A 57,671-nucleotide genomic window follows, 5' to 3' on the forward strand; every position below is an offset into this window, starting at 1 on the left:
AGCCCAGTTCAACAAGCGATTATGCGTACTGCGTACGCATGAATACTAAAGCGTTATGTGTCTTGTAGGGAAAAGTCTCACAAATGAGAAAGCCTAAGGGAAAACTGGATTTCATACTTATTGCCTTCTCTGTTGGCTTTTTGGTATGCGAAATTTAGCTTTGAGCGAGAAAAGATTGGTTTGCGTGGTTCTAGATTCGATAGAGTTGAAGACCCTTTACTCTTCTGGTTCGGAATTATCTTTGTGATTGGTGTGGGTGTTTATTCACTTTATTTAGTCTTCTTTAACAAAGAGGGTTAGAACGACACATAACAAGCAATTAAACAGGGATTAAAAACAGCGGGCTCTTCGCTTCGCTCAATTTTAGCCCACTATTTTTAACCCGTTAATCGGGCGTTAGGTTCCTGGAGCATGGCAATCAAAAATGAACGTTGAATGTGTAAAAGAAGCAATAGCTGAATTCGATACTAAATTTAAACGTCCAGGGATAGATTCCCTAGTTGAATGCTTTCAATCAACTCCTGTGTCTCAAAGTAACTGGTCCTCGCTTTGGGCTGATAAAGGATTACTACGAACTTATACTGATGAGCCTTGTGTGTATTTCTTTTTTAATAATAAAGAAGAACTTCAGTATATTGGTAAAGCTGAGATCCTCGGTTACCGCATGGGTAAGCACTTTGCTAAAAACTCTAAGTGGTATGGTGAGGTTAAAACAATCGGTATCCTGCCAGTCCCAAGGGATTCGTGGTTTGAAATTGTGGCTATCGAGGCGTATCTAATTGATTTATTGCAACCCCCAGAAAATAGTATGGGGAAAAATAGCAGAAGAACCTAACAAAAAGCTTAATCGGATTCCGCAAAGTCAGCACAATTTTTGCGGAGCAAAAATATGCGCCATCTTTGCTACACCCTTTAGCTGAGCGTTATGACAACCAAGTAGAGTTTGTATGATAGATAAGGTTTTACACGATTTTTTAATAATATGGGCGACTATCGATCCTATAGGAACAATGGCCCTATTTGCTGCGCTAACTGCGAATCTTACAGATAAAGAACGTAGAAGAACTGCATTTAAAACTATAATTTATGCGGCTTTAATTTTAATCGGAGCAATTGCCGTAGGCCAACTGTTACTTGGCGCTATGGGCATTAACCTTCTGTCATTTCAAGTTGCTGGAGGAGTAATTCTTTTCTTATTCGGCTTACAAATGATTTTTTCTGATAATTCGCCAGACAAAACAGGTGAGCCTTTGCATGACATATCCGTGTTTCCATTGGCAATTCCTGCTACAGCTTCGCCAGGCGCAATTTTGGCAGTAATCCTAATAACTGATAACAATATATATTCAATTCAAGAGCAATTGATTACAACGGGTACCATGCTTGCCGTATTAGTTGTGACATTGGTTTTACTCCTTCTCTCGGGGCGAATAATCAGAATCATTGGAAATGGCGGGGCGTCTCTTTTAACGCGAATAATGGGAATGATACTGGCTGCGTTATCAGTCGAATTTATTATGGAAGCCATTGGTGTGGATAAATGGGTGTCATAACAATCGCGTCAATCAGGACGCTCGCAAGCTCGCGCCTATTACGCGGGCGTTATAAGCCAAAGGAAGATATGAATTTACCGAGGGAACAATTAGCTAAAGTTAGAACTCCTTTTAGGGTGCTTGCGGGTTTCATCTTTGTACTTTCATTGTTTGCGATTTTAGCTACGGTTACTTTTGCGTTTACAGAACCATATGATCATATTATTTGGCTTTTAGGTATCGTGACGTTTGGCATGTCATATATATCAGGGCATTTTGTATTTACGGGTTATGCCCCCAAGTTTTTACTGTTTACGCATGGTGCTAAAGATGGCTTATAACAAGTTGCTGAAACTCGTTCGTAAACTCACTGGTAATTGCCCCTTAGCAAAACGTTAGCTAGCAAATGAGACCAATATACAAATTCTTGATCATTGTTGAAGCAATAATTGGGTTTGGTCCTTTAGTCATACTTCTAGGACTAGGCTTAATCAATATACCCATCTCAATTATGGGTATAGTTGACGGTTATTATGGTGCGCTGGTTATGCTACTTATTGAGGTTGGAGGCTTTCTAGGCATGTTCGCGTTTATCTCCGTTTTAATGCATATTCTAGAGCCAAACAGATATTTTTTGTCGTTTACTAAATTACGTTTATTTATAATCTGTGGCTTTTGCTCAATCCTTGGGTTTGCATTTATGTTAGGTATAAATATCGAATTAATTTGGCTTCTTATACCAATAGCTGTTGCAGTACACTTCATTTATATAGGCCGCAAATATGTGTTTGCTGCTAGCTAACAAACGCTTTAACCAAGGGACGTAAAACAGCAGGCTTGCCTCCTTCGTCGCTAATTTTAGCCTGCTATTTTGCGCCGGTTAAGCGAGGCGCTCTAAGGAAACTCATGAGTATCACACTGGAAGAAGTGACCAGTTCAAATTATGAAGCTGTATGTGACTTAGATGTCACGGATGAGCAACAGGAATATGTTGCGAGTAATATGTGGTCTTTGGTTGAGTCACATTACTGCCAAGGGCATACCTGCAGAGCGATCTATCAAAATGACACACCTGTCGGTTTTTTCATGTGGGTATCGGAAACGCCAGAAAAAGTCTCTATCTGGCGCTTTATGGTGGATCAACATTATCAAAAAGCGGGTATTGGTAGAGCTGCGCTACATTTGGCACTCAATGAAATCAAAGCCAGTGACAAAGTAAAAGAAATCGAAATTTGCTATGACCCTGAAAACCCAGTGGCCAAAGGTTTTTATTCAAGTTTTGGCTTTCAGGAAGTGGGGTTGGATGAAGATGGTGAAGATATGCTGGCCGTTATCAAGCTGTGAGCTATAACAATCGCCAGCACAACGCGTCTGCGACGTATGACTCGCAACAAGTTGCTCCCGTTTATGGCGGGTGGCTAGTGTTTTCGGACGTTTTATGAAGATAATTGTCGTTTTATTTATTTTTGCTGTTTCTTTTAACGTTAAAAGCTATCAGCCGCTATCGTTTGAAGACTTTGTGAATGAGTGCACATCAGATTTAGCAAAGTTTGCAAGCTATAAGCGGCATTGCACTTCTTACCTATTTGGTTATCTAGATGCATCAAAAAGTCACAGTAAATATTCAAAGTGTCTCAGTAGTGAAACACCGGAGACTTTGCTTAAAAAGCTAACACAACTACTGGTAAATAATAAAAAACTAGGCAAATATAAGTTTAATGATGGGTTAAAAGAGTCAGTAGTGAATATTTGCAAAAGCACTAGCAACGACCTAAACGCTGACAAATAACCGTTGGCTTTCACTTCTAACGGATGGCGAGTTTTATCTAATAGGCGTCTAATGGAGATACTATCGTTTAGTCCGGGTATTAATAGACAGCCAGAAGAGCCAACAAAGGCATATAAAGCTGGGGTTGTTAAGCAGGATAAGGCGTGAAGCCTTATCCTGTTAGGGGTAACTTAATTAGTCGTCCAGTGAGCGCAGTAGGGCGTTAATGCCGACTTTTTCACGGGTTTGTTGGTCGACCTTTTTCACAATGATAGCAGCGTAGAGGCTGTGTGTGCCGTCTTTGCTTGGTAGTGAGCCAGGTACCACTACGGCACCGGCTGGTACGCGGCCGTAATGGATTTCGCCAGTTTCACGGTCATAAATGCGAGTACTTTGCGAGATGTAGACGCCCATTGAAATAACCGCGCCTTCTTCAACGATAACGCCTTCCACAATCTCAGAGCGCGCGCCAATAAAGCAGTTGTCTTCAATGATGGTTGGGTTCGCCTGTAGTGGCTCAAGAACGCCGCCAATGCCGACGCCACCAGAGAGGTGTACGTTTTTACCAATTTGCGCACACGAGCCGACTGTGGCCCAGGTATCCACCATGGTGCCTTCGTCAACGTAGGCGCCAATGTTGACGTAAGAAGGCATCAGTACCACGTTCTTACCGACAAAGCTGCCTTGGCGCGCTACGGCGTTTGGTACCACACGCATGCCGCCTTGTTGGAACTGCTCAGGGGTGTAGTCCGAAAACTTCAGTGGTACTTTGTCGTAAAATTGATTTACGCCGTCGTGCAGTGGTTGGTTGTCGCGAATACGAAAAGACAACAGCACGGCTTTTTTAAGCCACTGATGCACAACCCATTCATCACTGATTTTTTCAGCGACGCGTGCAGCGCCAGAATCAAGCATTTCCAGTGCTTGGACAATGGCTTGTTTTACTTCGTCTGATACTGCCGTTGGGCTGATGCTATCGCGGTTTTCCCATGCAGTTTCAATGGTGGTTTTTAAATCAGACATATTTTCCTCATTATTCTGTTTCAGCGTTTAATTTTTTCAATAGTGCTCGATGTAGCTCGGCTTTTTGCAGCTCATCCAGCGCTTTGTATTCTTTATTTGAGACCACAAAGAAGTCTTCGGCGCGCTCGCCCACAGTGGTAATACGCGCGGCGTGAATATGCAGTGAATAGGCTTGAAAGACCTCCGCTATTTTAGTCAATAACCCAGGAATATCGATAGCCTGTATTTCAATTAAGCTGCGATTAGGGCGAGCATGAGGGCGCAAAATAATCTTAGGCTTGATATTAAAGTCTTTGAATTTTTGTGAACGGCTCTTTTTACTGCGAATTTTCTTTTTCGGATCTTTTAAGATCGCCTCTAAGCCTTTGCGTATGGTGCCGGCGCGGCCCACGCTCAGTGGATTACCACTGACTTCTAATACCACAAAGCTAAACACCACGTAGCCGTCTTTGGTGGCCATGACTTGGGCATGTTGAATTTGCGCTTTTTTCGAGCCAATGACGCTCACTAATTTGGCAAATAACTCGGCTTCATAAGGGCTGTACACAAACACTTGCGTGCCGCCATGCATGGGCTTACTCGACACCAATACACTGGCTTGGCTCAGGTCTTTTGATTTTAACAAATGACTCGTATGCCAAGAGATCTGCTGCTCACTAAAGGCGGTAAAATAATTGGCTTTAAAACGTGACCAAATTAAATCCACCGACTCTTCAAAGTAACCTTTGTTGATCAAGCGCTGTTTGGCTTGACGTTTTTTATCACGAATTTGGTCGCGCATGTCCATGGGGTTTTCAAGGCCCAAGCGTAGTGCTCGCTGAGTATGCAGGTAAAGCTCCCGCAACAGAGTGTTTTTCCAATCGTTCCACAGGCTATCATTAGTGGCGCGAATGTCGGCAACCGTTAAGCAGTATAAGTAATCCAGCTGGCGCTCATTTTTTACTTTTTGGGCAAATTCGGCAATCACATCGGGGTCGTTAATGTCTTTGCGCTGCGCCGTCACCGACATCAGCAGGTGATGCTGCACCAACCACGAGACGAGTTTGGCATCTGAGGCGGTAAAACCGTGCATTTTGGCAAACGCCATGGCGTCTACGGCCCCGAGCTCAGAGTGATCGCCACCGCGCCCTTTTGCGATGTCGTGGAAAATGGCGGCCAGATAAAGTAATTCCGGCTTGTCCATGCGCGAGACGATTTCAGAGCAAAGGGGAAACTCGCTAATATGATCTTTATTGAAGTAGCGGTAAATATTGTTTATAAGCTTATGGGTATGCTCATCCACCGTGTAAGCGTGGAATAAATCGAATTGCATCTGGCCAAAAATATTGCGCCACTGTGGCAAGTAAGCAGCAATGATCCCATGCTTGTGCATCAGGGTGAACGCACGACCCATGCCATTAGGGTGCTTTAATAGGCGTAAAAAGGCATCTCGACAGCCGGCGTAGTCCTGCAGGTCGCCCAGCAAACGGCGCCGAACCTGGCGCATAGTGCGAATGGTATTGGGGTCGATGTGGGTGATCTTGGGGTTGTCGGCAATGTGTTCAAACAACACCAAGAGGTTTTCGCGCAAGAAAAACACCGACGGGTTTTTTACTCGAATTTTATTACCAATGCGCTCAAAGTTTCTGTCCAGTGGTACCACTTCTTGCTCTGACTTTTCTGGCAAAATACTTTGCTCGAAATAAGACAGCAGCATTTGGTTCATTTCGCGCACTCGGCTCATGATCCTAAACAGCCGTTTCATCATGCGCTCTACCGAGGCTTTACCTTCAGAGCCAAAGCCCAGTAATTCAGCAGCATGAGGCTGGTGGTCGAACAGTAGGCGGTTTTCACTGCGCCCGGCGGCAATGTGCAAGGCAAAGCGAATATTCCATAGGTTTTCAATGCACTCGAGGAGCTCTTGGTATTCCTCGTGGGTCAAATAGCCGTGGTTAATTAATTCTTCTAGGGTTTCGGCGTGAAAGTGTTTTTTGGCCACCCAAAAAATGGTCTGTAAATCGCGCAAGCCACCGGGGTTTTCTTTAATATTGGGCTCAAGGTTATACGCCGTACCATGGCACTTTTTATGGCGCACATTTTGTTCATTCACCTTGGCAATAAAAAAGTCGCTCGACTGCCAAATGGGGGTTTCAATAATATGGCGCTTGAGCTTTTCGTATTCAACGTGATTGCCGCAAATAAGCCTGCTTTCGAGCAAGCTGGTGGTAAAGTGGACATCGTCTTGTTTTTGTTCCAGCACTTGCTCGTGGGTGCGCACACTGTGACCTATATCGAGGCCTAAGTCCCATAAAAAAGTGACGAACTCTTCAAGTCGAGCAGTGACTTGCTGACAGGGGGGCGTTTGCGTTAATACCAAAAAGTCGATATCGGAATAGGGGTGGAGCTCGCCGCGTCCGTAGCCACCAATGGCGATAAGCGCCAAGTCTGGGTGTTGCGATAAGCCTGTGTCATTAAACAGCTTGATCAGTAAGCGGTCAATAAACTCGGCTCGAGCATTAATCAGGTTTCGCACCGGTTGTTTAGAAAACTGCATGCTGAGCCATTTATAAAAATACGCCGAGCAGTCTTTGTATTCAGATAGGATTTGTGCTTCATCAAGAAGCGTTTTCACTTTATTTGTTAATGCCACTTAGGCTCCTGTGTAATGCGCGCAAAAACACTGGCTTACATTTTTGCACTAAATTAGCAAAATTGCGAGCCACAACAAACATGACAGAGCAAGGTCTTAATTGACAAGGGCAGGAGAGAAAAGCGGCGCCAGATACTTCTACTGGCGCCGTTAGGGTCAGTACTTATTTAGTCATTCCCTCTAAGAGAGTATATGACTCTGTTTTTTATCAGTGGGTTACTGGCATATATTGCTGAGAACACTGAGGTAGCAACAATAATAAATAAAGACAGTAAAACACTAATGATATCGAGATCGACTTGGTAAGTCGTATTTGTAAGCAAGTAATAGTAAATCGCCATTAAGCTTGCTAACGCGATAACTATCCCCGTGAGTAAAGGCACTACTGCATCTTTAAGTAGCAGTGAAATAATGCGGCTTGGGGCCGCACCAATGGCCATACGCACACCAAGCTCAAACTTACGAAGTGTTACGCTGTAGCTGAACATACCATACAAACCAATGGCTGCAAGTAAAATGGATAGCACACCAAGTGACGCTGAAATCCACGCTAGTATGCGATCTAGTGCCAGTTTTTGGTCATGGATCTCGGTCATGCCATACACGTCATATAGATAAATTTGTGAGTGAACTTGCTCAGCTAGCCGATTGTATTCAAGCGCGCTGACATTAGCATTTGCTTTGTACTTAACCATAAAGCTCGCCGCGGAAATACTGGGGATATAAAATCTCGGGCTGTTCTTTTGATACGGCACCTGCATGTCTTCAACAATACCTACCACCACATAAGGGTCGGCTTGACGAGGCAAGTAAACGGGTCTGTCGAGCACATCGCCACTGGGGTCAATTTGTTTTGCCATGGTTTCGTTGATGATGGCAACTTTATGGCGGTTAGCCACATCTTCTGCGCTGAAGTTTCTACCTTGACTAATGGGTAAGCCAATGAGTGGCACATACTTTTCATCGATTAACGCGACTCCCGGGCTAATGCGATCTCCTCCACCTTGCTCGGTGGTAACAGCAATGGTCCATTCCATATTCTTAGTGCGCGCCATCGGCGCATTGGTACCAATACTCACGGCTTCAACAGCAGGGTGGTTGGCGATTTTGGTTTCAAGCTCTTTAACTAAGCTCATCCACTCTTCACGGGTTTCAAGGGTTACTCCCCCTAATTCCATTGACACATAGGCAACTTGCTCAGCATCGAAGCCTAGAGGCCTTTGAATATTATCAAGTGCTTTACTTAAAACGTAAGCATTACAAGTGACCAATAAGGCACTGAGCGCGACTTGGCTGGCCATCAGCGTTGTCCGTAATGATTTTGATATTTGTAAACCACTGCCTTTACCGCTGGTTTGAATCGCTCCAGCCAGCTCGCGATATTTGATTTGTTGGGTGGTAATGGCTGCAAAAGCGAATGCTAACGTCCAAGCAACGACAAAGGAAAATAGTACGGTGGCAAAGTTCAATGTAAGCTCAGCCACACGTGGAATGTGATTTTGGGCGAAAGTAACGAGGAGGTTATTGGCAATGGCCGCAATGGCGATAGAGAAAATAGCAGCGGCTGTCATGACAATGATTATTTCAGCCAGCACAGCAGAGAAAATATGGCCTTTGTTGGCGCCCAATGCCGCTTTAATACTGAACTTGCGGTGGTTATTGGCAGCTCGTGCCAACACTAGGTTGGTGACATTAACCGCGGCGATAAGTAACAGAATGAGCATGCCCAGCAGCATCAGCACTGTCTGAGAGCGGGTATCGCCCAAAATGACGGTTTCAAATGGCTTTAAAGTGACATCAATATGGCGTGATTCAAAATAAGCGACACCGGCATTTTCAGCTCTAAACTTCTCATTAATTGCATTACTGAGCAATAGATTAGCTTGCTGCGCAGATTGCTCGCTATTGAGCTTGGCCACCATAAAAATGTCGATAAAAAACAGCCCCCAGTCTTGATAATCTTTTTCCGTCACTGGGTTAAAGTCCCATGGTAACCACACCTGGGTTTTGTTATCAATTGACATTAACTGGGGCTCGACAAAGGTATCACTGGTAACACCGATAATCGAAAATTTAGTGCCTTGGATTTCGAGAGTTTGTTCCAAAACATCTGGGTTGCCAGCATAAAAATCTTGCCAGAACTCATAGCTAATAACCGCAACTGGATTATGTGAGTCTTTTTTTTCTGATTCTTGAAAGCCTCTACCTAGTGCATACTCGGTTGCTAGAAGCTGCATGAATTCAGGTCCAGTATAAGCCGCCTTGAGCTTACTTTTACTGGGATCATTTTGCAGTATTTCTTCACCATATTTGATGAACGTATGTTGTTCAAACAGGTCTGAGGATTTCGCCATTTCCCTAAGGCCGGGATAGTTTTGCGCATTGGCGAACTTCAGTTTGCCATCATCACTGTGCCGCCAATTACTGATCACCAGTCGTGATTGATCAGGGTAAGGCAGCGGCTCAAAACTCAGCAGGTAGTTCAGGTTAAAAATGGAAGACAGCGCTCCCAGAGTCAGCCCAAGCGTCAATACGATGGTAATGAAATAACCTGGCGCTCGCAGTAAGTTATTAACAGCGGCGCGTAAGTTCTTGGTAAACAGCATATTAAACAGCCTCCGCGACAAGCTCAGGGTTTGCTTCAATCAACCCTTCGTTAAGGCGGAACTGTTTATCAGCGTGATCTGCATAGCGTGGATCGTGCGTGACCAAACAAATGGTTGTGCCATTGTCATTCAGACGTCTGAGCATCGCCATCACGGCATCGCCGTTTTTAGAGTCAAGGTTCCCGGTGGCCTCATCGACAAGTAACAATGCCGGTTCACACACTAGTGCTCGAGCAATTGCAATTCGTTGCTGTTGCCCACCAGAAAGTTGGTTTGGTTTGTGTCCAGCACGGTTTAACATATCAACGGTGGCTAAGCACTTTTCAACACGAGTGCGTATTTCTGCGTCGCTGAATTGTTTATCCGCATAATCGAGTGGCAGCGCCACGTTGTCGTAGACAGAAAGTTCATCAATCAAGTTAAAAGACTGAAATATAAAACCTATTTTCTGGTTCCTAACGGCCGCTGCTTGTTTGATTGAAAGGTGGCTTACATCCATGCCATCCAGTGTATATGTGCCCTGTGAAGGAATATCTAACAGCCCTAAGATTGAGAGTAGCGTCGATTTACCACAGCCAGAAGGGCCGCAAATAGAAACAAAGTCACCTTGTTTTATTTCTAGGTTTACACCACGAAGAGCGTGAGTTTCCATCTCTTCGGTGGCATAAATTTTTTTAATTCCTTCCAGCTTGATGATTGATTTTGTCATAATTTTTCTCCCGAACTCTAATTTATAATGCCTATTGTTTTTGATTCTTTGAAACTCGCCATGTCTGATAAAATAAAGATATCGCCAGTTTCGGCTCCTGATGTGATTTGCAGATAGCGACCCGCGTCTTCGCCAAATGTGACTTGCGCTTGCATAGCGGCTTCACCATTTTTATCTAATTTGAAAAGTGTTTGAGTCGATTGTGTGCGAACATTCACAGGGCGCTCAATGTAGAGGGTGTTTTCAAGTGCTTTAGTGAAGATTTTTGCGTCCACACTTAACTCTGGACGGGCTGAGCTGGACAGTGGTTCGACAAACGCCACTTCGACTTCTACCATGCCATCTTGCACCTCTGGGGTAATACGCTGAACCTGCGCTGCGACACGATCATTGCGCATTTTTACTTCGGCACGTTGACCAATTTGCACTCGCTCAGCTTGCGACTGTGAGACCTTAATTAATCCGACCAAATCGTCCTCACTGCCTACCAATGCTAGCTCTTGCCCTGCTATGACACTTTGACCCAACTCCACGGGTGAACGTTGTAAAATACCATTCATTCCAGCTCTTACGGTGAGCCGATCAACACGCCTTTGTATCGCTGCATGCATGGCTTTTTGTTGTTCCAGTTGACCCTTTTGGATGGCATAAGCTTGTTCGTGCACGAGCTTAAGTTGTGCCATTCGGTTTTCTTGAATGTCGATCGATTCTTTTAGTTGTTCGTATTCAAGTACCGTGGTGTTGTAAGTGAGGCGAGAAACGATACCTTTTTCCACCAGTTCGCCCTCCGCCACTTTTCTTAATGCTTGCTTCTTATAAGCGGAGCGCAGTTCACTGAGTTTTGAGGATTCGGTGAGTATTTCTCGTTGATGATCCAAAGCTAGGCGTTTTAAATTGGCTTCCTCTTTCGATAAAGTCATTAATGAGCGCTCTAGCTCTTGTTCTATTTCTGGGTTACTCATACGCAGAATAACAGAGTCTGGCGTTACTCTCGCACCGGGTTTGAGCACCACTTCATCAATGGTCGCAGGGTAACGAGCCGTAATAAGCTTTTGGCTGTTGGAGCGCAATACTCCGAACCCTGTGATTTCCGCTTGTAATGTGCCACGCTGCACTTTTGCTGTGACGATGTCATTTCGCGCTACTTTACGCTCACTGTCAGGCATAAGGGCAACCCAGCTGAGGATCGAAACACAGAGTAAGGCCGCGCCTATCATCAGGTATTTACTTTTCGATTGCTTTTTTGCTTTGTGTTTGACTACATCCATTTTCTTTCCTTAATGACGTTTTCAGGCTCTGGCAACAGAGCCTGATAAACCGTTAAGCCGTTTGTGCTTTACCTTGTTCAGAGTCTGTCTCTGAATCGGTATCATCGTCGTCATCATTGACTTCGTCGATGTTACGGATATGTTTGTTCATAAAGCCAAGCACAGCAAACAATACAGGCAGTGCCGCTAGCAGGATTAACATCAATCCAATGCCTCTACCTGGGCCCATACCAATGATTGGTCCAAAGACATTGGAAACGGCGTTTTCACTGCGCATCATCGGTTCAAACACATAATCTGCTAGTGGCCCGGCGAGAAAGTCTCCCAAGGGGATGGTGAATTGCGCAAACATCCTTCTTAATGCAAAGACTCGACCCTGCATTTTAGGCGGAATGCGAGTTTGCCAAATCACTTGGCTACTACCATTGATGGTGGGAACGCAGAATTGAAAGAGGAATAGTCCTATCATGACCACCCAGATGATGTTGCTCATACCCATAATAAATAAGCACAAGCCCATTGCCAGTCCGCCAATTAAAATGCCATTTATTTTACGTTGTGGACCACCACTCCACGCCAGATAGCTTGCGCCTGCAAGGGAGCCTATACCACCTACAGAGAGCACTAACCCTGTTTCCCAGTTTTCAGCGGTAAAGTTCACCATTGGAACGATAGAGATTGTACCCATACTTACTACGAAGTTAACAAGGCAGAAAAACAATAGCAAATAGACCAGATCTTTTTGTTTAAACAGGTAGTTCCAAGCATATTTAATTTCTTGCCACATGCTTGAATCATCTTCTTCACCTTCATGAGGCTCAGGTTTAGGGATCTTAACAACTAATAAGGTACATAGTGCGAATAAGAAGGTGACCAAATCAATGATAAAGATAGTAAATAAGTCAACAAAGCTTAATAGTGCACCGGCGATCAATGGGCCTGCAATGAGTGAAATGGAGCCAATCATTTGCATTAAGCCTGACACGCGACCGTAATCTTTTCGTTCAATGAGTGTCGTGATCGCGGCAATGTTTGCTGGGCCTTGGAACGCGGTAGCGATGGCTGATATAGCGACACCGGCAAAGATGATCCAGACATTAAGCATATCAAAGTAAAAACAGGTGGCGAGACCAAGCGTGACTAAGGCACTGAGTGTGTCAGCAAAAATCAATATTAATTTGCGATCGTAGCGATCAACTAAGGCTCCGATGATAGGGGAGAAGATAATAGCGGGTAAACCGGTGATCACCGCTACCATAGTAAAGCTAGTAACTGAGTCAGTTTCACCTAATAGCCAGATACCGATGGCAAAACTGGTGACCCCTGAACCCAGTACAGATACCATCTGTCCAAGCCACATAAGGTAGTAGGTTTTCATGCCACTACTTGAATTTTTTATCGTTTCTAACATTGAAAAGTCTCTTGATTATAGTTGGTTATAAGTTGCTAGGATTTCTTTTAAACACGCTTCGCAATGCGCTGCGAGACGAGCAATTCGGCTTTGTTCAAATTGGTTACGACTAAACTCCCAGCGCACACTGAGCTGATCCTTTTTGATATACACACCGACAGCTAAGGGTCTAAGTCGCTTAGTGGTCTTGTCCAAGCCGTATCCACCAAAGCCATCTTCGCGCTGTAACACACGGAGGTCGGCGGTGTTGTCATGGCCAAAATAGTTAAAGAATACTTGCGGCTCAGGAATTTGCTCGAAGTGCTCAATCAGAGCTTGATCTTCAGCTAGATAGCGCAGTACCCCATAGCCGATTCCACCATTGGGGATAGCTCTTAACTGTTCGTTAATGAATTTCATGGCCGCAACTGGGGTTTGATTTTCACCGTAACTAAGAAAGGCTGGATAAATGGTATTGAACCAACCAACAGTACGAGAGAGGTCGACATCATCAAACAGTGCTTCACGGCCATGGCCAAGTAAGTCGATCATCAAACAGTTAGAATCGCATTCACGCATAAAGGCATACACAATGCTGGTGAGTAGTACACTATCAATTTGCGCACCGGTTACTTTAGGCACCTTGGTTGTGAGTGTTTCAGTTTCTTCTTGATCGAATTGCACATAGACGCTTTGCGAAGAATCCATGCTATTGACGCCATCGGGGTAGTCTTTTGGCAAGTCTGCTGCGTGCTTTCGATCTTCTAGTAGCCAATAAGCACGCTCTTTTTGGGCCTCTTCTGACTGACTCCACTGAGTAAGCTTTTCTACCCACTGAGCAAAAGAAGTGCCCTTCGTTGGAAGCTCTAAAGGCTCATCGCGGCTTATTTGGCGGTAGCAAGTTTCAAAGTCATCAATGATGGTATGCCAGCTGCCAATATCGGCCAGCATAAAGTGGCCAATTAAGAACAGCATGGGCTTTTCTTCGCCATCGCCAGGGTACAAGACGGCACGGAATAATGGGCCTTGCTCTAAATCTAAGGTGGTGGCGGTATCATAGATGTGATAATTGACCTGTTGCGCGATGCTGCGAGTTGCTGTTGCAGATAATTGAGCAATGGTTAACGGTGCCTCAGTGGGCACAGCATCACCGATCAATTGTTGCTTTCCATTGGCATCACGGGTGAGACGCATTCGTAAGGTATCGTGTTGCGCCATTACCTGTAGCAAGGATTGCTCTATCGCTGGGATGTCAAAATCATTATCCCGAGGCAGTAAAAAGACCCCTAAAGTGTGATATTGCGGATTGCTATGGGCTAATTCTAAAAAGTGCTTTTGCGCTGGGGTCATGGCAACCGGGCCGACTACCGGCTCAGTTTGACGCAATATCTGTGTCGTTAACGATGCCTCAGCAAGTGCTCGAACCGTTTTATGTTGAAACACCTGTTTTGGGGTGATTTCAATGTCAGCTTGTTTGGCTTTGGCAACTAAGCGGATCACCAGTAAAGAGTCGCCGCCTAAATTGAAAAAGTCATCATCAATTCCCACTTTCGGGGTTTTTAAAATCTCACCGTACAAACGACACAGTGTTTGTTGAGTTGGATTTTCAGGAGCGCAATAGGGGGCTTTGTTTGCTAAAGCGCTTATATCTGGTACTGGCAAAGCACGACGGTTAATTTTGCCATTTGGTGTCATAGGGATTTTGCTGAGGTGAACAAATAAGCTAGGAACCATGTATTCAGGCAGTTTTTGCTTTAAATGGCGTACCAGTATTTCTTGCTCTAACTCTCCCTCAGCACTACTGTAGTAAGCAATGAGCTTTTTATCTGTGCCAAATGTGTGCACTTGACAAACTGCTTGTTCAATTTGCTTATGGCCGTTGAGCGTACTCTCAATTTCTCCAAGCTCAATGCGGTACCCGCGGACTTTTACTTGGTCATCTGCACGGCCCAAAAATATAATTTTGCCACTGGGATCGTATTTTGCTAAATCTTTAGTGCGATAAAGGCGTTGTGTTTGATTATGGCTGACATGATTAATAAACGCTTCAGCGGTAAGGTCTGAGCGATTTAAGTATCCATGGGCTAAGCAATCGCCAGTGACAAACAATTCGCCAGGAACGCCTGGAGGCACTGGTTGCATTTCGCTGTCTAGTATCAACATGGAGACATTGTCGACAGGGCGCCCAATGGTTACGGCGCCGGTTTCTCCGTCGCCACTTTCGATCCGGTGACGTGAACACCAAACCGTTGCTTCAGTTGGTCCGTAAAGGTTCCAAAACGACGATGATTTTAACAATAAATCTTCCGCCAACTCTGGTGGCAGTGCTTCTCCGCCGCACAGAATACGCATGTCTCGTTTGCCTTGCCAGCCGAGTTCTAGCATCATACGCCAGGTTGATGGCGTTGCTTGCATCACGCTTATGTCGTGCTTATCGATTAACCCGATTAGCTGAGCGGGGTCCAAAACTTGCTCACGTTGAGCCAACACCACGGTAGCGCCACTAATTAAAGGGAGAAAGATTTCTAATACAGCAATATCGAAGCAAATCGTGGTACAAGCCAGTAACTTTTCTGCACTGCGCATGCCTGGTGCTTGTTGCATGGCTTGCAGAAAATTACTAACACGTTGATGAGGGATCATCACTCCTTTGGGGTTTCCTGTTGAGCCTGACGTGAAAATCACATAGGCCAGAGCTTCTAAGCTAACAGGCTGCTCAAAAGCCAACGGAGTGAGAGCGCTGTTATCTTGCCATGTGGGCAATTTACCTTCGGCGTTGATTAAGGTTAATCCTGAGTAGTGATCAAACTTTGCGGCTAAGTTTTCATTGGTTATCACATAGTCAGTTTGCGCATTTTCTAACATATAGCGCACGCGTGCTTCTGGATACTCAGTATCTAAGGGGATGTAAGCAGCACCCGTTTTTAAAATCGCGAGCATAGCAACAATCATTGAAGCGTTGCGATGTGTTGCCATCGCGACAAAGTCACCAGCGCTTACACCTTGCTGATGAAGGTGGTTGGCAAGGGCATTTGCTCGACTTTCAAGCTCTTGATAGGTAATTGCGTTGTCGCCATCGATTATCGCGCAGCGAGTTAAGTTATGTTGCACTTGTGCGCTCACCAGTTGATGCAGCGGCTGATGTGTGAACTCTGTACTGGGTCCATGTTGCCAATGCTCGATGATTTGTTGACGCTGTTTTTCGCAGAGCAATGAATGTGAGGCAATACTGCTTTCAGGAGTTTTAATTAAGTTCTCTAGTAGCAGTGTGAAATGCTCAGCCAAACGGGCAATCGTCGAGGTATCAAATAGGTCAGTATTGAACTCAATAAAGCCACTTAAATGCTGAGACTGACTAAAGTAAAAAGTCAAATCTAACTTTGATGTCTTATTGTCAGAACTCACTGGTGTAAATAAGGGCGACTCGGTTTGGTCGGTGGGTTTTGCTATCGATGATGAAGTGTTATCCAGGATAAGCATAACCTGAAAAATAGCAGCCCGACTGAGGTCTCGAGTTGGGTTGAGCTCGTCCACGAGCTTTTCGAACGATACGTCTTGATTGGCATAAGCATCTAATAGCGTTTCTTTTTCAAGTGTCAACATTTGATTGAAACTAAGCTCAGGTTCAACCTGCGTTCTAAATGCTAAGGTATTGGTAAAAAAGCCGAGCGCTTGGGCAAGCGCTGATTTCTCGCGGTTCGCGATTAATGTGCCGATGGCAAAGTCTGTTTGTCTGGTGTACTTATGGAGCAGGATCCGCAGAGCGCTTAACAATAAGTTATATGTAGTAATTCCTTGTTGTTCACAGAATGCACGAGCTTGAGCAGCCAGTGATTCTGGTAACGACAAAGGGTAAGAGTCGCCATTAAAGGTTCTTTCTGCTGGGCGAGGGCGGTCGCAGTATAGCTCCAGTGGCGGAACTGCTTCTAACTGCGTTAACCAATATTTCAACTTGTGCTTTAAGGCTTCCTCTTGTTGCGGCATGCGCTGCCAGCACGCGTAATCAATGTAGCTGGCCTGGGGCTTTTCAATGGTATTTGGCTGGCCTTGGAGGGCACGATAATGTTCATTAACATAATGTACAAACAGGTTATGAGACCAAGCGTCAAAACCAATATGATGGACATTGACATACCAAATATAGTGATCCTGCGCCAGTTTAAATAGCCGAGTACGGAAGATCCCTTCTTGGGTTAAATCAAAAGCGCGTTCACAGTCCTCATCGATTTCTCTTAACGCATCTTTTTTACCTTGCTCTAGGGTTCGTTCAGAGAAGTCGACGACCGGGAGCACCCGATACTTTTCTTGCGCTTTAAGCTCTGCCATTGACAAAATTGTTTGATAGGCTTCGCCTTGCTCCTCTGCAAAGCGACAACGTAATATGTCATGATCGCTCAAAGTCTGTTCTAGAGCTTGGCTAAGGCACTCTATATCGAGTGGCACCTTACTTTGGTAGAGCTGGGGAATGCTATACTCCGGGCTCTCTGGCTCATAGCGAGATAAAAACCAGATCCGCTGCTGCTCGTGAGAAAGTGGAAAGCGCTGTTGCGGCGCCTTATCCACAATGGGGAAGCTGGGCTCGGCTGCTTTGGCGTTTTTACTTTTTGCAGCTAATTGTTTTAAAAGTTTAGCTCTTTGTTCTGGGCTAAGCTTATTAAGCTTATCTTGAATATCCATAATGCCTCTTATTGTTCTTGTTCTAGTGCCATAAGTAATTGCGCTAGCTCTTCATCATCCACCTGACTTAACTGAATTTGCTCTATATGCTCACCAAGTTGAGAGATAGACTGGTGGGCAAGCACATCAGCGATAGTTAAATTGCCTAAACCAAATGCATCATTCAGTGCGGACACTAATTTCATGGCTAAAATCGAATTACCACCGAGCTTAAAGAAGTTGTCGTTGATGCCGACTTGTTCATGACCAAGAATGTTTTGCCATAGTTCACATAGCATGATTTCAGTGTCGTTTCGGGGTGCCTCGTAGGTTGTGGCTTGGGTGATTTGATATTGGCTGAGTGCCTTTTTATCCACCTTGCCGCTGGGAGTCAGTGGTAACGAATCAAGAGCTATGAAGCGAGTGGGGATCATAAAGCTCGGCAGTTGATTGGCTAAGGCCTGCAGTAACTCTGTCTCACTATGGGAGCCATCCTGATTGACATAAAACGCAACCAGTACAGGTTCTGTTTGTGAGTGATTAATAACGGCTGCTGCATGGGTTAAACCAACTTCTCGCTCCAGCGTTGCCTCTATTTCTTGCAACTCGATGCGGTAGCCTCTGAGTTTGACTTGGTCATCAAGACGCTGAATATAGCTGTATTCACCGTTACTTAACTGTCGCACTAGGTCACCGGTTAAGTATGCGCGTATGGTTTTCCCCTCAACGGCTAAAGTGATGAACTTGGCTTCGTTAAGGTCGGCACGATCTCTATAGCCAAGAGCTAGCCCCTCGCCAGCAATGGCTAATTGTCCTTTAGCACCAAAGCGTGCCAGTTGGTTATGTTCGTTCAACACAAGAAATTGCGTGTTATGAATAGGCGTACCGATAGTCACTGCGCTATCACTTGAGATCGCTTTAATACTCGACCAAACGGTGGTCTCGGTAGGCCCATACATGTTCCATAAGGCTTGATGATCGTGTGCCAACTGTGCAGCCAGTGCTGTCGGTAATGCTTCACCACCGACTAAGCAGGTCAGATCTGCTTTGCCCTGCCATCCAGCACTATAAAGTAGGCGCCATGATGCTGGTGTGCCTTGCATTAATGTCACATTATGCTGCGTTATCAGTTGGCCTAGGGCGGTACCATCCTTACTTTGTTGTTCATCACTGAGTACTAGAGTGGCACCGCAGTAGAGTGGTAAAAACAACTCCAGAATCGATATATCGAATGAGTAAGGAGTCACTGCCAGCACCGTGTCTGTGGTGTGACAACCTGGCTTTTCCGCCATAGAGTAAAGGAAGTTGTTGAGGTTAGTACGACTAATATCAACACCCTTTGGTTGACCGGTAGAGCCTGAGGTATAAATACAATAGGCTTGTTGCTGTGAGTTCACAGTACTCGAGACACTATCGCCAGATTGAGTAGCAAAGTTGCGGTAATTTAGTAGTGTGCAGCGTTTAGGTAAATCAAACTCGATTTGCTCTTTGTCACTAAGCAGGAATTGCGCATTGGCGTCGTTTGCAATAAAGCTCAGACGTTCCACTGGGTAGTGGGGATCGAGTGGTAAATAGGCTGCACCACAGTACATTATTGCCAGTAAGTTAATGACCAACTGGCCATCTCTAGGCAAAGAGACCGCAACTAAATCACCCGCTTTGACACCACAATGATTTAATTGCGCAGCTCGTGTGATGATGTCGCGATGGAGCTTGTTATAACTCCAGTGCGTGTTTGCAAACGTCAGCGCTGTTTTGTCTGGAGTGGTGTGAGCGTGTTGAGCAATTTGTGCAAGTAGATCCGGCTGTTCACTAATGGCCTTTACAGCACCCATGTTGATTTGCAGCTGCTTATCAGCAGCCGCTTCTTCCAGCTCTGATACCGTGCAATGCGTGCTTTTCGCTAAAAAAGTGAGAAGCTCAATGTAGCGATCGCGTAACAGCTTGATGGTACTGGCATCGAACAGCTCTTCGGCAAACTCTAAGTGTCCTTCAAGACCACTAGGTGAAGCCAGCATCGTTAAGGTGAGATCAAACCTAGCAGTGGTATTTGGGGTTTGTGGTAGAGACAGAGTCAACTCATCTGTGATTGGGTGAGACGATTCGCCACTGTTAGTCATGAAATTAAAAAATACTTGGAACAGTGGGTTGTAGTTCAATGCTCGTTCTACCTCCAGTAATTGCACTAAAGAATGTAAAGGTAAGCTTTGCTGTTCAAACCCTGAAAGAATACGTTCCTGCGTCTGTTGCAGCAGTTCAGTGACAGTGCTTTGTGGCGATAAGGTCATTCTTATTGGCAGTGAGTTTACAAACAAGCCAACAACGTTCTCAAGATCGTGACTGGGTCTCCCGGATACCGGCGTGCCAATAGCGAAGTCTTGTTGTCTAGATTGCTCGTACAAGACAATTGCAAAAGCGGTTAGTGTCAAGCTATACATAGAAATACCCAGTGTATTTGCTGTTGCTTCAAGTTGTTCACTAACGCTGTTGTCTAATCGTAAGCTCACCCGGTTTCCACTAAAGCTTGGGGTTGCAGGGCGAGGTTTATCCAAAGGAAGATCCAGTTTGTGAGGCATCCCTTGAAGTTCTTCAAGCCAGTAGTCTTGACTACGCTGTAAGTAACTTTCACCTTGTTCGGTGTGCTGCCAATGCGCGAAATCAATTACCTGTATTGGCATTGGGCTTGGTTGCCAAGGTTGTTGTAGTAATAGTTGGTGGTAGCAGCGGCTCAGCTCTTTGGTCAAAATGTTTAATGAGGCGCCATCGCATAAAATATGGTGAATTACTAATCCAAGCCAGTGCTGGGTGTCACTGATTCGATAGAGCGTCCAGCGGTATGCTGGTTGGGCCAAATCAAACTGAGATTGTATTTGCGCCTGAAAGTGTGCTTTGGCTTCGTCAGCATTAAGCGTTTGATGCGCCAAATTTAGTTCAGTGTGATCTATAACCAGTTGCTGCGTTTCACCTTGTTGCGCTATGAAAACCGTCCGGAATGCTTCATGACGTGCGCACAGCTGTGACAATGCTTGTTGTAACACGTCTACTTGTAACGGGCCGTCAAACTGCAACAGCAGAGGCATATTATATAGGCTTGAACTGCCTGCATAGGCATCCAAGATATACATTTGTTGCTGCCCATGAGTCAGCGGCATGTGCTTTTCTCTTGACACTTTAACAAGATCACTCATGGACTGCTGCACTATTTGCTCGGTGAGCAGCTGTGCTTGTTGGGCAATGGTCGGGGCGGAAAAAAACTGTTTTAACGTCAGCTCTTTCCCCGTTTTTTTGGCCAGTAGACTCAGTGCTTTTAGGGCGGTTAAGGAGTGTCCACCTTGAGTAAAGAAGCTAGTCTGACAGCACACTTGCGGCTTATTCAATACCTCTTGCCAAATCGCTAAAATCATCGCCTCAAGTTGACTCTTTGCTGCAACTCGCTGTTTCAATGTTGCGTCGACATTTACTTTAGGCAGTGCCTTGTGATTTATTTTACCTCTAGCTGTCAGGGGCAGCTCATCAAGCTGCACAATGTGATCAGGTAACATATAATCTGGCAGGCTTTGCGATAATAGGTAATTCAGCTTGTCTTGTTGCAGCTTTGCTTTACTAACAACATAGGCCACCAGTGCTTCAGGGGTAGAGTCTTGTATTAAACAGGCGCTTGCAACAACGCCTGTGATTTGGTTCAGCCGTCGAGCAATTTCACCCAGTTCAATGCGGTAACCACGAAATTTAACCTGATCGTCTTCACGGCCTTTAAAGTATATTAGCCCTTGCTCATCATAATAAGCGAGGTCGCCTGTGGCATATAACCGTTGGTTAATCTGGGGATTTACACTGAACTTCTCATTAGTCAGTGTGCTGAGGTTTTGATAGCCTTGAGCCAAGTTGTCTCCGGCAATATACAGCTCAGCTAGAACATAGGGTGCTACAGGCTGGCCATTACGATCTAACAAGTAGGTTTGGCTGTATGGCAACGCAGAGCCAATTGGAATAGGGGAGCGGGTAATATCTAGTTGGTTGATTTCATGCGCTGTACAGCTTATGGTCGCTTCACTTGGGCCATAAGCATTAATGAGGCGTTGTTGTTTACTATCTGCCAGGGCAAACCAGTTTTCAACGACACGGTTTTGCAGTTGTTCCGTACCGGTTACAACAAGCTTGATAACTTCTGGAATTGCTTGATCAAGCTCACGTAAATGCTCCAACCAGCTATGCAAATAGCCTGTAGGTAAACTTAGGTGGTTTATCTGGTGTGCTGTGATGAGTGCATTGAGCTGTTGAAACGAAGGGGTTTCAATTCCTGGTCGTAGTATTACATGGCCTCCATGATACAAAACAGGAAATAATTCTTCGAGTGCCAAGTCAAACGACAACACTGAGAACTGCAGTGCTTTTGTTGTGCTATCAAGTTGATAGCACTGTGCGACTGCGACACAGTGGTTATGTAGGGCTTGGCGAGGTATTTTAACGCCTTTTGGCTGACCAGTGGAGCCAGATGTATACACTAGGTAGCCAAGTTGCGTATCAGAGTAAGTTGTTTGGCTTAGACGTTTACAAGTTAAGACATTACTTTCTTCGCTAAGTAATGCTGCGACATGTGCGTCCTTTAAAATAAACTCACGACGTTGCTCTGGTAATGCCTGATCCAGTACCACAAAAGGGCAGTGAGCCATGTGAGCGGCTAGTATGGCGATCACGCAATGATGCCTTTTAGCGCAACTGATCGCAACCGTTTGGCCGGCGTCTACTGTGTCACCAATGGTAGTGGCTAGGTTTTCAACCGCGGTCACTAAGTCCTTATAAGACCAGTTTTGCTGGTGGTCTGTTGCGGTTAGTGCCAACTCATCAGCTTGTACTTGAGATAAGTGTCGCAGACGCTGATTGAAACAAACGGCTGGTGTATTCGACACCTCATTTCTCAAAATGGATTGTTGTTGCAATGGCGTAAAGCTTGCTATATCGCTTAAGGCATGTTCCGATTCAGCCATCATGGTTGTGATGATGGTTGCCAGTTGATCACGCCACTGTTGTACTTGCTGCTTAGGAAATAATGCTGCACGATACTCAAAGTAACCTGAAAATTGCTCGCCTTGCTGTTGGATTTCTAAGGTGACATCTAGCTTACTGTAATGTCGTTGTATCTGATACCGTTGCCAAACTGATTGTTGTTTGGGCTGTGTTTGGGATGATTCCAAGTTATTGTAGGAAAACATGACCTGAAACAAAGGGTTTTCAGTACCGTGACGCTCAGCGCCGAGCAGCTCAACTAACCGTTCAACGGCCACCTGGTTGTTAGCCAAGTCTTGGTAAAAGTGCTGCTGTAACTTGGCAATAAATGCTGCAATTGTGAGCTCAGTATCGATCTGTGCTGGCAGTAGCAAGGTATTAGCAAAATTCCCAACCATTGTTCTTTGTTGTTGAGTGTTACGGCCGAGCTCAGGCACGCCAACAATAAAGTTGTCCTGACCAGAAAGTTTGTGCAGCAGAATTTGATAAGCGGCTAGAAAAAAAACAGAAGGAGTGACTCCTAACCGCTTGCAATGTTCACTGATTTGCTGACTTGTATCATCATCAAAATGAAAGTTTACGTAATCGCCTTGCTGCAGATCCGAGGTTGTCGCGTGTGAATTCAATGCTAAATTAAGCTGGTGCTGAGTGTTTGCCAAGCGCTCGAGCCAATACTGTTCCATGGCTGTGTGGTCAATGTTCTGGCTGGCTAGCAAGTTCTCAAATGTATAGGTCGCTGAAACAGGCTCTAGATGTGCACTGGTATAGTGGCGCAAAATAGCTTGCTCGACCATCACCACAGATAATCCATCTAAGGCAATATGGTGAAAACACAAAGTAAATATGTACTCTTCGGGGTGGGTTTCACTGTTGAGCAACATAAACCGACAAGGGTAGTCTTGTGATAGCGCAAAAGGCGTTTGCGCCTCTTGCTCTACACGTTGTTGCAACTGTAACCTGTCTTCTACGGTTAGCGTTGTAAAAGGCAGTGCTGATAAAGCTTGACTAAACTGCTTCGGCTCATCTTTTACTGTAACAACCTTACTGGTTAATGCTGGATGCTGTTTCATCACTGCAGTAATAGCCTGTTGCAGCAGTGTAACATCCGGTTTACTAGTAAATCGGAAGGCCCGAAAAATATTATTTAAACCACTTTTGGGATCCATTTGTTGGGCGAACCAAAAGCGCTTTTGTTTATTGCTTAAGTCGAATAAGGCCAGCTCTGCCTGGTTTTGTTGTAGTTGTTTCAAGCGAGCCAATTTCTCGGCTCGAGTGAGTGTTGTTGCAGACATATTAGCTTTCCTCACCATCCATTGCAGCTAACAACGCATCCAGCTCTTGATCTGATAGCTGTTCATCAATGGCAGTCTGCTCGATAGCTGATGAGGTCTCTGCTTGCTTTGCCGTCGTCGACCATTGCTGTAACTTTATACTCAGTTGTGCAACTGTGGGGGCAGTGAACAGGTCTACTAATGAAAGTTGAACCTCTAGCTTTTCTTCGATATCGGCGATCACTTTCACTGCTACCAAAGAGTGGCCACCAAGCATGAAGAAGTTATCATTGCAGCCAACCTTTTCAAGGTTCAAAGCATGAGCAAAAATATCGCACAGTACTTTTTCTTGCTCTGTTTGGGGAGCAACAAATTGTGCTTGTTTGCTTTGCACATCAATTGGGTTTTGCGCAATAACGGCTTTCCGATCTAATTTACCATTGCTAGTGAGCGGGAAATCTTCTACCTGAATAAAAAAGTCTGGTATTTGAAAGCCCATCAAAGCCGCTTGGCAGTGAGCTAACAATGGAGCATCGAGCGTGTCATCTGCTTGGTAAAAAGCCACTAACTGCTGGTTATTTTCACCGCACACGGCAACGCAAACATCTTTCACTGCTGGATGCTGATTAATCACTTCTTCGATTTCATTGAGTTCAACACGGAACCCTCGAATTTTTACTTGGTTATCGTTACGGCCGATAAATTCCAACTGCCCATGGGCGTTTTGTCGTACCATGTCACCAGTGCGGTACAGTCTAACGCTGCGTTCAATACCGTGTAGATTTAGGGTATGCTCAATAAAGCTATCTTCATTAAGTGCATTGTCGAGGTAGCCTAGGGCAAGGCCACTACCTGCAACATACAACTCGCCAATTCCCCCTTGAGGAACACATTGCATGTTGCTGTCTAATATGAAGCCCTGCGTTCCTTTTATGGCATAACCGATTGGAATTGAGCGAGATAACCTTGTTTGCTCCAGTAATGCCGGGGTGACAGGCTGGCAGTAAGAGAAAGTGGTGTTTTCAGTTGGACCATAACCATTGATCAGCTGGCAATGTGAATTGAGCTCTACAAACCTTTGCGCTTTATCTCGAGACAATACATCGCCGCCAGCTAATAAGTATTTTAAGCTGCTTGGCATTTCACACTGGGAAGTTTCCACTAATTGATGGAACAGTCCGGCAGTCATCCATAAATGAGTGATCTTATGTTCATCGACATAGTGTTGATACTCACCTAATGATAACTTTGACTGTTTAGGAACAACGATTGTGCTGCCATTTAGTAGTGGAGCATAAATCTCTAGAGTCGAAGCATCAAAAAACTGTGATGAGTGTTGTAACCAACGATCTTGATGTGAAAGCGCAATGTAATCTGGTGCTTCAACCAAGCGAAGTATACCAGCTTGTGTGATACGTACCCCTTTAGGGAGGCCTGTTGAGCCTGAGGTATACATAATATAAGCCGCGGCTTGTTGATTACCTTTATCCATTAACTCGGTGCCATTGCCATGGTATAACTGTGATACCTCCACAACGCTGAAACGTTCGGCAAGCTTAAGCGCACTGTTATCGGTTAGGACAATAGGTGTAGTGCTTAGTGCTGCGAGATTATCCAACATGGTGTTACTACGCAATTCCCCACCATTTAAGTCTATGGGCATGTAACTGGCACCTAATCGCATTGCTGCGAGCATGGCAGCATAAAGATCCACGCCTGGAGACAGCACCAAGCCAATTGTGTCACCCACTTTGACTTTATCAGCCAGGTTCAATGCAATTTGATTGGAGCGTTGTTGCAATAATTGATATGAGTAAGGGGTCTTGTCTGCATCAATCACAGCACTGTGCTCTGGGTGGAGCTTGGCTTGACGATCAAAGGCCGCAATAACGGATGAAGAAAGAGGTTGTTGCTGCTCTGTATCCATCAGTAAATTACTTGCCGACTTGGCATTGATGGCCGTGAGCTGATCGATCGGTAACTCAGGGTTTTGAGTTAGATTAGCTAACAAGTGCAAGAAGTTAGCTACCATTTCTTCCATGGTTTCTTTGGCAAATAAATCCGTACTGTACTCCCAAGTCATAACCGCAGCAGCGCGGCGAGATGTTTCTTGACCCACTCTCTGCTCTGCATGTGGTGCGACGATCACGTTAAGATCGAGTTTGGCTGATTTATTGGTATTAACTAGTCCATTGACCTCTAAGCCCCCAAAATCTGGCTCAGGTACTTCAGCATCATGGAAGCTGAACATGGTTTGAAATAGTGGATTGGCTTGTCCCATGCGTTCAGGGCTTAATTTTTGCACTAACTTTTCAAATGGCATGTCTTGATAGGCGTAAGCGTCAAGGCATGTTTTCCGTACCCGCTTAAGCAACTCTAGGAACGTCGGGTTATCCTCTAAGGTAGTGCGTAGAACAATACTGTTTACCATCATTCCCATAATAGGGTGCAGTTCAGGTGCGGTTCTAGAAGCGGTGCCTGCACCGATATTGATATCGGTTTGGCCGCTGTATTTATGCAACAACACATAATACGCTGCAATCATTGTCATATAGAGAGTAAAGCCATTGTCTTTGGCAAAACTGCGCAATGATTCATAGAGATCGTAATCCAAATTGAACATCAGTGAGTCACCACGGAATGATGGCTCTAACGGTCGAGGATAGTCATATGGCAGTTCAAGGCTGGCCGGTAAATCAGCCAGTTTATCTAGCCAATACTGTTCCATTTCTTGATAGTAGCTACCTGTCATCGCTTCACGCTGCCATAAACAAAAATCGGCGTAAGTGAATTTCAATGGCGCCAGATCATGTGCTTTGTTGGCCAGCTTAGCTTCATAAATCGCATGCAACTCTTTGGTGAAAATACCAACTGACCAACCATCATGAATAAGGTGATGCTCAACTTGTAATAAGCAATGGGAATCATCGCCAAGTTTTATCAATTGCCAACGGATCAATGGCAGTTGCGTAATATCAAATGGTTTTTGCGTTAGTTTAGGTAAAATATCGTCAAGCTCTGCTTGTTGTTCCGCTTCGCTTAGGTGGCTTAAGTCCAGTGGGGTAAGATCAACACTAAAGGGCTGTTCAATACGCTGATAAGGCACGCCATCGTCTTCATGGAAAGTACTGAACCACAAAGCATGGCGAGCCACGATTTCTTCTAAGGTTTGCTCTAAATAAGGGATATTCAATGGCCCATCTAGATAGAAGGTCATTTGGAAGTTGTATGCTGTATTTGTTCTTTGCAGCTGTTGTAAAAACCAAACGCGTTCTTGTTGGAAAGACAGTGGGTAGCGTTCTAAATCTGGCTGATGTTTAATGCTTGGTAAGGTTTGCTTCTTTGCAACACCACTGCGTTTTTGGCCTGAAATCAGCTCGGCTTGTGCTTTCAATGTCGGGTAATCAAAGACATCACTAAAGCTAATTTCAACAGCAAAAACTTCTTTAATCTTAGCCAATAATTTAATGGTTAATATTGAGTGTCCGCCGAGATGGAAGAAGTTGCTTTGTTCATTAAGCTGCTCAGGAGACAAGAGTTGCTGCCAAATAACCGCTAATGAATTAAGGTAAGGGTCCTCAAAATCAATGTGGGCTTTTTTGCGCTCGATTGCTGGTAGTTTCTTACGGTCATACTTACCGGTAATGGTTTTTGGGATGGTATTGAGCGCCATCCAATGTGCTGGGACCATATACTCAGGTAAGAGGCTCGCGAGTTGCTGGCGAATGTCTTCACTGCAACAAGGTGTGGTGGTGGTATAATAAGCCACCAATTCTTGCGCACCATGTTGATTTTTAACCACTGAGACAACGGCTTCGGCAATCAAATCTAGCTGTGTTAAAACGTGCTCGATTTCACCTAGCTCAACCCTAAAGCCTCTGATCTTAACTTGGTGATCAATACGGCCTGAATAGTACAAAACCCCATCTTTAATAAACCCTAAATCGCCACTCAAATAGCAGCGTCCAAGTGTCGAGTGTTGGCGAAATACCTTATTGGTCAAACTTGGCTGATTAATATATTCACGGGCTAACCCAGCACCAGAAATTGCAATTTCGCCAAGGAACCCTTCAGGCAAACATTGCAAGTCTCGGCCGACAATATGACAAGCAACATGATCAATGGCATACCCGATGGGAAGACGAGCAACTGTTTTGTGAGCATCAGTTAGTTTAATACGGCTGGTTACGACCGTAGCTTCTGTTGGCCCGTAGGTATTAAATAGTGCTATTTCAAGGCCATGTTTTTGACTGTACGCAAGCCAAGTCTCAAAGCTAGTTAAGGTCAGCTCTTCGCCGCCAACAATGATTGTTTCTACACAGCTAGGTAATGGCGTTTCTAATTCATTAACCCAAGCATTAAAAAATGCTGTCGGGAAGTTAAGGATGGTGATGCAGTGTTCATTGATGGCCGCGATCAGGTGTTTTGAGTCGGCTATCATATCATCGGTTCTCAGTACCAGCTGTGCTCCAGTGAACAGTGCGGGATATATTTCCTCAACCGCTGTATCAAAACTAACCGATGAGAATTGCAGTGCGCAGCTTTGTGGCGTAACTTGATAACAATCGATTGCGGATAAAGTATGATTGAGTAATGCCGCACGTGGCACGCTAACGCCCTTTGGAGAACCGGTTGAGCCTGAGGTGTAGATGACATAGGCTTCACATTCATCATCAAGCGTAATGGTGACATCGTCGTCACTCACCTTGCTAAGAACCTGCTCAGCGCTTAGCTGTGGCAATTCCATGTTGAGCTCTTTATTGGCAATCATGAGCTTTGGCTTGGCATCATCGCAAATAAACGTCATTCTGCTGTCGGGCATGGAGGGATCCATTGGGATATAGCTGGCACCTAAACGCAAAATAGCTTGTGTTGCTACAATAAAAGGTAAGCCTCTATCCAATACTAAAGCAATGCGATCTCCAGCAGTGATACCTTGGGCTTGTAGTTGCTTAGTAAAGCCATTAATTTGACTGTGCAGTTGTGCATAGGTCACTGTTTGAGTAGCACTGACAACCGCCACTCTATCTCCATAGCGAGCAACATTGGCTAAGTAGTCACTGAGTTGTTCAGGAGATTGACGAGGGCTGGCTGGTGGGTTTTGTTGTAGCACTTGCTTTGCAAATGGGTCTATGTCAGCAATAGGTTGTTGAGCCCCTTCGACACAAGCAAGTAAAAAAGTTTTATAGTAGCTAAGTAGCGCGTCAATATGTGCGTCACAATAATGTTCAGTTTGGTAACTTGCATAGATACTCAATGTGTCTGAAGCCATCACATAGAGGGTGAGAGGGTAGTGACTTTGCTCATAGCCCACTACCTGTTGCATCGCTGGTTTTGACAATCCCTGTTGATCATCAACGAGACGTTTGGGAAAGTTCTGGAAGATAAATAATGTTGAGAACAGCGGTTCAGTAATGGGCATTTTCACCGCTTGTTTAATCTCTTCTAAAGACACGTACGCATGGTCCCACGACTGTGCGAGCTGGGCCTGAAACTCGTTCAGCCAATGCTGAAAGTCACTACCAGAGCTATGTGTAATGTTGATAGGCAGAGCGTTACTAAAAAAGCCGGCAATGCTATCCATATTTGGTACTTGGTGTGGCCTACCTGCCACTACAGAACCAATAACGCTGTTTTCGGTACGAGTGACAAGGGTTTCGAATAAGCCAAACGCTCCCAACATCAAGGCATTAAGGGTGACACCTTGGTTTCTACAAAATTGTGATAATGCCGTGAATTCGCTTGCGCTAAATGACAACTTGGTTTGTTTGTTGCGGTGCTGATTGTCGTCAGGCAAGTGGTTAGTGTAGCCTTGCAAACTGAGAGGCGTACTTGGCTGAGCGTCCCCTAAATGGTTGACCCAAAAGCCCAGTGATTTTTTGCTATCTTGCGCTAATAACCACTTAACGTAATCTTTGTAATTTCCCCCTTCTGGTAACTTGATGCTTTCACCATGTTGCAGTTGCGTCAAGGCCAACTCAAATTGATTAGTGATCAGCGCCATCGACCAGCCGTCAAGCTGAAGGTGAGTGAAGTTAAAGGTCAGTAAGTTATCCGAAGGCAAAGAAAAGAAATCGATCCACACAGGTGGTTGACTGCCGATGTTAAGAGGTCGAGTTCTGCTTAATTGACATGTTTTTGCCACACACTGTTCCGCTTCATCGTCACTAAGGTGGCTATAGTCATGTTGATGCCATGAAAGTGGTGCGTGCTTAAGTACCGCTTGCAAAGGCTGTGCTTTGTTTTCCCAGCTATAGATGGAGCGCAATACGGGGTTATGGTCTACTACAGCCTGCCATGCTTGCGTTAAGCAATCTAAAGAGATGTCTTTACTAACAATTAAGTTTAATTGCTCGCGATAGTTTTCGTCGGAGTCCGATGCGTTGACGAGGTAAAATAACATGCCGCGCTGGGTCGCTGAAAGAGGATAAACAGCTTGTATTTCTTTAACAGAACTCATGGGTTTTCCTTGCTTATTATACTTTTTATTAATTAATTCAAGATTCAAATTCTTCGAGTAATGACTGCAGATCAGCTTCCGAAACGGCGTCGCCAATGACTTCAACACCTTTGAAGCTTTGTTCACTAACTTCATTGAGCTCGGTTGCAGAGTTTGGCACTAAGCTGTGCGCCAGCGCTTTGATAGTTTGGTGTTGAAAAACCAGAGCACTGTTTGCATTGAAGCCTTTTTGCTGCAGTTGACTGACTAGCTTTACAGCGCTAATGGAATCACCACCTAAAGCAAAAAAGTTACTGTTAGTGCCAATCGCTTCGAGGTTCAGTATTTGTTGCCACATTGTCAGCAACTGTTGTTCAGTGTCATTATTTGGCTGTGCTAGGCTTTCTTCTTCAACCTGAGGTGGAATAGTTGCTAAATAGTTTCTATCTACTTTGCCACTGGGTGTCAGCGGTAATTGCTCAATAGCAACCATAAAATCTGGCAGCATGTATGACGGCAATATTTCTCGTAATTGCTGCAAAAGATCTTGAGGAGCGAACGTTTCAGGGTTGCTGGCACAATAGGCAATAAGCTTTTGACTGCCATTTGCCATGGTATGGACCACAACACAAACTTTACTTAATCCAGCAAGCTGCTGCAGCTGGCGCTCGATTTCCTGCAGTTCAATACGAAATCCGCGAACTTTGACTTGGTGGTCATTTCGGCCTAAGCAAAACAAGGTATTGTTGCAATCGACATACCCCAGATCACCGGTTCGATAAGCTCGAATAGAACCCTCGGCTGTGGGGATGGAAATAAAACGTTCTGCTGTTTCTGATTCAAGGTCCACGTAGCCCTGGCCAACGCAGTCACCTGCAATCACAATTTCACCACGCATTTGAGGAGGGCAAGGGTGGCCGAATTCATCAAGAATATAAATTGCACAATTACCAAGGGGCTGGCCAATTGGAGTTTCTTGCTGTGTTTGCTGGGTTACAGGGTGGCAAGTTGCCCACACTGTGGCTTCTGTAGGGCCATACATATTCCATAAACGGGCCACTTTAGGTACCAGCTCGGCTGCTAAAGAAGTTGCCAGGCGCTCGCCACCAGACAGAGCCGTTAATTCCTTATTGCCTTGCCACCCGGCATCTATTAATGACTGCCAACCTGCCGGAGTCGCCTGCATTAGAGTAATGTTTTGTGTTTCTAGTGAGTGCTTAAGACTTAAGCCATCGCGCTTATGTTGCGCGGCAATCACCACTTCACCGCCTGCCATTAAGGGCGCAAAAAGCTCTAAAACCGAAATATCAAATGAAATGGGCGTGACGGCGAGTAACCTATCATTTTTACCTACGTTGAGCAGTGTCACTATGCTGGTTAGGAAGTTAGCAAGGTTATCTTGATTGATTTTTACCCCCTTTGGTTGGCCTGTGGAGCCGGAGGTAAAGATGATATACGCGAGATCATCTGGTTTTGGCAATGTCGGTAGTTTCAGCTCATTTGTGGGCTGCAACATGTTTTCATTAAGCAACGTTTGCGGTAGGTCAATATTGAGAGCTAGATCACTGTCTTTTAAGATTAATCGGCATTGGCCCTTTTCAGCAATATACGCCAACCTTTGTTGGGGGTAGTCTGGATCCATTGGAATATAGACAAGTCCCAACCTTAATGCTGCAAGCATGGCTATAACCATATTCGTGTTGCGAGACAACATCAGGCCTATGTGGTCGCCGCGCTCAAGCCCTTGCTGCACCAGATGTTGTGAAAGAGCTTCGATCTTGGTCTGTAGCGACTGGTAATTTAAAGATTGATGCTCGCAACTGACGGCAATGCTTTGCCCAGAGGTTTTGGCATGGTGATAAATGGACTCAATTAAATTGCGTTTCGGACTCAGTACCGGTGCGGTCAGTTGTGCGATTTTTGGGTATTTAATGCTGGATAACGCAGCGTTGAGTGTTTGTTCTTTGTCGCGAGTTAAGTTTAAGAGCATTGGTACAAAACTTTCGCTCATCATTTCCATTAATTCGTCTGAGAACAGGTCTTCACGGTACTGCCAAAGTATCTTCGTTCCCTCTGTGGCGGTAATCACTTTCAATGTCATGTCATACTTAGAAGAAGCATGGTTAGTTGGGGCGATAAAATGCCAATCTTGTTGGTTATGTTCTGTATTACTGCTGCTATGACTTGAAACGAAGAGTTGGAATAAGGGGTTAACGAATGGCTGCCTTGTTGGTTTGAGTGCTTGTAATAAGTACTCAAATGGCACGTCTTGATAGCGCATAAGCTCACTTTGCTTATTTTTTATATAGGCCAGTAGTTGCGCTAGGTTCGCTGACATATCAAGTTGGTGCCGAATCGGCATTAGGTTCAAAAAGCAGCCTAAGACCTCTGACATGGAAGCGGTGGGGCGGTGAATGGCTGGCGTTCCAAGCATAACGTCATCCGTTTTGCTCCAATGACCAACCAACAAAGCCAGCATAGTGTGATAGAAAGAAAATTCAGTGATATGAGCTTCTTGGCAGAGTGCTTTTATTTTGTTATTTAACTGCTCGGGTATGACTATGGGAAGTGTTTTAGCGGTGCTGCTAGTGTGTTTACTGTGCGGTGACTTTAGTGGCAAGCGATGCAGACTTGGTGCACCTCGCAGCTGCTCACAAAACTTTTCGGCATGTAACTTAAACCGCATGCTTTGAATATGATTATGTTGCCACTTTGCATAATCCCGGTATTGGCTTTGCATCGGTGGTTGTGTGCTGCCTGCGTAAATATCAAACATTTGCGCTATGAACGTTTGGCAAGCGGTATCATCTAAAGCTATGTGATGGAAAAGTAGGCAAAGCTCTGTCCGTTGCGCTTTTTTTATAAAGCAAGCTCGGATAGGTAATTCTGATCCCAAATCAAACTGATGCGAGAAAAATTGAGCAATTAACTTTTCCTGCTCAGGGTCATCACGCGCTATCAAATCATGATGTTCGATATGTAAACTCGGTGACTCAATAACCTGCTGATATATCTCATCATCAAGCTCATAGTAGCAGGTTCTGAGTACCTCATGTTTGGCGACAAGAGAAGTGATTGCTTGTTGCAATCGCTTAACATCAACATCCAGTGGCAGGCTTAGCCGCATGGGGATATTAAATAAACTCTGCTGGGGTTGTAACTGCTCTGATAGCCAAATCCTTTTTTGACTCAACGACGCTAATGTGTCTCCCGCTGACTCTGTATTTTGCTGCTCAAGGAATGCGACAACATGAGACTTTCGCTCTGATATTTTCCCAAGGATAGAACGATCAGCTAGTTTTTTGCTTGTTTTATAACCTAGCTTGCCATCTTTTAGGAACAACGAAATGCCAGCAGAACCAGCTTCCTGTATCAAGCTTTGAATATCCATCTTGCCTCCTTGGATATAAAAAATTCGTTATATTTTTTATTGTCAATGTTACAGCAATTGTCACTTATGTATTTATTTTGTTGCAACTTGGTGCAAGAGTACCGAATGTTTTTATTTTGTCAAGTTCATAGCTTTTGAAAAATCATTTGATTTGTGTGTATTATGTGTGTTTATTAGATATAAAGTTAATATGCGCTGTGTTTAACGCTTCTGTTTTTTTACATTTTCAAGAGGTTTTTGGGTGATGTTTAATTTTTGTTAATGCAGAGTTTTAAAATTGTTTTATTTTTATTATCCCGATTTTTGGGATTGTAAATGGTGGTTTATAGCATCCTTAGTAGTCAAAAAAACAGCGTAGAGTGCAGTGTTTGAAAACTACTAGGTTGATGTGGTTTGTACCGAAACAGAATAAAAAATGTATGTATTTTAACTACAAATGAATTTAACAAAGACCAAGTGGACGTTATGTAAGAGTGAAGATAGTGAGCAGTTAAAAATGCTAAATAAAGAGCAAGGTGTTCACAGCGAATTGAAAATAAGAAAACTCTGTTCCGAAAATCACAATAGTTTTAGTTGGCTAAGGAATAGAAGTTCTAAGGTTACGCTTTAAATTGAGAATTCTACCCTTAGTTTGGCCAAAAACTCAGATGAAATACTCAATATTTGGTTTAAAAAAGATAATAATAATTAGGAGAAAAAAGTGGTCGTCGATAAAACTAGTGCTAGCAAAGCAAGGAAGTACAATAGTTTACCGCAATCAGACTTACCAACTAAAAAGATCAATCAGATTGCAGAACAGTTTGGAACTGACACTAAGCGATTGCTTTTAAGTTGCTTCACTTTGGTTTACGCAAAGTACTATCAAGAGTCACCTGTTATCATTGAATATCAGAATAGCGCTCCAGACCTGCTAGATGGTAAAAGCCAAGGGCTGGAACTTATTCTTGATGATGAATGGTGTTTTCGAGATTTGCTGGCATGTATCGAGACTCATATAGACACTCCAGATGTTAAGTCGACTTCCAGGGGATCAGCTACCGATTATTTACCATCGTTTTGCTACAGCCAACACCGTATTGACCCTGTTGAATCAGGCATACATCCTTTGACGTTACATGTCTGCGACAGTAAAGAAGTAGAAATAAACTGGCGTTATAACGCTCATCTTATTGATGAACAAACGGTGATCTCTCTTTCTGAGTGCTTATCGCGGTTGTTTGAAAGCTTAAGCAAAAACCCGGCTAAGCTCTTAGCTAGTATTGAATTGAGTAACAATGAATTAGCCACTATAGAGTCTGCAGCGTCTGCAGAGGTAACTTCCATTGGCCAGTATTTTGACTCTACATGTAGCCAGCACGGCAGCGAAGTAGCGCTATGCGATCTCCACTCCACAGTAAACTACGACACCCTAAAGCAGCATTCTGAAACATTAGCATCGAGCCTGCAGTCCTTTGTGACATCGGGCAGTCGTGTCGGGGTTATGATCCCAGGCTCAGTATCGGCCTTGGTTACTCAATTGGCACTTTGGCGCGTGGGGGCGACCTACGTACCATTGGATCCCACATTTCCAGAAGAACGTTTGCAACACATCATTACTGATGCCGAAATTAATTATATCATCACCGCAGAAGGGGACTATGAGTTAGAAGCTTTTGATGCTACCGCATTACGATATGCAGACTTGATGTCGACATCAATGGTAACAATGGCTAAATCACCAGCTATTGCTCTCGATACTCCTGCTTACATCATTTACACATCTGGCACCACTGGTCTGCCTAAAGGGGTTGCCATTAGTTATCGTTCCTTCTCAGCTCATATTTTGAGTATGAAAGAGAACTTGAAGTTAACGCCTAAAGATAATGTGCTCTCGTTTGCTTCAGTGAATGTCGATACCGCTTTAGAGCAAATATGGGTGGCACTGCTGTCAGGAGCCAGCGTGTATTTCAAAGGGGACCAACTATGGCGCCATGAGCAACTAACAGAATATATGCTGACTAACCATATAAGCTGTACCGATCTCCCTCCAGCCTTAGTCAATGAGTTGCTCGCTGAGCAAAATAATTTTGCCGGTTTTTGGCAACAAACTAAGCTACATACGCTGGTGTTAGGAGGGGAGACACTTAACCTGCAAATAGTCAGGCGTTGGTCTGAGCTAGAACTATTTGATAAGTGTCGACTTATTAATGCTTATGGCCCTACAGAAGCAACGATTACCTCCACCTGGCATGAAGTGGACATCAGTGATTTAAATAGAGCCAGCATACCAATAGGAACGGTTTGCGGCCCTAGAAATGCAATGGTTGTTGATCGCCATGGTTTGCAGCAACCTAAGGGCGCTGTCGGTGAACTGCTATTATCAGGTCCCTGTTTATCAGCAGGTTACCTTAACCGCGATGAAGATAATCAGCAGAAGTTTATAACTTACGGTAACAGCCGTTGGTATCGAACTGGTGATTTAGTAAGGCAAGGCCAACTTGGTGAGTTCTACTTTTTAGGTCGCACCGATGAGCAAGTGAAGGTACGTGGCTTTCGCGTGGAGCTAGGCGAAATTGAAAACCAACTGCTCGGTCATCATGACATCATCAATCTAGCAGTCGTTGATGTAAAGGTAGGCAATGAAAAACAGTTGATAGCATTCTATGTATGTCAACAAGATAACATCGATAGTGAGGTACTTAGAGAGTATGCTATGCGCCAGCTGCCTTCTCATATGGTACCGACGCATTTTGTTATGCTACCTGAGTTACCTCTGCTACCAAATGGTAAAGTTGATAAACGCACATTGCGCCAATACCAGATACCGACAAGCGAGATCACGCAGCGGGTAGCACCAAGCAATGATTTACAAAATAAGTTACGGGATATCTGGGCAGCGGCGTTTGAACTCGCACCCGAATCACTCTGTTGTGAACAACGCTTTTTTAGTTTAGGTGGTCATTCTCTTATTGCACTGAGAGTGTTGGCGATGATTTCAGAGCGCTTGAATCTCGATTTGAGCGTCAAAGTATTACTTGAAAACTGTAATATTATTGAGTTATCAGAGTACATTCAAGATAACCAAGATGTCACTTCTTCAGTGTCATCCATGCAAATCCCGTTAGCGGATAGCAGTTCTCACCCTGATGTATCTTTTGCTCAGCAGCAAATGTGGCTTGCGTGTCAACATGACCAACAGCAAAGTAGTTATCTGGTTCCACTTACCATTGAATTACACGGGGGGGTAGATGTAGTAAAACTTCAGCGTGTATTTGAGACAATCGTGCGTAATAACCCCGTGCTAAGGACCAGTATTGATTCAGACCAAGACGGTCAACTTCGGGCTGTGTGCAACGAAGTCAGTGCTTTTAATATTGAAGTTATTGACTTAGAGGGAATGAGTACTTCTCAACAGCAACAAAAGATTGAGGAGATCCGTACACATCTTGGCAGTGACTTGACCCCGCAAAGTAAAGTGCTGTTCAATGCAGCCTTGGTTAGGCTTAGTCAACAGCAGTATATTTTATGCTGTGTTTTTCATCATATCGCGGTTGATGACTGGTCAATCAACTTACTCACCCAACAGCTAAGCGAATTATATCTAACAGATGGCTCTCAAACACAGCTGAACACTCCTCAATATAGCGATTTTGCTATTTGGCAGCGCCAGCATTGGCATGCAAGTGACCAGTACCAAACGCTACAGGAGTATTGGCAATCTCAGCTACAAGGGATCCCGTTGTTACATGGCATAGCACTAGATCACCCTAGAACAGCCATGAATGAGCACAGTGGCATGCAAGCGGGTATGATCCGCAAAACCATTCCTGCTGTCATGGGGCAAGAAGTGAGCCGTTTTGCAACTCAGCACGGCACCTCTGAGTTTGTCGTTATGCAGAGTATATTCGCTTTGGTGGTTAACCAGTTTAGCCGTGAAAGTGAGGTTATCATAGGTTGCCCTATGGCAAATCGTCAGCAAGCGGATACCCAACATATGATTGGGTATTTTGTTAACCCCGTTGTGGTTCGTAGTGCTGTTGAGCCGCAAAGCACGCTAACGCAATTTGTAGCGGAACAGCATGAAACCATTATGGCAGCTATGGCGAATCAGGCATTACCTTTTTCGTGTGTTTTGGACACCATCAATCCAGAGCGGCAACAACATGCACATCCTGTTTTCCAAATCTTATTCAACTATTTAGGTAAGGTGTCACAGCGTGAGTCATTTACTTTGGGAGATATTGAGGCCAAGGTGTTACCTGAACAAGATCAACATGCAAAGTTTGATCTTACGTTAGACGTTTGGCAGGGGATGGATGGTCAGTTAAGTGCAAGTCTCTATTATAATCAGGCACTTTTTGAGTACGACACTGCCGAACAAATATTGACACAGTTTTATGATGGTGTAGGCAATTGGCTACAAACGTCTGACAAGCGTTTATGTGAGCTGCCAAAGGTAATGGATCAAGTCCGCCAAGCCGATGTAATAAAGCTTGGACAGGGGGAAGGCGCAACATTAGGAGGTACTTTAGTTGAGCGATTTGAGCACTTAAGTCAACATTGTAACGGCCGCAAGGTGGTCATTGATGATACAGATGCATTGAGCTTTGCGCAGTTGAGAGAAAGAGCACATGCACTCGCGGGGTACTTGCAATTCCGCGGAGTTACTGCGGGTGATGCTGTGGCGCTGATGATGCCAAGGAAAGCCGATTATGTGGTGGCGGTATATGCCTGTCATCTTAGCGGGGCTGCGTTTGTCCCTGTGGATAGTAAATTTCCTGCAGAAAGAATAAATAACATCGCTCAGCAAGCGAATGCAAAGTTATTACTGACTCATTCGTTGCCATCTAATGTAAATGATATTGCACTGGAAACAGTGGAAATACAGGTGGCGATAGCTGCACAAAAGCCGTGTCAACCGGTCACCCTATCACCTCAAGCTACTGCCTACATGCTGTTTACCTCAGGGTCGACGGGGCAACCTAAAGGCGTGGTCGTCAGTCAACAAAACCTCAATTACTTCCTCACCGCTTTTGCACAAGATGCAATGTCCGCATGTCCTCCAGAACAAGTGCGGTGGGGATGGCGATTAGCATTTGTTTTTGACGGTTCTTTACTAGGCCTAGGAGCGCTTGCGGCGGGATCAACTGTGGTACTAGCGGATGAAGATACATGTCATGATCCCCAAGCTTATGCTGAGTTTTGTCGACAACAGCAGATCACACATTGTTGTGTCACTCCTTCTTTTTGTGAACTGTTTTTAGAGCAATGGCCGGATGTTTCGCAATTACCGAGTCTTACGGTTGGCGGCGAACGCATCTCACCTTCGTTGTGGCAACGCTTAAGTACGATTTCGAACAACTCGGGGCAATCTATTCGCAATTATTATGGTCCCACTGAGATCACTGTCTACACCAGCAGTTGCGATGTGAATAACTCCACTTACGCGAACATCGGTAAAGCTGCAGTGAATAGCCAGCTTTACTTAGTTGATGAAGGAGGGCAGTTATTACCACGCGGAGCCAAAGGCGAGTTATGGGTTTCAGGTTTAGGGGTAACCGAAGGCTATAAAGATCAACCAGAACTCACTGCTGAGAAATTCATTGATGATCCATTTTTACCTTCTCAGCGCCTATTTAAGACCGGAGACTTGGCGCGTTGGAGCTGTGATGGGCAGTTAGAGTTTATAGGTCGTGCTGATGAGCAACTTAAATTACGAGGTTATCGCATTGAGCCTGCTGAAATCGAATCGGTGATAGTGCAACAAGATGCGGTAAGTCAGGCAGTAGTGGTTGCTTACGAGGGGATCTTAGTTGCGTATCTAGCGTGTGAGAAGGTGGAAGCAGCAGAGCAACTTAAGCGAGAGTTAACACAAAGTTTACAGGCAGTCTTGCCGCCATACATGGTACCTAGCCAGTTTGTGTTCTTAAACAAATTACCGACCACAGTCAACGGTAAGGTGAATAAGCGGGCTTTACCAGCGCCAGAATTGGAAGCCCCAACCGACTACGTTGCGCCAAGTTCAGAGCTCGAGCATACACTGACAACCATTTGGGCGGCAATTTTACAATTACCACCGGAACACCTCAGTGTTCATGGGAACTTTTTCGCTTTAGGAGGACACTCTTTATTAGCGACAAGATTAATAAGCGAGGTAAAGAAAACGTTCAGCACCTCACTGACCATGACGCAACTGTTTTCTAACCCAACAATTGCGCAATTGGCAGAACTTTTAGCTGCATCACAAAATGAGCAAACATTATCATCAGACACCTTAGAAATTGCTTCAGACAGTAATCCAGAGTTATCTTTCGCGCAGCAACAAATGTGGCTTGCTTGTGAGATCAGTGAAAACCAAGCGGGTTACCTTTTACCTTTGCATGTAGCGTTACATGGTCAGATAGATAGTGCACGCCTTAATCGCGCGTTAGTTGGCTTAGTTGCACGTCACCGTGTGTTACGAACCAGCATTGAGAAAACGGAGCAAGGTTTTTCTACTCGAGTAAATGAGGTCCCAGTAAATCTACTGGAGTATGTTGACATGACGGCTTGCTCTAAAGCTGAACAGCAAGCCAAAATCGCGGCATTAACAAAACAGGTTGCTGCCGAATTAACGCCTGCAGCCGATATCATGCTAAAAGCGGTGTTACTAAAAGTAGCAAGCGAGCACTACGAGTTACGTCTATGGTGCCATCACATCGCTGCAGATGGCTGGTCAATCGAGCTCTTGGGTAAGCAATTATCTGAATTGTATCTTGACCCCGAAGCAACCATTGAAGCATCACCGCAATATAGTGATTATGCTCGTTGGCAAAGGCGTCAGTTTGAGGACACGCATTATCTAGCTCAATTGCAGCAATTTTGGCAAGCGCAATTAACCGACTTACCAACACTGCATGGTTTACCTACTAAGGCCGATCGTCAAGATGACATTCACGTTGCCAGTACCTGCAAAAGTGTGATTGACAAAGCTCACCATGAGAATTTGAAAGCACTCGCCAACGCCCATAACGTTACACCTTTTGTGTTATTGCAAAGCGCGTTGGCGTTGACCCTTGCCTATGTAAGTGGTGAGAACGATATTGTTATGGGGACCACAATGGCAAATCGTAGCCATCATGACACCCAAAACATGCTCGGGTACTTTATTAACCCGGTGGTTCTGCGCAGCCAAATTGACTGGTCAAATACCTTCAGTGAGATGTTACAACGACAGCAACAGCTGGTATTACAAGCCTATGAACACCAAGAGTTGCCTTTTGAGAAAGTCGTTGAGATGCTCAATCCTGCACGAATAAATGGCTGTCACCCATTATTTCAAATCATGTTTAATTACCTCACTCACGATGAGCATCTGACAACATTAGCACTACCAGAGGTGGATATTACGGCGTTAGCTCCGGAGCAGGCTGCAGCTAAGTTTGATTTGTCTTTCGTTGCTATAGAAGCCGATTCAGGTGCGTTAAATATTGAAGTGGACTATGCCAAATCGTTGTTCTCTAAACGCTTTATTGAAAGCTTATTAGAGCAGTTTGTACACCTTTTAAGCACAGATCTTACCCAGCTTAGTCAGCCAATGCGCGACATTTCGCTTATTTCCCCTAAGCAAGTTACACAACTGGATAAGGTTCAAGGTAACGCGTCATTTGAGAGCCTTATGGCACCGTCAATGCCCTCACGCTTGAATGAGTTGGCAACTGTTGCCGGTCACACTGTGGCGCTGGGAGACGCTTATGAACAGCTTACCTTTGCGCAATTAAGTCAGCAAGCGCACAGTTATGCTGCGGCATTACAAGGACATGGTGTTAAGCATGGTGACACTGTAGCGGTGTTACTACAGCGCAATGTTCAAACGGTAGTTACTTTATACGCGATCCATTTGTGCGGCGCAGCATATGTCCCGCTGGACGAGAGTTATCCAAGTCAACGAATCGAGAGCATTTGTCGACAAGCAAAACCAAGGGTGATTATTTGTTCGCAGCAGTTGTCACATAACTACCAAGGACAGATCCCTGTCATTGCAGTAGAGCAGCTTGCCGCCACAGGCGGTGATTACCAGCAAGAGAAAATCACTGCAGATGATTTGGCGTATATTTTATTTACTTCTGGCTCAACAGGGGAGCCGAAAGGCGTTAAAGTGAGCCATGGTAACCTTGGTCATTTTATTGCTGTTGTTGCCAACACGATTTATCAGCAACAAAACATCCAGCAAGTCCGTTGGGGTTGGCGAGCCCCCTTGGTTTTTGATGCCAGTCTTGTCGGGTTGGCGACATTGGCACTGGGTGGTCAATTGTGGGTGTGTGATAGGGAGAGTAGTCGAGACCCTAACCGTTATATTGATTTTATAAAACAACATAACATTAACTTTACTTTTGCAACGCCTTCGTTTGCTGAGTTGATGCTCAACAGCTGGCCGAGGGGGGAGCAATTGCCGGTTTTGGGCTTGGGGGGTGAAGCAATAGAAAAGCCTCTTTGGAGTAGGCTGGTGGCCCTTCGAGCGCAAGGGCACCGAGCTTATAATATGTATGGCCCAACAGAAACAACGGTATACGTCACCTGTACGGAAATTACTGGAGGCGTTCCACATCTTGGACAACCCGTCAATAATACTCAGTTTTTTGTCTTGGATGAGTTTAAACGCCAACTACCCATAGGAGCCAAAGGTGAGCTCTATGTTGCAGGCCTTGGAGTCACACCGGGTTATCTTGACCGCCCTGAGCAAACTAAAGCCAGTTTTTTAAATAGCCACTTAGCAACCACTAAACTGTACCGCACAGGTGATATGGTGCGTTGGGATGAATCCGGGCAGCTTATTTATTTAGGTCGTGGCGACCAACAGGTGAAGTTAAGAGGCCTAAGGGTTGAGTTAGGTGAGATAACTCAGTTGCTCATGAGTAACGATATAGTCAAACAAGCGCATGTCTTGGTGATTGAACAGCAGTTAGTCGCTTATTTCACTTGTGTGCAGGAAACAGCAGAGGACCCCAGTGAGCAGTTAACTGCGCAATTGGCTGAGAAGTTACCAGACTATATGGTGCCAAGTCAGATGGTTATGCTTGAGAGTATGCCTTTGACTATCAATGGTAAAGTGGATGTTCGTCAGTTACCTGCCCCTGACATGAAAACCACAGAATATCGTGCCCCAACCAATTCGGTCGAAGCAAAGCTAGTAGCGCTTTGGAGTCAGGTACTCACCGTGGCTGCTGCTGACATCAGTATCACAGATAATTTCTTTGCATTAGGTGGCCACTCTTTGATTGCGGCTAAGCTAGTTGCATTGATAAATAAAACCTTTGCTTGTGATTGGTCTTTATCCAGTATCTTTAAACATGCAACTGTGACCGCGCAAGCCAGGTTAGTGCAGCAAGACACTGGGAGCCAGAGTATTGAGGCTGAGGCCACCAAATCAGAGCCTGATGAGCAAAATATGCACACCATTACTCGCACTGATGCTCAAGTACCTTGCTTGTCGTTGGCACAACGGCAAATGTGGCTCGCATGTGAAATGAGTGATGATCAAGCTGGCTATTACATTCCGCTTAATTTAATACTGCAGCAACAACCTGACGTGGCACGTTTACAGCAAGCCATTCGATTGTTAATGGCACACAACCCAGTATTGCGGACGTCGATTTCATCTTCTCAGGAGCTACAAGCACACCTGAATGAAGTGCCTCATAACGTTCTAGTTGAGCAGGATTTATCTGATCTCAGCAGTGACAAGGCCGATATTCAACTACAACATAGCCTAGCTGAAATGAGCGAGGGCCTAACTCCGCAAAGTCCGTCGATGCTGCGAGCGAAGTTGATAAGCTTACCAAATGAGCGCTTCGTGTTGGCATTGTGTATTCACCACATAGCAGCAGATGGTTGGTCAATGAACCTTATTGCTGAGCAACTTGGTGAATACTATAAAGATTTGAATATGCAGCCCGAACACTTGCCGCTGTATTACGACTATGCACGATGGCAGAGCGCTCAAATGGCAAACCCAGGGTATGTGGAAAAGCTATCTGGGTATTGGCTACAGCAATTGGCGGAACTGCCAGTGCAGCATGCGCTGCCGCTAGATAAGCCGCGTCCTGTGGATGCCAGCTATCGCGCTGAGACCCTGTTTAGTACACTGGAATTAACGCGAGCACAACAGATCCGTGACTTTGCTCAACAGCAGAAAACGTCACCGTTTGTGGTGTTACAAAGTGCTTTTGCATGGGTTGTGGCAACGTTAAGCAATGAGCATGATATTGTAATGGGGACGCCGATGGCAAACCGTCAGCAACCCCATAGTGAGCATATTATTGGTTATTTTGTGAATAGTGTGGTGCTGCGTTCACAAGTTTGTCAGCAACACAGTTTCTGTGAGTTTGTGGCAAAACAAAATCAAATGTTTTTGGATGCTTATGAGCATCAAGCTTATCCATTTGAGAGCCTGGTGGAGTCATTAAACCCCGAGCGAGCTGCACATATTCATCCGCTATTCCAAATAATGTTTAATTATTTAGCGGTTGAGCATAGTGCAGACGTCACCCTTGGCGATTTGCAGTGTGAAACGATGCCAGAACAAAGTAGTTTTGCTAAGTTTGACATCACGCTTAGTGCCAGTGAACAGCACTCTGGTGAGATCCTTTTCCAACTGGATTACAGCACCGATATTTTTACGGCTGACTCCGCGCAGGCAATGCTGACACTGCTTAATCATGCCCTAGACTTGCTGCTAAACAACAGTGAAATGCCGCTGCAGTCACTGCCGAATATTATTTCACCTTCACAGCAGCAAAAAGCCATTGCTCTTGGTGAGGGACCGCGACTTACAGACGCGGAAAGTCTGATTTCATTACTTGAATGGCAAGCTCAACATAACCCAGATCAAATCGCCGTTGAGCAAGATAGCGAAGAGCTGAGTTTCCAGCAGCTAAGAGGCAAAGCCATAGAGCTTGCTGGCTATTTGCAGCACTTAGGGGTAAAGCCCGGCGACAATATTGCTCTGTTGCTTCCTCGTAGTATAAATGCACTGGTTGGCATTTATGCCGCTCAGCTTTGTGGTGCCGCTTTTGTTCCACTGGCTGAGGATTATCCTCAAGCACGTATTAATAAAATCTGTAAACAAGCACAAATCCAGTGGTTGCTGGCACAAGATATGGCATTAGCCGCAACGCTTGAAGCGAATGCCAAAGTGATTGATATCAATAACATTAAGCGAACGCTCCCATGGCAGTCTGTAGGGGACGTTGAAGTCGCGTATCTCTTGTTTACTTCTGGCTCTACTGGTGAGCCAAAAGGAGTGTGTGTTACGCAAAATAATTTAACTCAATTCATGAGTAGCTGGGTGCAGCGAACCTTTGCCACTGAGGAGCTGAGTCATGTTCGCTGGGGCTGGCGCGCTCCGTTGGTTTTTGATGCTTGTATGTTTGGCCTAGCTGCACTTGCGCATGGTGCGAGGTTAATTATTGCGGATCAGTCTACTGCTAAAGACCCTTATGCGTTCATACGTTTTTGTCAACAGAAACAAATTGACTTTGCCTCTGCCACCCCATCATTTGCTGAGCAAATGCTAGAGTCTACCGCATATCAGATGCCAAACATGATGTTAGGAGGAGAAGCATTAAACCAAAAACTTTGGCAGCAATTGACCGAGTATAGTACAAGCCATGATGTGGCTTTCTTCAATTCTTATGGTCCTACTGAAACAACCGTTCAGGTATCTCAAACACTAGTGACGGCAGGCCTGCCACATCTAGGTGAGCCGATCGCCAATACCCAGTTGTATGTTCTGGATAAACATCAGCGTTGTTTGCCAATTGGAGCCAAAGGGGAATTATGTATCGGTGGTTTGAGTGTTACAGCCGGTTACTTAAACAGCCCGCAGCAAACAGATAAAGTATTTATTAACAATCCTTATCACCCAGGTACACTCTATCGCACCGGTGATTTAGTGCGATGGGATCATCAAGGTAAGCTTGAATTTTTAGGTCGTCTCGATCAACAAGTTAAGCTTCGAGGTTTCCGAATCGAGCTGGGTGAAATCGAAGTGGTGCTGGATCGGTGTCACGCGGTATCACAAGTCATTTTGATGGTTCAGCGGGCAAACTTAGTGGCGTTTTTCATTGCCGCCGAAGAGGTGGAGCTGTCAGATGAAGAAATCACTGCGTTATTGCAGCAACACGCTCAGGCTGAGTTACCTGAATACATGCAACCAAGCTTTTATCATCGCATTGACAAAGTACCCTATGCAATCAGTGGCAAACTCAATTACGCCGCTTTGCCTCAAGTACAGTCTAACGAGAGCGACTACGTAGCACCCACCAACGCAACAGAGCGTTTTTTACAACAACTTTGGGCTAAGGTGCTTGATTTAGAAGTAGAGCAGGTGAGTATTGAAGCTAACTTTTTTGTGCTGGGTGGTCATTCGCTGGCGGCGACTAAACTGGTCGCATTGATAAAGCAGCACGATGCCTATGAAGTTAATGTATCTGCTGTGTTTAAATACCCTACGGTTCGGTTGCTAGCAAGTGAGCTTGCAGCACAAACTGACCTCAGCGATAGCACCACGCTGGAAAAGATGCCTAGACCTGAACGGCTACCTCTGAGTGAAGCTCAGCAGCGCCTTTGGCTAGTGGATCAAATGGAGGGGCAAAGCGCGCAATATAATATGCCTTTTGCCTTTGACTTTAAGGGCAACTTAGACATAGAGCGGCTCGCTCAGGCTCTCAATGCTATAGTAGAGCGGCATGAAGTATTACGAACAACTCTATGCCATGATGAAGAGGGTCCTTATCAGCGCGTACTCGGCAGTGAATCATTTACATTACAGAGAATTAATGCTGAACACCTAACAGCCCAACAGGTTGATGCGCAATTAGCCGAACTTGCGGTAACGCCATTTAACCTAGCTGAGGAAGTATTATTTAGGGCGTATGTTTTTTCTCATGGGGCTAGATATTTCACACTGGTATTTAATTTTCATCACGTTGCAATGGATGGTTCAGGTATTGAACTGTTCATGAGTGAGTTAAACAGTCTCTATCAGCATCATGGAGATGTTTCATGCCTGCCAAGCACTCCTTTGCAATACGCAGATTATGCCGTTTGGGAGCAAAGTAGAACAGCTAGCAGTAAGTTTGAGTCGCAACGTCAATACTGGCATCAGCAACTAGCCAATCTTCCACAAGTACATGATCTGCCCACAGATAAGCCAAGACCAGAGGCGATGTCTCATACTGGCCAAGTGGTGTTCAATAAGCTCAGTGCTGACACCACAGCGGCATTGAAAAGGTATTGTGAGCAAAACGGTAACAGTATCTTTATGGCCATGCATGGGCTATTAAGTGCAGTCTTAAGTAAGTTCAGTGGTAGTCGTGATATTGTGATTGGCACGCCGGTAGCGAATCGAGAGTTAGTCGAGACGCAAAATATGCTGGGCTTTTTTGCTAATACATTGGTATTGCGAATGGATACCGATTTACAGCTTTCTTTTGCTCAGTTGCTCAATGACAGTCGCGAAGTGGCATTAGCCGCGTTTGATAATCAAAATGTGTCGTTTGAAACGTTAGTGGCTGACTTACAGCAAGTTCGAAGCAACCGCTACAATCCACTATTCCAGATATTATTAGTTGTGCAGAGCCAGCACACCGAGGCGTGGCAGCTTGATGGCGTTGAATTACGTGAGCGCCCCGTTGAATTCGAACAAAGTAAATTTGATTTGACTTTGTCGGTGGTAGAGCAAGCAGGACAGATCCAACTGGACTGGGAATACAATAGCGACCTGTTTGCAGCCGCGACTATACGTTCTATTGCGGATACATTTGTCGAGCTTTGCGAAGGCGCATTAGCGGCCCCAGAAACCGCACTTACAAACGTCGAAATAAGCGATAACACCAGCTTAGTCACAGCCAACAATAGTCACGTACAGTACCCAAGTTCGATTGCCGAAATATTGCACCACACCGCGCTATCGACGCCCAATGCCTGTGCGTTTGAGTTTTCTGGTGAGCGCTGGGATTATCAAACTTTTGTGGCTAAAGCAAACCAGCTTGCTCGGCTTTTACACCAACATGGGGTTCGCCAGCATCAGGTTGTTGCTCTGACCAGCAGCCGTTCGCCAAGCAGTTATTTGGCCATCGCAGCGGTCACGATTCTTGGCGCAGCATACTTACCTTTGGATGCTAAGTTACCTCAACAGCGTCAGCAATTTATCCTGCAAAATAGCGGTACTAAATTTGTTCTTGAAACAACAAGCCAGAATACCCTAAGCGCAGTGCTAGAAACACTGGATATAACAGCCATAGAGTTACCGTGGACGCAATTACAGCAACAGCTTGATAGCTATGACGATAGCGCCTATAAACCTGATTCACCTATCACCGCTAATGATCCTGCCTATGTCATTTATACTTCTGGCACAACTGGTGAACCCAAAGGAGTGGTGCAAACACACGGGGCTTTATGCCACTTGGTTGCTGCTCAATCCAGTGAACATGGTTTATTTAATGCACTGCGTACTTTGCAGTTTACACCACTGACGTTTGATGTTTCGGTCCAAGAGTTAGTGACAAGCTGGTTTACAGCCAGCACCATTATAACGCTGGATGACAGTGAAAAAGATAACTTGGCACAATTACCACAGCACTTGCTTAATAAAAGAATAGAAAGACTTTTTTGTCCGCCAGCGGTGCTGCAGATTATTGCTGAGGAAGTCTTAGAAAGTCACCTAGATTGTTCGTTGCGGGAGGTTATTGTAGCCGGTGAAGCCTTGTTCTTATCTAAAGCGATAAATACATGGTGTGAGCAAAATACGATTAAGCTTTGGAACCATTACGGCCCGACAGAAACGCATGTTGCCTGTGCAGATCTAATCACTGACTTTTCACAAACTGGTTATGCCTCGATCGGGCTTCCTGTGGGTGACTGTGATGTGCAAATTTTAGATGATGCTCAAAAAGCAGTGCCTAGGGGGGCAATCGGTGAGCTATACGTCAGCGGTCCACAGGTTGCCCTTGGCTACCTGGGTCATGAACAGCTTAGCTCAGAGCGCTTTACTATCACAGAAGAGGGCGTGCGGTGTTATCGTACCGGAGATAGAGTAAGGCTTAATGGCAACAATAAACTTGAGTACCTGGGCCGCAATGATGATCAAGTTAAAATTCGCGGCTTCCGAGTAGAGCTGAATGAGATTGATATCGCGATACAAAGCTGTGACTTTATTGCTCAGGCCCGCAGCTTCACGGTCACAGACACTCAAGGCCAGCAACAATTAGCGGTGGCCATAGTCAGTGTCGGTGACAAGTTACAAAGTGAAGTACAAAGAGACTTAAATAGTGTGCTTGCTAAGGCGTTACCAAGCTATATGATGCCAGATCTATTCGCCTTTGTGGATGAACTACCACTGACGAGCAATGGTAAACTAGACAAAGCAAAAGTAATGACCCAGTTAAAAACGGTTACTCAGTCTAGTCAAAACATTAAAGCTGCCACCACACCGACAGAGCACTTTTTGGTCACTGTGTGGGCTAAGCTGTTAAAGCTCGATGAAGCAAAAGTCAGTGTTGACAGTAACTTCTTCGAACTAGGAGGACATTCATTACTTGCAACGCGGATGTTGATTGCCATTGCTCGCAAGTTTGCCGTTCAACTCCCGCTAAAAGCCATTTTCAGCCATAGTACTATTACTGAGTTGGCGCAGCGGGTGGATCAAGCGCAAGCTGAAGAGCAAGGGCCTACACTCACCGCCGTGGTTGCTGAACAAGAATGGACCGTTCTCAGCTTTGCACAAGAGCGATTATGGTTTATGCAGCAGTTAAACCCCGATGCTTCTAGTTACCATATGCCAGCGGGTTATACTTTGTCTGGCAGTATACATGTTAGCGCTTTTGAGGACGCCTTAGCACATGTGATTGAGTCACAAGCGAGCCTACGCAGCCAGTTTAAAGTAGTTGAAAAAGGCACTGAGCAGCAGGTGTTGCAGCGCAGCATCCCTCTGTCACAAACTCCTTTTAAATTGCGTCAAGTGACCCTTTCTGAAGAAAAGGTGCAATCCCATTTTAATGCTTTCAATGCCCGCAAATTTGACCTCCAAGCTGGTGAAGTGATCCGGGTTGAGTTGTGCCGTATTTCTGCTAACAAGCATATTTTGATGATTTGCATGCACCATATTGCGACAGATGGAGGCTCTTATAGCATCTTCGAAAAAGCGTTGTTTGATAAATACAATCAATTAGTGCAAGGAGAAGAAGCCAGTAGTGAGCCACTAGAAGTACAGTATCGAGATTTCGCCAAGTGGCAGCGTGAACCGGAAAACATGGTTGCATTGCAACAAAGTGAACAATATTGGGTATCGCAGCTAGAAAGCATCCCAACTGTGCATAGTATTCCTTTAGATCGCCCACGTGACAGTGAGTTACCTTTCAAAGGTGGCTACTATCAACAGCAGTTATCTCGTACGCTGAGTGAGCAGTTAGATCGACTTGCAGCGTCTGAGCAAGCTTCTTCATTTATGTTATTACACAGTGTGTTTGCTGCGTTACTTGCACGTTGGAGTAACGAGGATGACATTGTCGTTGGCACTCCAGTTTCAAACCGCAATGATGCTGCATTACAAGATGTCATGGGGTTGTTCTTAAACTCGGTGGTATTACGGCTTGATTTGAGTCAGTCTCCGAGCTTAAGGGAGTTATTGCAACAGGCTAAGGCCAAGCATCTCGCTGCGCATGAGCATGCCAATCTGCCGTTTGAACGCCTTGTTGAGGTACTCAATCCAGAGCGCAATCTACAACATGCTCCATTGTTCCAAGTGATGCTAAATTATGATGGCCATGAGCAGCATGAGCTTGATGTGTTGGGGCTTGAGGTTTCAGGTCTGGCGTTAGGTGAGTTCGATAATAAGTACGATTTAACCCTGTATTTGTCACGCAGCGAAGCAGGCTATGAGCTAAATTGGGCTTATGATGCACGGCTGTTTAAGGCGACAACAATGCGTATGATTGCGCATGAGTTTGAGCACTTACTGACCATTGGCTGTCAACAACCTGATGCAGCAATACTGGCGCAGCGTTGGAGTGAAAAGGCAGCTTTACCATCACCATTACCCGCAGTGACAGCAAATGAAACACTCGTTGAGCAGTGGCAAAACGTGGTGGCAAGCAATCCTCAGACCACAGCCATCGTTGCCGGAAAGCAGCGACTAAGCTATTTAGAACTGGATAATCGCGCGTCCAAACTGGCCAACTTCCTAAGTCATAAAGGAGTTGAACAAGGTGATCGCATTGCAATATGTATGTCTCGAGACATTTCTCGAGTGGTGGCAATTCTTGCCGTGATCAAACTTGGCGCTATTTATGTGCCAGTCTCAACAGAGCTGCCACAACAGCGCTGTGAGTATATGGTTGATGAGGTGGCCTGTAAGCTTGTACTGAGCAATGAAAACAGTGCTGTATTGGCATGGGATGTGGCTGCTGATGTGCTCACTTTAGATGCTAAAGCGGTTGCCGATGCGATTGCACAACAGCCGCAATCGAGACAGTACCCACTGTCATTACAGCCATCCGATGGCGCGCATATTATCTTCACTTCTGGTTCTACCGGTAACCCTAAAGGGGTGCTTGGAACACATGGTGCCACCTTAAACCGAGTAAACTGGATGGCGCAAGATTACCCTTATAGTGCAGACGAACAAGCCTGTCATATTACTTCTATGGCATTTATCCGTGCGGTTTGGGAGTTATTCACTCCGTTATTGCAGGGGGTCACCTTGCATTTGATTGATAGGGATGTGGTCAAACAAGCTCCAGAGCTACTAAAAACGTTACAACGACATAAAATTAATCGCGTAGTGACAGCACCTTCTTTGCTTAATATTGCAAATGAATATATGGCACAAACAGGGTTCAGACTGCCCGATCTTAAGTATTGGTTTGTTAGTGGTGAGCCATTACCTAGTACTCTTGCACGTCGGGTTCTGGGCACATTGCAAGAGACCAAGCTTATCAATCTTTATGGCTCTACCGAAGTAATGTCAGATGTTACCCACTATGTAATAACGCCTGAGTCGCAGTTAGACACTTTGTACGTGCCAATCGGCCAAGCCATCGCCAATACCCAAGTATTGCTTCTTGATGGCAACCATAACCCAGTACCAGATGGTGCCGTGGGTGAAATTGCTATTACTGGGCATGGCTTATCCGCTGGGTATTTCAACCGTAAACAACAGACCGCAGAAGCATTTATAGAAACGCCGGTTGGGCGTGCTTATGCAACTGGCGACTTAGGTCGGCTAGATGAAGAGGGACGTTTGCATTGTTTAGGTCGTAAAGATTATCAGATTAAAATTCGTGGTTATCGTATTGAGATTGGCGAAATTGAAGCACAGTTGAGCCGTCACAATGATGTGCAAAATGCCATCGTTACCTTCGATAAAGAGCTGCAACAGCTACACGCTTATATTCTGACGCAAGTTAGACAAAGCGATAGAGCAAGCTTGTTAGATGCACTGAAACTTACGTTGGGACAAAAGCTACCCGAGTATATGTTACCTGATGCCTTCATGTGCGTAGAAAGCTTTAGTTATCGGCCTAATGGTAAAGTGGATCGTAGCCGCTTACCGAAAATCGAGGTACTGGCACAACACGATTTCGTCGAGGCAAGAACGGATACTGAAAAACGCTTGAAAGTGATTTGGCAAAAGCTATTACACAAAGAAGCAGTCAGTATTAGCGATAATTTCTTTCACCTCGGTGGTCACTCATTATTGGCAACCAGATTAGTTACGGCAGTTATTGCTGAATTTAATGTTGAATTACCAGTTAAGTCGGTCTTTACTGCTAACACCATTGCTAAACAAGCCAAACTCATTGATGACAGTGAGCAACTAGAGCAAAGTGCACAACTTCGAGTGTTAGAGCGACCTGCAGAAGGTGCGCCTTTATCTTATGCACAACAGCGAATGTGGTTTATTAATCAGCTTGAGGGAAATAGCGGTAACTACAACATTCCAATGGTGTATGCGATCAATTCCGAGATAGATATTGAGGTCATGGAGCAGGCGTTTAAAGCTCTAATCTCAAGGCATGAAGTGCTGAGAAGTCAGTTTGTTAACTATGAAGGGGAAGGGCGTCAAATAGCCCATGATGGTGACAACTTTGCACTTACCTTTAAGGATTTAAGTGCGCTTCCAGAGTCGCAGAAACAACAGCAGTTGCAATTAGCGATAACCCAAGCTGCAACACTAGCAATCGACTTGCGTTATGACTCTATGCTCAATGTAACCTTAGTGAAGGAACATGCATGCCAGTATAAGTTGTTACTTACGGTTCACCATATTGTTGCCGATGGTTGGTCTATGGGGCTAATCACTAAAGAGTTTATCCAGCTTTATGATGCTTTAATGGGCGCTAACACAGCTCAGTTGCCAACGCTTGCCGTGCAATATGCTGATTTTGCAATGTGGCAGCGTAGTTGGTTGCAAGGTGAGCAGTTAGCGCAGCAGGTTGAGTTTTGGCAACACGCACTTAAGGGGATCCCAGCCGTGCATGGCCTGCCAACCGATAGACCTCGGCCTGCTAAGCAAAGCTACCGCGGGGCATGGTATGACTCACAATTAAGTCAATCGCACCTTCAGCAGCTGGAGCAGTTAGCGACACAAACGGATACAACCCTCTATATGGTGCTGCAATCGGCCTTCAGTTTGCTGCTACATAAGGTAAGTCATCAAGATGATATTGTGCTAGGGACACCTGTTGCCAATCGTCGCAGAGAAGAGCTCATCGACTTAGTCGGCTTCTTTGTGAACACTTTGGTGATGCGTACTCAGTTTAGTTCATCAGACACATTCAGTGATATTCTATCGCGCAGCAAAGCCTATATGTTAGAGGCGCAGACTCATCAGGATGTGCCATTTGAGGCCTTGGTCGAAAGCATCGCGCCTGAGCGTAGCTTAGCTTATAGCCCGTTGTTCCAGATCATGTTTGTGCTGCACAATAACCAATCTGTGGATATTGAGAGTGAAACACTCCAGTTGGATATTGAGCGCAGCAAGGCGGCGCTGGCTAAATTTGATATTACCCTCAGTGCCATAGAAAATGAGCACGGCTTAGGGTTTTCATGGGAATACAATACCGATCTGTTTGATCAACAGCGTATTGCTAGGTTTGACGAAGCTTTACACCTTTTGTTATCGCAAATCATAGAGGCACCACAACAAGCGATAGCCGCGTTTGATGTGGTTCCAACTAGCCAAGATCATGTTATTTCTTGCCCTTCTGAATCCTTACAATCTGAGGATCAGGTGATGCCATTATTTATGCAAGCGGTGGCACAATATCCAGATGCAATAGCGCTGAGAGATCAACATACTAGCTTGCGCTATGCAGAAGTCGCTGAGCAAGTGATGCAAGTAAGCTCAGCACTTCATCAAGCTGGAGTAAGGCAGCATGATGAAGTTGTGGTGATGCTGCCTAGGGGAGTGGATGCCGTGTTGGCTATGCTTGCGTTATGGCGCATTGGTGCCGTGTATATGCCGGTTGATTATCAATGGCCAAAGGATCGCATCAATACTATCTGTAACGATAACCAAATTCAGTTCGCTGTTATCAATACAGAAACGTCCCACGTTGCATTACCTGAGACGCTGCACACTGTTACCATGGAACATTTGAAGGTAACAGCAGCTTCTGAGGAGCTTCCTGATTGGCAAGGAAATTTAAATGCCTCTGCATATGTCATTCATACTTCAGGTTCTACAGGTAAGCCTAAAGGGGTGAATGTTCCTCATCGCACATTAGCAAGTCTGTTGCAATACCAACGCCGCTCGGAGAGTCACCTAGCTCACCAAGAGAAAACATTGCAGTTTGCGGCAATGAATTTTGATGTCTCATTGCAGGAAATTTGTACTGCGCTGACCTCTGGGAGCGAGCTGTATATTATTGATCAACAAACGCGTCTGGATATGACGGCATTGCTTGAGAGCATTGATAAAAACGAGATAGGCAGAGTATTTGTGCCATTTGCTGTGTTATCGGTGTTGTGTGGTGAAGCTTTGGCAGACAATAAAACCTTGCCACACCTCAAGCAAGTGGTAACGGCTGGTGAACAGTTGCAAGTGACGAAAGAAGTAAAACGCTTTTTCAAGCGTCACCCAGAGTGTGTTTTAATTAACCATTATGGGCCTTCTGAAACTCATGTTGTCACTGAGTATGTCTTATCTGGGGATAGCAATGAATGGCCACTGCTTCCGCCTATTGGGGAGTTGCTGGCAGGCAACCGAGCGTTATTGCTTGATAAGTACCAAAAGCCAGTGTTAGCAGGCTGCATTGGTGAGCTTTATGTCAGTGGTAACAACGTCGCATTGGGCTATTTGAATAATCCATCGCTGACCGCTGAGCGTTTCTTGCAAGATGATGACACCTTTGCAGATGGTATTTGGTATCGTACTGGTGATTTGGTGAGCGTCAATGAGCAAGGTCAATTGCTTTATCATGGCCGTGCAGATAGTCAGGTCAAGTTACGCGGGTTTAGGATTGAACTAGGAGAAATTGAAACGGTACTACGTCAGCACCCATTAGTGGATGACGCGGTAGTCAGTATTTATCAAGAAAATCAGCTTATTGCCTATTATGTCGCTGAGCAAGCATGTCAGCTAACGCTAGAACAATATCTGCAAGATAAGTTGCCGGACTATATGTGTCCGAGTCAGTATTATCATTTGGCGCAACTCCCTTTAACAGATAATGGTAAAGTCGATAAAGCACAACTTCCAGTGCCGCAGCAGAGCCAGCAACCGCGGTTCGAAGAGCCTGAGACAGACACTGAAAAAGCGTTGGCTGAAATTTGGCAGCAACTATTATCGATCGACTCGGTGGGTCAACAAGATAACTTCTTTAGCCTCGGTGGTCATTCATTATTGGCAATGAGGCTGGTCACGCAGTTAAAGCACCGCTTTGCTATTGCCATTGGGGTTAAACAGGTGTTTGAGACACCTGTGCTTTCGGCATTAGCGAAAGTCATTGACCATGCTGAAGAAAGGCTGCAATCGCAAATTCAAGTGGTGAACCATGACGACCATTGCTATCCACTTTCGTATGCACAGAGTCGCTTGTGGTTTATAGATCAATTAGAGCAAGGCAGCAGCAACTACAACGTACCCGCTAATTATCGCATTACTGGTAACCTAAATGTCAGTGCTCTGCAGCAGGCATTTGTTGAGCTCAGTAAGCGCCACCAAATTTTGCGTACCGTATACCAGCAGCAAGATGGAGGTCCTGTTCAAGTTGTTCTACCACACAGCACAGCACTGACTTTGTCGGACTACAGCGACCAACCCAGAGCAGAAGAGCAGTTAAATCAAGCGTTACAAGAATTGGCTGCCACTCGGTTTAACTTAGACACTGAGCTACCAGTCAAAGCCACTTTATTCAAGTTGGCGGAAACAGAGTATGTGTTAGCCATAGTGATCCATCATATTGCCGTAGATGGTTGGTCATTCGCTGTGATTGAACGAGAGTTATTCTCTGTTTATCAGCAACTGTGTGAAGCAAGACCATTAACACTTCCTGAGTTATCTATTCAGTACAAAGATTATGCGGTGTGGCAGCACCAAAGTGAGCAGCAACAGGCGCTAGAGCAGGCAGAAAACTATTGGGTTAGGGCATTGCAAGGTGCGCCAAAACTTCATAGCCTGCCGCTTGATAAGCCTCGCCCTCCAGTACAGTCCTTCAAAGGAGGGCGCGTGATCACTGAGCTTGATGAGCAAACTAGCCAGGCCTTAAATGTCCTAGCTCAGCAGCAGGGGTGCTCATTGTTTATGGTATTAGAATCTTTGTTTGCTGTTTTACTGGCTCGTTACAGTGGTAGCCAAGATATTATGATTGGTACCCCAGTTGCAGGTAGAGAGCGCGAAGAAGTAGAGCCTCTAGTAGGCTTCTTTGTAAATACCCTTGTATTACGAAACCGACTCGATCTTGGTGACGGCTTTGTAGCCAACTTGAGTGATCAGAGTAGTATGATCTTGGATGCATTTGAGCACCAAAATATGCCATTTGAACGTTTAGTTGAGGTGTTAAGGCCAGAACGTAGCTTAAATCACTCACCCTTGTTCCAAATTTTGTTCGCATTGCAAAATAATGAATTTGATGAGTTACAGCTGACTGATTTAACCCTAGAGCCGATGGGCTATGACCGCGATACCAGTAAATTTGACCTTAAATTGTCATCGTTAGAAAAACCTCACGGTGGCATTGTGCTGGCCTGGGAGTTTAACAGTGAGTTGTTTGATAAACACAGTATTGAAAGGCTATCTCGCAGCTATGAAGTACTGACCCAAGCGGTTCTAGCGCAGCCAAATACACCTTTGCATCAATTGGACATCATCGCTGAGGTTGATCATCAGGCATTGGCACATTGGAATGACACTGACACTCAATTTGCTTTGCAGGCACCATTCTCTGAGTGGTTTGCGTTGCAAGCGCAACAAACGCCAGCAGCAATAGCCATTTCACATGACGATACCCAGGTTACTTATGCAGAGCTAGATAAGTGGGTGAATCAAAGGGCAAGTTTACTCATTAATATGGGTGTACAGCCTGGCGATATTGTGGCAATTAGTATAGCTAAATCGGCCGAACTCATTGCTTGTATGCTGGCAGTGCTTCGAGCTGGCGGCGCCTATTTACCCATAGACCCTGATAACCCACAATCGCGGATTGATTATTTAATCCACGACTCAAATGCAGTGTGTGTTATTACACAGCAGCAATACCATGAAACCTTTTCTGCACATCGCACCTGTGTAATTAATAGTGATGCGGTGCAGCAGCAATTACTTTCATGCAGTGATGACGCTCCTGGGGTAGCCATTTCGCCGCTAATGCCTGCGTACGTGATATATACTTCCGGCTCAACGGGTAAACCCAAAGGAGTGATGATCAGTCATGGAAATATTGCTAATTATTTAGCTCAGGCACTCAATAGCTACTTTACAACGGATCTGCATGGCTCAGTATTAATGAGCTCAGTGAG

General features: G+C 45.1%; 16 protein-coding genes (1 of these 16 running past the window's edge). 6 read left to right on the forward strand and 10 right to left on the reverse strand.

The window, feature by feature from the left end; genetic code table 11:
* Window positions 1–424: 424 nt before the first annotated feature.
* The 5 genes from ACNKW2_RS07545 (at window position 425) to ACNKW2_RS07565 (ending at window position 3,321) form a co-directional block, all read left to right on the forward strand.
* On the forward strand, window positions 425–835 hold the full coding sequence (locus ACNKW2_RS07545) for a GIY-YIG nuclease family protein (RefSeq protein WP_419148004.1): 411 nt from the start codon (window positions 425–427) through the stop codon (window positions 833–835).
* Window positions 836–947: 112 nt separating this feature from the next.
* Complete coding sequence (locus ACNKW2_RS07550; RefSeq protein ID WP_419148005.1) at window positions 948–1,553, forward strand: MarC family protein; 606 nt, start codon at window positions 948–950, stop codon at window positions 1,551–1,553.
* A gap of 68 nt (window positions 1,554–1,621) precedes the next feature.
* Window positions 1,622–1,873 (forward strand): hypothetical protein, encoded by a 252-nt coding sequence (locus tag ACNKW2_RS07555; RefSeq protein WP_419148006.1) that lies wholly within the window; start codon window positions 1,622–1,624, stop codon window positions 1,871–1,873.
* Window positions 1,874–2,438: 565 nt separating this feature from the next.
* Complete coding sequence (locus tag ACNKW2_RS07560) at window positions 2,439–2,876, forward strand: GNAT family N-acetyltransferase (RefSeq protein ID WP_419148007.1); 438 nt, start codon at window positions 2,439–2,441, stop codon at window positions 2,874–2,876.
* Between the two features lie 94 nt (window positions 2,877–2,970).
* Entirely contained in the window at window positions 2,971–3,321 is a 351-nt protein-coding gene (locus ACNKW2_RS07565; RefSeq protein WP_419148008.1) for a hypothetical protein, read from the forward strand.
* A 174-nt stretch (window positions 3,322–3,495) separates the two neighbouring features.
* Here the strand turns inward: ACNKW2_RS07565 and dapD are convergent, their stop codons facing one another.
* The 10 genes from dapD to ACNKW2_RS07615 all read right to left on the reverse strand — a co-directional run bounded on the left by dapD (window position 3,496) and on the right by ACNKW2_RS07615 (window position 33,689).
* Window positions 3,496–4,323, reverse strand: coding sequence for a 2,3,4,5-tetrahydropyridine-2,6-dicarboxylate N-succinyltransferase (dapD, locus tag ACNKW2_RS07570; RefSeq protein WP_419148009.1), 828 nt, complete (start codon window positions 4,321–4,323; stop codon window positions 3,496–3,498).
* 10 nt (window positions 4,324–4,333) lie between these two features.
* On the reverse strand, window positions 4,334–6,952 hold the full coding sequence (glnD, locus tag ACNKW2_RS07575; protein WP_419148010.1) for a [protein-PII] uridylyltransferase: 2,619 nt from the start codon (window positions 6,950–6,952) through the stop codon (window positions 4,334–4,336).
* Between the two features lie 167 nt (window positions 6,953–7,119).
* A complete protein-coding gene (locus ACNKW2_RS07580) occupies window positions 7,120–9,558 on the reverse strand; it encodes an ABC transporter permease (protein ID WP_419148011.1) in 2,439 nt (812 codons plus the stop codon).
* 1 nt (window position 9,559) lies between these two features.
* On the reverse strand, window positions 9,560–10,267 hold the full coding sequence (locus tag ACNKW2_RS07585) for an ABC transporter ATP-binding protein (RefSeq protein WP_419148012.1): 708 nt from the start codon (window positions 10,265–10,267) through the stop codon (window positions 9,560–9,562).
* Between the two features lie 17 nt (window positions 10,268–10,284).
* Entirely contained in the window at window positions 10,285–11,535 is a 1,251-nt protein-coding gene (locus tag ACNKW2_RS07590; RefSeq protein WP_419148013.1) for an efflux RND transporter periplasmic adaptor subunit, read from the reverse strand.
* Between the two features lie 52 nt (window positions 11,536–11,587).
* Entirely contained in the window at window positions 11,588–12,946 is a 1,359-nt protein-coding gene (locus ACNKW2_RS07595; RefSeq protein ID WP_419148014.1) for an MFS transporter, read from the reverse strand.
* A gap of 15 nt (window positions 12,947–12,961) precedes the next feature.
* Window positions 12,962–17,602, reverse strand: a complete 4,641-nt coding sequence (locus ACNKW2_RS07600) for an amino acid adenylation domain-containing protein (protein WP_419148015.1) — start codon at window positions 17,600–17,602, stop codon at window positions 12,962–12,964.
* An 8-nt stretch (window positions 17,603–17,610) separates the two neighbouring features.
* On the reverse strand, window positions 17,611–23,880 hold the full coding sequence (locus tag ACNKW2_RS07605; protein ID WP_419148016.1) for an amino acid adenylation domain-containing protein: 6,270 nt from the start codon (window positions 23,878–23,880) through the stop codon (window positions 17,611–17,613).
* Between the two features lies 1 nt (window position 23,881).
* Entirely contained in the window at window positions 23,882–30,319 is a 6,438-nt protein-coding gene (locus ACNKW2_RS07610; protein ID WP_419148017.1) for an amino acid adenylation domain-containing protein, read from the reverse strand.
* 37 nt (window positions 30,320–30,356) lie between these two features.
* Window positions 30,357–33,689, reverse strand: a complete 3,333-nt coding sequence (locus tag ACNKW2_RS07615) for a non-ribosomal peptide synthetase (protein ID WP_419148018.1) — start codon at window positions 33,687–33,689, stop codon at window positions 30,357–30,359.
* Window positions 33,690–34,389: 700 nt separating this feature from the next.
* Here ACNKW2_RS07615 and ACNKW2_RS07620 point away from each other — a divergent pair.
* A protein-coding gene (locus ACNKW2_RS07620; RefSeq protein ID WP_419148019.1) for a non-ribosomal peptide synthase/polyketide synthase crosses the window boundary here: on the forward strand, window positions 34,390–57,671 show its 5' portion. The gene runs 4,294 nt beyond the window's last position; the window shows 23,282 of its 27,576 coding nt (coding positions 1–23,282); the start codon lies at window positions 34,390–34,392; the stop codon falls past the right edge of the window.

It is taken from the genome of Pseudoalteromonas 'SMAR' (assembly GCF_048515945.1).
In the GTDB taxonomy this organism is placed as follows: Bacteria; Pseudomonadota; Gammaproteobacteria; order Enterobacterales; family Alteromonadaceae; genus Pseudoalteromonas.

Excerpts from the sequence above, each read along its gene's own strand:
- ACNKW2_RS07580 (WP_419148011.1), bottom strand. The coding sequence starts at position 9,558 with ATGCTGTTTACCAAGAACTTACGCGCCGCTGTTAATAACTTACTGCGA.
- ACNKW2_RS07560 (WP_419148007.1), top strand. The coding sequence starts at position 2,439 with ATGAGTATCACACTGGAAGAAGTGACCAGTTCAAATTATGAAGCTGTA.
- ACNKW2_RS07610 (WP_419148017.1), bottom strand. The coding sequence starts at position 30,319 with ATGAGTTCTGTTAAAGAAATACAAGCTGTTTATCCTCTTTCAGCGACC.
- ACNKW2_RS07585 (WP_419148012.1), bottom strand. The coding sequence starts at position 10,267 with ATGACAAAATCAATCATCAAGCTGGAAGGAATTAAAAAAATTTATGCC.
- ACNKW2_RS07545 (WP_419148004.1), top strand. The coding sequence starts at position 425 with ATGAACGTTGAATGTGTAAAAGAAGCAATAGCTGAATTCGATACTAAA.
- dapD (WP_419148009.1), bottom strand. The coding sequence starts at position 4,323 with ATGTCTGATTTAAAAACCACCATTGAAACTGCATGGGAAAACCGCGAT.
- ACNKW2_RS07595 (WP_419148014.1), bottom strand. The coding sequence starts at position 12,946 with ATGTTAGAAACGATAAAAAATTCAAGTAGTGGCATGAAAACCTACTAC.
- ACNKW2_RS07615 (WP_419148018.1), bottom strand. The coding sequence starts at position 33,689 with ATGGATATTCAAAGCTTGATACAGGAAGCTGGTTCTGCTGGCATTTCG.
- ACNKW2_RS07565 (WP_419148008.1), top strand. The coding sequence starts at position 2,971 with ATGAAGATAATTGTCGTTTTATTTATTTTTGCTGTTTCTTTTAACGTT.
- ACNKW2_RS07600 (WP_419148015.1), bottom strand. The coding sequence starts at position 17,602 with ATGGATATTCAAGATAAGCTTAATAAGCTTAGCCCAGAACAAAGAGCT.
- ACNKW2_RS07590 (WP_419148013.1), bottom strand. The coding sequence starts at position 11,535 with ATGGATGTAGTCAAACACAAAGCAAAAAAGCAATCGAAAAGTAAATAC.
- ACNKW2_RS07605 (WP_419148016.1), bottom strand. The coding sequence starts at position 23,880 with ATGTCTGCAACAACACTCACTCGAGCCGAGAAATTGGCTCGCTTGAAA.
- ACNKW2_RS07550 (WP_419148005.1), top strand. The coding sequence starts at position 948 with ATGATAGATAAGGTTTTACACGATTTTTTAATAATATGGGCGACTATC.
- ACNKW2_RS07555 (WP_419148006.1), top strand. The coding sequence starts at position 1,622 with ATGAATTTACCGAGGGAACAATTAGCTAAAGTTAGAACTCCTTTTAGG.